Consider the following 54,674-nt stretch of genomic DNA (forward strand, 5'->3'; position numbering starts at 1 on the left):
TTTCATGGGAAGAGGTTGAGAAGAACTTTTCCTGGAATGAGACGAACAAAGTAAATATCGTATATGAAGCAATTGACCGTCACGTGGAAAACGGAAATGGTGACAAAGTTGCTTTGATATACTCTGATACAAGCCGCGAACAAATCTTAACGTTTGCTGATTTAAAAGCAAAGTCCAACCAGTTTGCGAATGTGCTACGCAATAAAGGCATTGGTAAAGGTGATAGAGTCTTCATCTTCATGAATCGTAGCCCTGAGCTATACATAGCTCTACTTGGTTCGTTGAAAATCGGCGCCATTGTAGGACCACTATTCGAAGCATTTATGGAAAACGCTGTAACAGACCGCATGATGGATAGTGCTGCTGTTGCTATTATAACAACGAGCGCACTTGTTGACCGTATTGCATATAAAGACCTACCAGATTTAAAGCATGTAATCGTTACGAACTTAAATAAAGATAAGAACGAGAACGACGAAAAGACATCATTCTATGACTTTGCTGAAGAACTAACACAGGCATCTACAGAAGCAGAAGTTGAATGGTTGAATCGTGAAGATGGCATGCTGTTACATTACACATCTGGTTCTACAGGTAAGCCGAAGGGTGTTCTGCACGTTCACAATGCAATGATTCAACACTATCAAACGGCGAAATGGGTACTAGACTTCAAGCCTGGTGATGTGTACTGGTGCACGGCTGACCCAGGTTGGGTAACAGGTACATCCTATGGTACATTTGCTCCATGGCTACATGGAATTACGAACGTAATTCGTGGTGGTCGTTTCAGCCCAGAGGACTGGTATACAACGTTAGAGAAGTATAAAGTAACAATCTGGTACAGTGCGCCAACAGCGTTCCGTATGTTAATGTCAAAAGGATCAGACATTATTGAGAATTATGACTTAAGCTCGATTCGTCACATTTTAAGTGTAGGAGAACCTCTGAACGCAGAAGTTATTCGTTGGGGATTAAAGACATTTAAGAAAAGGATTCATGACACTTGGTGGATGACAGAAACAGGCGGACAAATGATCGTAAACTTCCCTAGCATGGATATTCGCCCTGGATCTATGGGTAAGCCGTTCCCAGGTATCGTTGCTACAATTGTAGACGATAGCGGAAAAGAGCTTGGTCCGAATCAAATGGGTAACCTTGCTATAAAAGCTGGATGGCCTTCCATGATGCGCAAGATTTGGAACAACGATGCGAAATACAGTGAGTATTTCCACTTCCAACCTTGGTACATCTCTGGAGACTCCGCATACAAAGATGAAGACGGTTACTTCTGGTTCCAAGGCCGTGTTGACGACGTTATTAACACAGCAGGGGAACGCGTAGGTCCATTTGAAGTAGAGAGTAAATTAGTAGAACATCCTGCCGTTGCAGAAGCTGGCGTTATCGGTAAGCCAGACCCTATGCGTGGAGAAATCATTAAAGCATTTATCTCATTACGTGCAGGCTATGAGCCAAGTGATGAGTTGAAAGAAGAGATTCGCCAATTTGTTAAGAACGGTTTAGCTGCTCACGCTGCTCCAAGGGAAATCGAGTTCAAAGACGGACTACCGAAGACTCGAAGCGGTAAAATCATGCGCCGTGTACTAAAGGCTTGGGAGTTAAACCTTCCAACTGGCGACTTGTCGACAATGGAGAAGTAATTCTAAATATAGAAAATATAACTGAACTCAGCCTGTTCTATGATTGTTATAGGCGAATGAGTTCAGTTTTTTTTCATTAGTTTCTTGATTGGTGGTACATGTTGACATAAAATGAATGATAGTAAGGTAATCTAGAAGAAATTTTGTTACATGATTTTATAGGAGTGGTGTAAGAATGAAGATCAATTTAATAATATTTGTCAGTTCAAAAGAAGAGAAGCATATCTATGAAGTGTTCATGAAAACATTTGAATCTGCTATTCGTCCGAACATAGGGGATATAATTGACGATCCTGGTTTCGACCCGAAATTCCACAATGGATATGAAGTCGTGAAAGTCACAATCAGTTATGCAAATGATGAATGCTGGGTTTCTTTAGCACCAATGGTTATAGAGCTACAGGATATAGAAGTAGCCTCTTACATGGAGAAGCTTGTGTCCAATGGATGGGTTATTGTTTCTAGAGACGAACTTGCAAAGTAGTATTGAGGATAGTCTATGTTCGCGAAGATACGGTTTGACGAAACATACTATAAAAGCACATAAAAAGCAGGTAAGATAAATTGCATCTTACCTGCCTACATGTCAGTCACTAATTGTACGTTTAATACAATCGGCTAAGCGCTTATAATCTATTATTGATTCTATAAATGCTTCGAGAAGTTCGTCTTCACCAACAGCAGTCCATTGGAGGTTATAATTACAGTTTAAAGCTAAACACCGTAAAAACTCTCTTATTGAGCGTCCGTTTCCTTCACGAAATGGGTGCAGCATATTTAGTTCAGCCATATAGAAGGCTGAATTAACAGAAAATCCTTCTAGTGTGGTATCTTTCAAATAGTTATCTGATTTTAACTTATCAAACAAATCCTTAGCACATGGCTCGATATATTGAAAAGAAGCGAAACTTGTCATTCCCTTTGAAATGTTTTCTTCTCGAAGTTTACCAGCAAAAGGATATAAATCTTGAAAGATATAATGATGAATTTTCTGTAAATGATGAAGGTCAAAAGTTCCTTTAATTGGCGTAGACTCAAGTTCTAATAACCTTTGAGCTGTATAAAGACTCTCTGCTTCATTTAAAATTTTTTCATCTTTAATGTCCAATTTATTAATTAATATATCAATGCCAGGGTAGCAATATTTAGATTTTGAAGAATCGTATTTAAAGGACATAATTTACTTTCTATATTTGCTTAAGATGTAATCAGTAATATTATTAATAGCCTGCTCGCTTGTCATTTGACCTCTTAGATATTTTGTACCATATACAACCGAACGTCTATTCATTTTAATACCTTCTACGCCAAGGGTAGCTCTGACGTTTAACATAGATTTTTTTATTCTTTCATTAGACATAAGTTTCATAGTGATTGCCCCCTTGTTTTATAATTCTCTATATATTATATTATTATATGTTGAAATGGTCAAAGTAGTTTAATGTATTCATTTATGTGGTATATGAGATTAGGCATGCAAATCAGGTACAGTAATTGGGGTTTCCCATCAAAAGATCTGCTGGAATGTAAGTACATGGAATACCTTTTTTAAAATCGCCAAGCTCCTCTGCTGTTGCGTTACTTTGAGGGACAAATGTTAATATCATAATGAAAAAGAGAATAATAATACTTTTCATATACGTTCCTCCTACTTACTTTGTTGCCTATATTATTGCTAAAACAAAGAAAATGATGTGTTTACATATCCGCCCAACTTCCCAAAATAGGATTTTTGGGTATTTTTTTGCCTCTTACAAGCACTTAGTTTTCTAAAACTTTAGAATAAAGGAATTATTGGAAGAATTATAGAATTAAGGAAGAAAGAGTTTCTAAACAGTATCAATGAGCAGTTAAACATTTTAAGTAAATCCTTAGATTGTATACGAATGAAAGAAAAGGGAGTTTTTTCATGAAAAGAATGATCATAACGACTATTTGTATAGTTCTAATTACAATGGTAATAGGATGTCAAAAGACAATTCAAGAACCTGCGCAAATAGCATTTAAAGCAGAGAATGGAACGGTATTAGCTACAGAGTATGATTTGGTAGCTAAAGAGGCAAAAACTCAAGAGATGGATGGGATCAATGAGTTCTTAATGAAATTCAAGGACCCTAAGAAACTAGCAAAAATGACAGAAGAAAATCTAGGGAAGCCTATTCATATCTACTATAAAGACGAGTTAATATCCTCACCAATTGTGAATAATACCTTGATTGACGGATGGGTAGTTGTTACTGGAATTGATGAAGAAACAGTAATGGAAATGATTCAAACAATTCAGCAGCAGTAAGGATGAATACAGAAACGAAATCTCTAATAATGGTACGAATTGACATTGAGAAGGATATCATATAAAGTGAAATGTATAGCAACCACGGGAAGGGTGACGCAACGAACATGAAGTACTAATCCTAAGATCGAAAGCTTGAACTGAAGGAATTTTAAGTAGAGAATAATTCTGCTTATTTTGTATTGCCTTCAACACAGTTTTCAGAATAGGATTGGATTTCTATAGTTGTGACCCAAGTGTTTTTATCTGTGCGTCTTACTATACCCATGCCCCTATTCTGATATAGATGGGGCATTTTTTGTCCCTAAAAAATCGAATGGGGATGACGGTATGATATTACTTGAAGCGCACAATCTTAATCATTATATAAAAGATCGACTATTATTAAATATTAATCATCTACAAATTCACAAAAATGACCGAATCGGTCTAGTAGGCCATAATGGCAGCGGTAAGACAACGTTGCTACATGTTTTAGCAAATATTATAAAACCTGATTACGGGAACGTTACGCACTATGCTTACGTGGAACTATTACCACAGCTTAAAGAGACAAAGACAACCAAAAGTGGTGGAGAAGTGACGCAAGCGTATATCAATGAAGCAATTATTAAGGCGCCTGAGCTTTTGTTAGCAGATGAGCCAACAACTCACCTTGACGCAGAGCACATTGAGTGGTTAGAAAAGAAACTCATCCAGTGGAAAGGTGCTTTCGTCGTCATATCTCATGATCGAACTTTTCTCGATGCACTATGTACTAAGATATGGGAAATTAATGAAGGTGAACTCACTGAGTACCATGGGAATTATACAGACTACATGGAACATAAAGCTATCGAACAACGTCAAAGAGAATTAGCTTATGAGAACTACATGGCGAAGAAAAAGCAGTTAGAATCAGCGATATTATTAAAGGAACAAAAAGCGGCCAAAGCGGTCAAAACTCCCAAAAACGTCAGTAATATCGAAGCTAGCAAAACAAAGCCATACTACGCACAAAAGCAAAAGAAGCTGCAAAAAAATGCAAAAGCCATAGAAACCCGATTAGAAAAGTTAGAAAAAGTAGAGCCAGTTAAAATTGTATCCGCAATAAAAATGGACCTACCAAACTGGGAGAACTTTCACTCCCGTACTATCCTTTCGGTTCAAAACAGCAAAGGTATAGTTGGCAACAGAATATTATGGGAAGAAACAAACTTCTCTGCCAAAGGCGGAGAGAAACTCGCGATTACCGGTGCAAACGGAAGTGGGAAGACCACTTTATTACACAAGCTAATCCATCAAGAAGATGGGATTCGGTTCTCCCCATCAGTGAAAATAGGCTATTTCAGTCAAACACTTAACATAATAGATAAAGAACTGTCGATTCTAGAAAATGCAAAGTCTAACTCAAAGCATGATGAGACTCTGGTTCGGACAGTACTTGCACGGTTAGGTTTTATTGGAGAGGACGTTCATAAAAAAGTTGTGGTACTAAGCGGTGGAGAACGTGTGAAAGTAGCTTTAGCAAAAATCTTCCTAAGCGATGTAAATACTCTAATACTAGATGAACCAACGAACTTCTTAGATGTTGAAGCTGTGCAAGCCTTGGAATCTCTATTGAAGGAATACGAGGGCACAGTAATTTTTGTTTCACATGACCGACGTTTTATTAAGAATTTAGCTACACGAATATTGTCCATAAAAAACGGTAAAATTGAGATTTTTGATGGAACTCTTGAACAATTTCAGCAGTTGAAAAAGCAAAATAGCAGACCCGACCAAGCGGATGAAAAACTGCTGCTTGAAATGAAAATCTCAGAAGTTTTGAGTCGATTAAGCATGAATCCAACCGAGGAATTAGAGAAGGAATTTCAGTTACTTCTACTGAAGAAGCGAGGTATGAATTGACCATTTCCAGGCGGAAGTGGTTTTTTCTATTTCAATTATAAAAGGGTTTTGTGGTTTAATGTGGAAATTACATACAATACATACAATACATACAACGGATACGAGGGATTTATCTCCTGAAATACAAACTATTGATTGGAGTTGGGACTATTTTGAAAATAAAAAGGTACTTAACTATTATTATAGTTTTATTAATCACTCTATTGGTAAGCTTAATATCTAATGGCACGCAAGAAATTCAGAAAGCTAATTATGAATTATTCACAGTAGATAGGATTAAAGAAGGCTATCACCTGTTTACTAATAAGGATGAAAATTTTATTGTAAACACATATATTAGCAAATTATCATTTGAAGAAAACGAAGAAATTGATATTTTCTCTACTTTAGAATACATAGGTAAGAAGAAAAGTGTTCAAATATGGTCAGTGGGACACTCATATTTCAACCACAATATTTTTGATGGTAGTATAAATTATCATAAAAATATTGTGTTGACTATACTAACTACCACGAGACTAATAAAAGGCGAAACCTATATTTTGCCATTTATTAAAGAGGGTAGTTATACTGATGATCCTAAAGATGAATTTTGGAAAAAGTATTATACGGAGAAAGAATTGAAATTACCGAGTGGAAACTACACTTTCACTGCTAGCACTGGTTTTTCTTTGGATGAAGATTTAAAAGAACATGTGAATTTAGAAAATAAGTTTAAGGTATCGGTACAATAAAATCGAATCTAGTCTGGTATTACGAAAGGGTAGTGATTGGTATGGTTAGGCAATTACAATTAGTATTATTATTTTCCATATTAATTAATGTCTTTTTAATCTACAAAGCATATGTAGTTTCTAACGAAAATTTGAATGCTTATAGTTTATCTTATCAATATTTCAAATCCAATCATCAGCTGTTAATACACGCCCTTAAAGATAGTTTGGAGAGCGAGCAATAAGCAAGAAAATCGCAAACTATTAAGTGAAATCTTTAGTCTGAAAAATCACACGTATCTACAAGTAGAATAAATGCAGGTGTTTTAAATGAAAAAACATATCAATATACTTTACTTTTCTTGGATTGTAATTTCTTTGGCAATCTTTAGTTATTTAACAATAAAATTCTACCCAAGGTATCTAGAGAATGAATTTCCGCTATTTACAGACTTAACAGTGCTCATTTTTTTACCCTCTTACTTTTGTTTAACTTGGTTGGCTATACATCTTATGAGTATTATTACTAAAAACAGAATACTAAACGTAATTATTACTTTTTCTATAGTAGGCATTGCTTTTGTTATTTCTATAATAGGGTTGGAGTTTAACTTACTTATGAACACAGTAATTTCTTTATTAGCCCTTTCAATAGGATCTGTACATTATTCAATAACTTTCATTTTGTTTTACTTAAGCGATTTTAATAAGAGTTTAAATAACAAATAGAGTCATAGATTTATGTTAGGATCGAGGTGAAAGCATTGTATTATCTTTACGCTTTAATATTAGCTGGTATATCTATTTTCACAGGGGAAGTTGTAACATTCATTATGCTAGGCTTTATTCTAATGGCTTTAAATAATATTCTGTATGCTCTTAAAGATATTTCTAAGAAGCTAGATTAATAACGTAGGGATCATAGGGTTTAAGATTGCTGACTACCGGCTACAAAGTTGACCATACATTTATGTAATAAGTATACTGTTGCAACAATCAAAAAAACTGGAGAGAAATCTATGAGATTCCAATGCGAGCTAGATACCCTAAGTGAATATCTAATAGAAACTGAAGAAATAGACTATAACAATACAATGATTCAAGACAAAGTCAAAGAGTTAATTGACGGACTAACTATTGAAACAGAGATTATCATGAGAGTCTTTGAGTTTGTACGTGATGAGATATCACATTCTTGGGACATTCAAAGCTCAAGAGTTACAAGAAAAGCATCAGAGGTTCTCTATTATAAAGAAGGAATTTGCTATGCAAAATCAAATTTATTGGCTGCATTATTAAGAGCAGTAAACATCCCAACAGGTTTCTGTTATCAAAAATCACATTAGGTGATACTCCAGATACAGGGTACTGTATACATGCTCTAAATGCGGTTTTTATCTCTCATTTGAGGAAATGGATTCGTATAGACTCCCGTGGTAACAAAGAAGGGATAGATGCTCAGTTCTTTATAGATGAAGAAAGAATTGCATTTCCAATTCGTGAGCAATATTTTGAAATAGATTATCCTATTATATATGCCAGACCGAATAGAAAAACGATAGAGACTTTAATCAACAACAAAAATTGCTTGGCAATGTACCAAAATGGTTTGCCATCAGATTTATAAAGATTACTAGTATCTTGAAGAAGTAGGTGGTAAGAATCAACGCATCTAAATCCATAACTTTTTATATGTCAGTTTGTTTAATCTTAATAGGTTTGAGCCTAGTAATTATGTTTGGTATAAGTTTTGCGACTGCCTTTATCGGTCTGTTTATAGGATTAAGCTAGGAGAAATTTTTGGAACAACTTCGAAAGGAGGAAACAAGTGATAGAAGACTATATCTTTTACCTTATATTACTAATAAGCTCTTTTTTAATGGTTTTAGAAGGGCTAAAAAAGCTTCGTGAAAAAAGAATAATCTACCAACAGAGACTCTCGCATCTTATCATGACAATAATAACTGCTATTTCTACTTATTTCACTTTTACAAATATGTGGGATTTCGCGGAGGCAAGAGTAATAACATCTATTTTACTTTTAGTTTTTACAACATTTATGGTATACACAATCCGTAAGTTAATGATTTCCAAGAAATACACGATATTCAATCTTTCACAATCTAAAGCAGCAGAAATGGTCGGTACAGTCTTAGTGGAGTTAGGACTGGATTTCAGTCGAATCGATGAAAATGAAAACAGCATCTATACCTTTCAAGATAGTAAAGCGACCATAAAAATAAAGGAGACTCTTTTATCGTCAGAAAATATTGAGTTGATGTTTCAACATAGTTACGATTTTTCGTTTACTGACGAGTTTATAGATATACTACGAGGAATAATTGAAGTAGAATTCCCAATGAAAAGAAGTAGACGAGGAGTCATAGAAATAATAACTGGTGTTGGTTTGTCTGTTTTAGCGGTAGTACTTTTTACAATGAATGTTCCCTTGTATGATACGTATGTAAACAAACAGGTCGCAAATGATTTTGATTTTATATACTCATATGGCTTTCATGGTAAGAGTGTTATGAATACTTATACGAATACGTATACAAAAGATTTACAAATGGCTAGCGTAAGAACTACAATCGTTTTCACAAAAGAAGAAAAAGATAGGATTTTGGCTGAACTCTTTTCTATTGATATATTGAATTATCCAGTTAGTTTTCCAGAATATATTAACATTACGCCAATTTCAAATTATACTTTAGAGGTGGGAATATTTCAAAAGAAGAAAACAGTAAATTGGACTTCAAACAACATCCCAATAAAAAGTATTAATCTAGATGGATCTTACATTTATTTTGAAGATAAAGATGCTTACCAAATGATTCAACTAATGAATTTAGTAAAACTTATTGAAGAGATTATTCAGTCAAAGAAAGAGTATCAAGATCTTCCACAAGGTATAGTAGGATATGCATATTACAACTTAACGGAGGAATTTATATGCATTTCGAATTAGGAACAATGTTAATACAATTTGCGAGTATCGTTATATTACTAGGAATAGTAGTATTAATTGTGATTCTAATGACTTTTCCTTTTAGGAAAATATTCAGAAATATAGCAAGATTAGAAACTAGGATGGATGAACTCGAAGAAATTATTAGGAACAAATTGAAATAAAGAGAATATTGATTGGAGCTACAGAATGAAGAAACTACTGATAGTATCGCTCAGTCTTTTCGTACTTTGGTTTATTATTCACACGATTGCTATAGTCATTGACGGCCTAAATGATGATATCAACGACAATGTTGTTGCAGATGTCGGTGTGGTACTTGGTAACAAGGTTGAGCTAAATGGCGTCCCTTCTAAGAGACTAGAAGCTAGATTAGATCGAGCAGCGGAACTTTATGAGCATGCTAGCATAAGAAGCATTATCGTAAGTGGCGGAGTAGGCAAAGAGGGGTTCGATGAAGCAGAAGTCATGAGCACCTATTTAATTTCAATGGGTATTCCTGAAGAAAATATAATAAAAGATAGCAATGGATACAACACACATCTTACAGCGGTAAATTCGAAGTTAATCATGGATGAGTTAGAGCTTGAATCAGTGGTAGTCATTACACAATACCATCATATAACGAGAACAAAACTAGCATTTAAGAAAATTGGATTCAAAGAAGTATATTCGGCACACGCTAGAATCTTTGAACTAAGGGACATATATGCTATTGCAAGGGAATTTCTAGCGTACTATAAATACTTACTAAAATAGGATGGAGGAGTTGAGAGACATGATTCCTAATTTCATATCATTGAGTCGAATCATCTTATCTCTGAGCCTATTTCTTATTACACCGTTCAGCCAAGCGTTTTATCTCATTTATATATATTGCGGAATTAGCGATATGCTAGATGGATTTCTTGCAAGGAAGATGGGAACGGAAAGTAGATTTGGTGAAATATTAGATTCTATTGCAGATATGGTCATGGTAGCTGTTCTTCTTGTAATCCTTTTTCCAATAATAAAACCTTCTGAACTAATTATTTTCTGGATTATAGTGATTGCGATTATAAGATTTAGTGCAATGACTGTGGCATTAATGAAATACAATGTATTTATAAGCCTACACACCTACGGAAACAAAATAACTGGGGCGATACTATTTGTTTTTCCTTTAGTAATCCCTTATGTACCTATGAATTTTTTGGCTTATGGGATTGTGATAGTTGCAAGTATTTCGGCTGTTGAGGAACTTTTTATACAGATAATGTCAAGAAAATTACAGGTAAATAGGAAGCACTTTTTCGACAGAAGTCTGTAATTTTATCACCCAGCTTTAAAAATTTTTAAGGATCAGATGATGGGAGATGTTTACTAAAAGAAGGAATAGTTTTCATGAAAAAACATTATAAAAAAGTTGCAGCCTGACAAACAATTGTCAGGTCTTTATGCTATTATGGAAAGAAATAACACTCCGGAGCTGATATTATGATTATTCAAATTGATCAGAGGAATATTGCAGATGAGCATATCTGTTGCGCAATTTCAGAGAAAACAGGTGAGAATTGTTCGAAGTCAAAAAAGGATTGGTTAATCGAGCGTTTCAAAGACGGTCTTGTTTTCAAAAAACTGAATGTTCGGGGAAAGGTTTTCATTGAATATATTCCCGCAGAAAAGGCCTGGTGCCCCATTGATGCAGATGGATATATGTATGTTAATTGCTTCTGGGTTTCTGGACAATATAAAGGTCAAGGTTATGGCACGTATTACTAAACGAATGTATTTCTGACTCAAGGATAAAAGGGAAAAAGGGGATTGTGATACTATCATCAAAAACAAAAAAACCTTTCCTATCAGATCCTAAGTATTTAAAATATAAAGGATTTAAAGTTTGCGATACGGCTAGCCCATATTTTGAACTTCTTTACTTACCATTTGAAGAAGAAACTTATGTGCCTAAATTCAGAGATTGCACGAAATTAGGGATTACAGAACATAAAGGAATGGTTTTGTACTATTCGAATCAATGCCCCCACACGGAAAAGTATGCAAATATAATCGCTGGGATAGCACAGAATAGAGGAGTTCCATTCTCTTTAATAAAAATCTCGACGATAGTGCAAGCACAAACCGCACCTTCTCCATTTACTACATATAGCTTATTTGATAATGGACTGTTTGTCACAAATGAAATTTTATCAGAGAAAAAGTTTAACAAATTATTAGATGATAAGGAGTCAAACAGATGACGGAAAAGGTTTTTGATTATAAAAAAGAATACAAAGAGTTCTACATGCCAAAAGACAAGCCTATGTTAATTGACGTGCCTTCCATGAACTTTATTATGGTTGATGGGAATGGGGATCCGAATGATAACCCAGAATTCGAGAATGCCGTAGAACTTCTATATGGATTATCTTATACAATTAAAATGAGTCATAAAAAAGGTAAACAACCAGAGGGATTCTTCGAGTATGTAGTTCCACCTCTTGAAGGACTATGGTGGGTAGAAGATGGCCAATTCAGCTTTGATATAAGAGATAATTGGAAATGGACGGTTATGCTTCGCCAACCTGAATTCGTCACAGAAGAAGTGTTTCAGTGGGCATGTACAGAAGTTTCCAAGAAAAAGCCAGAATTAGATATCCAACTAGCCCGATTTGAGAATTTTGAAGAAGGACTATGTGTTCAAATATTGCATAAAGGTCCTTATGAGACTGAGCCGGAATCCGTTGCCTTGATGGATGAGTTTATTCGTTTAGAAGATTTGGAAGATTGCTTACGTACAAGGGGTAAGCATCACGAAATTTACCTTTCTGACCCACGCAAAAGCAAACCAGAATCGATGAAAACCGTCATTCGCCACCCTGTTGCGCGGAAATAGTTGAAATGCCGCATTAAGAATATAGGAGATAGTGTATATGTCAATTGAAGTGATTAGTATACTTTTCATTATTAACATCATTGGGTTTATTATAATGGGCTACGATAAAAATCAATCAAGAAGAAAGGGCCAAAGAATCGCGGAAAGGACTCTGTTCTTGATAGCTGCTACTGGTGGTGCTTCTGGTATTCTACTTGGAATGAATGCCTTTCGCCACAAGACAAAGCACAAAAGCTTTACCATTGGTATTCCATTATTGCTAATACTTAATCTACTAAGCGTTACATATATTACAAAGTATATTCAAAATTAGTTTAAAGGAGCATAGCAATGGAGAAAGACAAACACGTACCACAAAATATTGATGAATATATCGCGCTCTTTCCAGAAGATGTTCAAAGCAGTTTAACAGCAATTAGAGAATTAATAAAAAGCGAAGCGCCGGAAGCAATTGAGGCAATGAGTTATCAGATGCCAACTTTTAAATTGAACGGCAATCTAGTACATTTTGCTGCTTTTAAGAACCATATCGGATTTTATCCTACACCATCAGGAATTGATCAGTTTGTTGATGAGTTAGGTGAGTATGAATGGGCAAAAGGTTCTGTTAAGTTTCCGTTAAGTAGACCTATTCCGTTCGAGTTAATTCGTAAGATTGTCCAATATAGGATGAAAGAAAATTTAGAGAAAAAGCAGGCAAAAAAATGAGAAAATATTTAATTTTTCTGTTAAGTTTTTTATTTGTTCTCACCGGTGTATTCTACACTGGGTTTAAGGTTAGTAGCTCTAGAACTTTTCAGCTTTCTGGTGAGCTAATACATAAAGTGGATACAACAGAAAAAGTCGTAGCATTAACCTTTGATGATGGTCCAACGAAAAATACGGGAGAAGTTTTGGATATATTAAAAGCGTTAGATGTAAAAGCCACATTTTTTGTCACTGGTAGAGAGATTGAAGAGAATATGGATGAGGCAAAGAGAATCGTGTTAGAAGAGCACGAACTCGGAAACCATTCTTATTCCCACCAACGAATGGTATTGAAAACCCCTTCCTTTATTGAAGAAGAGATTGATAGAACAAACGCATTAATCCGAGAAGCGGGATACCAAGGGACAATACACTTTAGACCACCTTATGGCAAGAAACTGCTTGTATTACCTATGGTGTTAAATAATAAAGGAATTAAAACAATTATGTGGGACATTGAGCCGGAGACCTATCCAGAAATTGCAGCAGACTCAAAAGAAATTATAAAACATGTAGTGGAACGTATCCAACCGGGATCGATTATTCTTTTGCATGTTATGTATGAAAGCAGAAGGGAATCGATGGAATCCATAGCAGGCATTGTTACCGAATTACAAGCACAAGGCTACGCATTCAAAACAGTTTCAGAACTAATAGAATAACAATAAAATTATTTTAAGTAAGGGTAAGCTTCAGTTTGAAAGAAGGAATATCGATGAGAAGACAAGTTGCAAGAAGCATGATGATTTTTCTATCGTTTCTTCTATTTCCTGTTACAATGTTTTATCTATCCCCTGCAATCATTATTGAAGGTGCATTTCATGGAGTGATTACAGGGAGTTTTATTGTTTTTGGCGTGTTATTACTAACTGGAGTTATCTTCGGAAGAGCATTCTGTGGATGGTTATGTCCAGGTGCGGGATTACAAGAGTGCTGTCAGACTGTAATTAATAAGACAGCAAAAGGAGGAAAACTTGATAAGATTAAATATTTCATCTGGATACCTTGGTTATCTGCAATTATTATTTTACTAATATTAGCTGGTGGTATCCATAAAGTAAATTTCTTCTATCAAATTCCCCACGGAATATCTATTGCAGAGCCAGTGGCCTATATCATCTATTATTTCTTCATTGGATTAATTGTTTTATTGGCATTTTTAGCTGGGCGAAGGGCATTCTGTCATTATGTATGTTGGATGGCTCCATTTATAATCATAGGAACTAAAATTGGCAAGATAGTAAGAATACCACAACTGCATTTAATAGCTGACAAGAATAAGTGTAATAATTGCAAATTGTGTAATAAGAAGTGTCAGATGAGCTTACACGTAGAGCAGATGGTACAGCAAAATAACATGTCTCATACTGAATGCATTCTATGCGGAGAATGTGTAGATGGGTGCAATCGTGGGGCAATCCAATTAACTTTGGGCACTTCAAAAACTAATCTTTTATTTGATGAAGCGCAAAAGCATGATCAGATTAAATACTAAGCAGGGGAGCTAATTGTAATCAAATGAAACGTATATCTTTAAGTAGCGTCTAAATATAATAATTTTTTTGAGGTGATATGAATGAAAATAAAACGATATTTCTTAGCCATGCTATTAGTATTTGCAATCAGTATAGTAGGTTGCACACCTACCAAGGATCACACAACACCGAACACACCACCTTCTGATAATCCTGAATTGGCAACAACGTGGAATGAGGAGAGGGTGTATGCTTTTCTAGAAGAAGTTAACCTGCATGTGCGTCAAATTCCATATCAAACAAATTCGAAAGAGGCAGTAATCCAGCAGTATGAACAATATTTTTCTCCAGAATTAAGCGAAACAATTTTCAATTCTCTGTACGATAAAACAGATACTGGCTGGCTTGTTCCGGATAGTGACGCGGGTTTAATTTTTGTTGTTTTAGGGAAAAGCAACGAGAGTAGTGCAACTGAATTTGAATTCAAAGAGGATTCTATACGAATCCGTGAAACTTATGATATGGGTATGTATAATGCAATTGAATATACGATCAGTTTTGATACTGGAAAGCCAATTATTACCGATTGGATTCGTGAATAGACAGCGTATTAAGGAGAAGAGTTAGAATGAAGGAAGAAATCATAGAAAGTCTACGTAGCGACTGTTCAAATTGTTTCGGACTATGTTGTGTTGGCCTTTATTTCTCAGCTTCCGAGGGATTCCCTGCAGACAAAAAGGCGGGGCAACCTTGCGTAAATCTTGAAACGGATTTCCGCTGTAAGATACATGACCTTCTATATGGCAAAGGGTACAAAGGTTGCTTATCCTTTGATTGTTTTGGTGCCGGGCAGAAGGTCTCCAAATTGACGTTCAAAGGCCAGTCATGGCGGGAACATCCTACACTAGCTAATGATATGTTTGATGCGCTGCTTATCATCACACATCTTCACGAGCTATTATGGTATTTGGCGGAGGCTCTCCATATAGAATCTATCAGCAATCTTCAAGGGCCCATCACTCAAAAGATAGAAGAGATCGTAGTGTTAACAAATCTAGAATTAGAAACGCTTAAGAAAATTGATATTATGAGCACTCGTGCTGAAGTAAATAGCATTCTACTTGAAGTCAGCGAGCATGTGCGAACTGAATCATTTAGCAATCCTTATAATCAAAGTAAACAGGAACACAAACAACATAATAAAGCTGTGCCAAGTAACAGAATGAGCAGTAACAAGATAAAACCTGGAGCAGATTTCATAGGAGCAGACCTCAGAAAGTATCATCTTAGAGGTGCTAATCTAAGAGGATTTATGCTAATCGCAGCAAATCTAGCTGGTGTAGATTTAGCAGGCGCGGACTTAATAGGTGTTGATATGCGAGATGCCAATTTACGAGGAGCAGATTTGTCTAGGAGTATTTTTCTCAATCAAAACCAAATCAATTCGGCAAAAGGGGATAAACATACGAAGATTTCGCCTTTACTACTCCGCCCTGACTATTGGGAGCAATGAAATAAGAATACATATAAATCTTAATCTGCGTAAATCCATGCAGATTTTTTTATTTTTTTAAATATTTTTTAGATTGCATTGCACAAATTACTACTAAAGTGTAAAATTACACTAAAGATATATAATTACATATAATACTCCAGCAAAAAAAACTGAAGTCAGAATCTACTTTTCAAATATAAACACAAAAAGGAGTGTGAGAACATGAACAAAGAACAAGTAATTCATCTCCTCTCAAACAAAATAAAACTCATTCGGACGGAAAAGGGATACACCCAAGACAAGATGGCTGAGATCCTCGGGATGTCGAAGAAAACTCTAGTTCAAGTCGAGAAAGGGAGAGCGGATGCTGGCTGGTCTCATGTTGTAACCCTAGTGACCCTATTTCGTAACAGTCATATACTAGAATCTGTTTTAGGAGATTCGCCGATAGAAGTAATAGAAACGATTGCCCATGAGGAAATGGTAACCCCAAAGGAAAAGACATTAGGTGGTCGAGTTTGGTGGAAAGAGATTGAATCTAATGGAGAGTTTCGTCTCCAGCAGAACATCATAAGCCAGCACTACCGGATATTAGATAGAAACGATTTTCGTTGGTATAGCTCTTTTGATAAAGATGATGCGTATATTTGTCTAAACGAGTTGGCAGAGAAATACAAGTTGGCATAGGTTTGCTGGCTTTGAAATATCTAGATCATATTCAACCTCTAGAAGTTATTGCAGAAAAAACGGAAGACAGCGTTCTGCGTGAAGTTGTTTTAGAAGCTATTATCGACATTAAGAATGACCCACATGAAAGAAATCTTAAATGGGATGTGGATTAAACAATGCTTGGAGGGAATCAAACAATGGACAATCGTACTCGTAAAAAAATCTTTGAAGAAGAGTTAGGAGCTTTAAAGCAAAAAGAATACATTACTCACGATGAGTATTCAATCATTGCTAATGCTTACGAGATTTATTCCGCAGATCGACAGCTAGCAGTTCAAAAATTACAAGGAATCCAAACCCCAAGTGAGAAAATCATCAAGCCTGTATATCAACCGAAACCGAAAAAGGTTTTAAGTGCCCAGGACATTCGTGATCGGAATATTACTTGGATATTAATCGTTGGTGTCATTATGGTATTGCTCTCAGGGGTTATTATAGCTACAAGTGCCTGGGATAATTTGAATAACATGACGAAGACAATTGGTATCAGCCTTGTTGCAGTCCTTTTCTTTGCCATCAGTTGGTTAACAGAGAATAAACTGAAAATCGAAAAGACAGCCTTTGCATTCTGGATTTTAGGAAGTTTATTCCTACCTGTTACCGTTCTTTCAATAGGTTATTTTCAATTATTCGGGACATATCTATCGATTACAGGTGAGGGGAAGTATCTACTAGGTGTCTTCGCTGTAATTCTGTGTTTTCCCGTCTATGTGTACAGTGCTCATCGCTATCAGAATAAGTTATTCACATGGATTAGTCTGACGACGTTAAGCTTGGGAATAGGATTTGCGATTGCTTCATTCTATCCTCCCGTGGATGTATTTTACCTTGGAATGATTGTATACAATTGTCTCTTGTTAGCCGGTTATATGTATTTGAAGAAAAATCAGAGATTCAAGTTATTTTTTGAGGAATTACCTTTGTTTACGCAGGTCAACCTTATTGTCAGTACGTTGTTAATGCTGAGTTTTTATAAGAGCCCAGTATTTTATGGCTTCAATATCTTACTTACGGCAGTTCTATATATGTTAATGGTCTATTCCCAAGGGAAAAAGGAATATGTGTATGTTTTTGGCGGACTCTTGGTATATGGTATCTATCAAGTTGTAGAGAATAGCATATTACAATCGTTCAACTTCTTAATCTTTGCTCTCGCTGGATTTATCTTTATCGGTTTGGAGAAGTATTTAAAGAATGACGACTCTCTGAAAAAAATCTATCAAATCCTCAGTGGCGTAGTTTCTCTGATTGCTTTTCTGTATATCAGCGCAGAAGCTATGATGATAGGAATGGGAAGCTCTTCGGTTATTCTGTTAATCTCATATCTTTTGATTGCACTGAACTATATCTATCTTGCGTATAAAACAGAGCGTATAATTTTTAGCTATCTTGCGCCCGTGTTTTTAATGGTAGCCGGTTTTCAGTCCTATCAATTGATGAAGAATTTTTATAGTTTTTTCGGGGTACCTATTCACATGTTTACACTAGCTGTTGCGATGTTCTTAGGCCTATATGTGTTTAACAAACACAAGTATTTAATCCCTATCCGTTTTAGTAGTTTACTGGTGTCTATCACAGTGATGTTTATGACGATGTTGCTTGCATTTGTAGATAGTCAATTTAGTCTGTTAACCGTAATGCTCTTAATATTTGGTATTGTGTGCTGGGTAGTTCATAAGAAATCTGATCATCCAGATCTTCAATTTATAGGGAAATGGAGTATGCCTGTTGCATGGTTTCTTGGCATCCTATCCTATTATTCCGTTGTATATCCTGATTTCCATGAATCCCATTATAGTATCTGGTTAATCTTAGCTACTGTGATTCTTTTAGGAGTTCATGAGATTTTCAGACGTAAAAGTCAAACAGAATTAGCGGAGAGTTTCTTCTATGTAGGGCATGGGGCGCTCGTCTATACCGTTGGTAATTTAATTCTGGCGCTTTCAATGGGAATCAATCAACCAATACTATTTATAGCATGTCTATTCGTCTATATATATAGTATGTACCGCACTACGATGGAATCGATGGTTAAGTATTCTCTGTACGGTGCATTTACAATGTTCACGATTACATTACTAGCCTTTATAGAGTATTGGAATCTTTCTTCCATCCACTATACGCAGGTGTTACTGTTTGCATCGGCAGGGATATTTCTTTTATGGTATCAAGTCTCTGACAGTTGGCGTAAGAGAATTATGTTCTATTTAATCCCATTCTCTTTGATTACTGTGTTATTTACGATGATCGAGACAACGTATTTCGATGTAGAGAATGTGATTACTTCTGTTCTAGCGATTATACTTTCTCTATGGATTATTAAAGCATGCAATCGCCCACTGATTAACATTTTGCCTTTAGCAGCATTCATTTACATTATGGACATCACTGTAAACGACGCTATGTTCCAATCCTATGAGAAGGCTTTCATTCTTCTAGGTACGATTTTTATCGTGAAAATCGTCGGTGAAAAGCTACAGAAGCATTTGTACAATACAAGTACGAAGAAAGACTATGAAATCATTGATTCGATCGACTGGTACACATTGACAGCATTTGTTTTAACAATTCAGATGATGTTTATCTATCAAGCAAATCTATTCCTAGCAGTCATTCCGTACTTGCTCATTCCTTACCTGTTATTCTCGCAAATCAAGCGAGTGGATGGAGCGGTTACGAAAATCGTTCAGACAATTACTGTGGTTAGCATTCTATTGCCATATTACTACTTGCTTTACCGTCTAGATGTACCAAGAATTATAGAAACAGAGCTTATAGTTCTTCCTTGGATATTGCTTGTAATCGTACTGTCAACGCGTTTGTGGTCATCACAGCAAGCATTGATGAAAAAGCTCGAGTATGGTGTTCTAGTAGCTGCAGCAATCTTTCTGCTAAACGATACACTCATACAAAACAATCCATTAGAAGGCATCATTTTAGGAATTCTATGTTTAATTTCGATTATCGGGGGATTCTATAAGAGAAAGAAGAGTTTCTTTTTCATAGGCATTGGGACTTTAGGGGTTAACGTCTTAATTAACACGCGGGAGTATTGGGGTAACTTGCCTTGGTGGGCGTACCTACTGGCTGCTGGACTGATTCTGATTGTTGTTGCTAGCTTGAATGAAATTGAGAAGAATAACGGTGGTAAGAAACCGAAGATTAACAAAGAGGTTATTATAGAGAAGTTTAAATCGTGGCAATAAATGAAAGGTGATGTTGATGAGTTTCATTCAGTCATTCCCGCCTTTACTATATGAGGATAGTCGAATATTGATCCTGGGCTCTATGCCCGGGGTTATTTCTCTTGAGGAAAATCAGTATTATGCGCATCCAAGAAACCACTTCTGGCGGATTCTATATTCCCTACTTGATGAATCATTGGAACACGACTACGATGCGAGAAAGCGATTCTTACGGGAAAAAGGGATTGGATTGTGGGATGTGTTACATTCCTGTGTTCGAGAAGGAAGCCTAGATACTAGTATTCGCAATGAATCAGTGAATGACTTGCGTTCGATCTTAGGCACTCATCCGAATATACGGGCAGTCTTCTTCAATGGTGCAAAAGCGGCCGAAACCTTCCGTAAAAAAGTCGGCTTTACTTTTGATAACATCGCGTTTATACAACTACCATCGACTAGTCCAGCGTACACCATACCTTATGAAGAAAAGCTTGAGAAATGGAAAGTCATAAAGGAGTACCTATGCTAAAAAGAAACCGTATAATGTATGCTACGTTCGTATGTATTGTCATTCTTTTAGGCCTTGCTTCTAGGGCGTTTCCTTTGGATTGGTGGGGTGACCAATATATAGGCGATGTACTATGGGCTCTGATGGTATTCTATTTATTCGCAACAGTTTTCCATAGAAAAGATACCTATTGGATTGCAGTAGTCGCTATAGGTTTTGCATTTGCCATTGAGATCAGTCAGTTGTATCAAGGGGACTGGATAAACTCCATTCGGTACACTAGAGTTGGTGGACTTATTTTAGGGTATGGATTTTTATGGTCGGATTTAGTTGCTTATATTGTAGGGGTTTCCATCGGTGCTATTTCTGATCGATATTTATATAAAAGTGAGGGGTAATATTTGATGGAACAAATTGAAGGTATGGATATACGCCCAGTTACTGATGAAGATTTGGATGAAGTATTGCACTTATTCTACCAAACGGTTCACACTATAAATGCTCAAGATTATCGGCAGGACCAGCTTGATACTTGGGCACCGCAACATCCAGATAAGGAAAAATGGTTAACTTCGTTACGAAGCAACATTGCTTATGTTATCAAACAAGACAACAAGTTAGTTGGTTTTGCGGACTTAAATCAGAGAAGATATATTGATAGATTATTCGTTCACAAAGATTACCAAAGGATGGGCATTGCAAGTTTACTGGTAACAACTCTTGAAGCTGAAGCTAAGAAATTAAAGTACAATGAAGTAATGACAGAAGCTAGTATTACTGCTAGAGGTTTTTTTGAAAAAAAGGGGTATGATACCGTTCGAATGCAAGATAAAGAGTTAAGAGGTATGTTTTTTAGGAACTATATTATGAAAAAAGAATTATAAACTACAACTTTTAAATATGATAGAATGGAATCGAAGGCAAATAATACCATGGTAATTTATGGATTTTAAGGTGGTTTCCGTTTGAATAAGAAAAAACGAAGAATATTTGTGGTAATAATTTTAATGTGGTTAGTTTTTGCAGGTACAGATTTCACACTTGCGGCTTTGGATAAGTCGCCGATCTTTGCTCTCCCAATTGTTAAGTACAAAGATGGTGGTTCAGTTGAGTTTTATGGACTAGGGTACAAAGTAATTCGATATGTGAATTTATCTGTTGAAAGTGGCCCAGTGGTTGAAAAAGTGGAATTTGGCACTTGGTTCATGAAGTTTCAGCGATAAATCTAGAATGTATTTTCCCGAACCAAGGTTCGTCTAAGATCCAGCTTGTGCTATCTTTTACGAACCCCATGTTCGGAAAGGAAGTAGTTAGGCGAAATCATTAGCTCGGCAATGGAGGAGTACTATGGAAGATATTTTTGGGATGTTGTCATCGACATTAGATTTAAGGGATACTTATCGGCTCGGTCAAAAGGTTTCCTCAGAGAATTTACTTGAGAATAAGAAGAAAGTGAATCAGATTATTTCGCTAGCAAAGAAAAATGCTAAAAGTGATAAGTGTCTTTATTGTGGAGAGAAGGTCACGAGTTTCTGTAATTCACATACTATACCTGCTTTTATTCTAGAAAATATATCAGTTGAAGGGAACTTGTATAACTTTAATAAGATGATTGGCTCACCTTTAATTAAAGATGAGGATGGTATCAATAGGTCAGGAACTTTTTATGTTATCTGCAGAGATTGTGATAGTAAGGTGTTCGCAGAATACGAAAATCCAGATAAGTACTCTACTGATCCGAGCCATAAGATGCTAGCTCAGATAGCAATGAAAAATTTCTTGAAGAATATTTATAAAAGAAAGCTTGAATTTGAAATATATAAGATAGTTAATGAACAGATGGGACTACCTTATGGTATGTTAGAGCATCAAAGTAATATTATTGAATTGGACTTGAATGAATTTACGAATGAGTATATACGAGCTAAGAAGTCAGCTGAGAAGAATAAGAGTGATGCGTATTATATGTTCTTTTGTGAACGCCTAGATTATGTTGTTCCTGTTGCCTTCCAAGGTCCGATTGCTATGTCAACTGACTTAGAGGGTGGAGTTATTAATAAGTTGTTCGATATGGATCCGAAATATAAGCTTCAGGAGCTGCATTTATGTATTTTCCCATTTAAGGAAGAAAGTCTTGTATTTATGTTTATTGATAGTCGATCGAAGAGATATAGAAAATTTTATAAGCAGTTTAGAAAGCTTTCCTTGGAAGAACAGTTAAAGGTAGTTGTATATTTAATTTTTGCGTATACAGAAGATTTCTTTATACATAAGGACTTAGATGATGAGATATTGCGTAATGAAGTATTACTTGAGATTAGCGGTAAATCGTCAATAGTTACGTCAATGATACCCTTTGTTGATGGAGATGAAGTTGTTCAACAATCTTATGATTTCAGTCAACTAAGTCAAGTTCCCAATATTTTTAGTAAAAGATATGAAGTAGGTCGCTAATGACTGTGCCTAACAATGCACTCTAGTTCGCTTTGCCTATTTTAGGTCATGCCTTCAAAGAAGCAAAGCACATTTCCAGCCCAAGATAAGAGCTATCTAGGGCTGAGAAACGTCTTTAGTGCGGGGACGTTAGAGGAAATGGCACTATTAGATTCATTAAATAGATTATTAGTATAATATAGCTTGCAAAGTGAGAAGCAGGGGTGTAATAGATTATGGCATATAACCTGGATGATATCACCAAAGAGTTCATGTTTAAAGGATTATTCTCGGAATATTTACCGTCTAATTATAACTTAGATAGTAAAAACATTAATATATTTGAGGACGTTGAAATTTCTCAAAGCTCTGATTTTATAGACCCTTACAAATATTCAATGAGCCGATTTATTGATAACGAAAAACGTAGAGTTATATATTTGCCAGAGTTAACTGCCTATTTATCAGTTGTAAAGTATATGAAAGAAAATAACATTATTAAAGAACTTGTGGATTTTTCGATTAGCGGTAATAGCTCTTTTTCAAAATTAGTACAAGCCAATGGCAAATTATCCAAACATGAGATTTCTTATTTTGGTGATTATATCGAAGATGTAGAAATGGATGATGAATTATTCGTTTCAACATATATTCCAAATGTAGTAGAAAAAATAAACAGAGCTAAAGGCGCAAAAGGTATCTTATATTTAGATATATCAAATCATTATGCAAGCATATACACACATATATTACCATCTATTTTATTGGGATATGACGAGGCAATTACTCAATTTAAAATATTCTTAAGTAATAATCAGGATGAAAGAGTAACAAGTGATTACAAAAAATATAAAGATTTAGATGAGAAAGTAAGAGCACTTAATGCAGGAAGAACCAATGGTTTACTAACAGGCACCTTAATTTCCCAGTTTATTGCAGAAGCTTTATTAACTCGTATAGATAAAGAGATTGAAAAAAGGAACATTAATTTTGTAAGGTATGCTGATGATTATGAGGTTTTTATTTACGATGAAAATGAAATAGAGAAAATTTCAACTGAAATTAGTGACACTATAGCAAAGTACCACTTTACCTTTAATAACGAAAAATCAAGATATATCCAGTTTCCTTATTATGCGGTAAAGAATTTGGAGAAAATATACAACAGATACTTGCAGTCAAATGTTGACTCACCAGAAATTATAGAGCTTTTCAATACATATTTTAGTTTGGAGAAAGAAGGAACGAAGGGTGCAGTTAGGTACTTAATAAAATCAATTGATCAAAGGATAAAAATAAAAGACAAACAACTTTATACCTCTTTTCTATTGAATGTTTTGGTTAACGACAATAGATCGTTAATAAAAGTATGTGAGCTAATTGTTAGGGAGAAAGAAAACTTGTGTTTTAAGGATGATCATATTGAGATTATAAAAAATTTGTTAAATCAATATATTGTCACAAAAAAAGAGTTGGAAGTAATTTGGTTATTATATCTATTGAAAAATTTGGGAGTTAATGCCTTAGACGAAGATACAATGATGAAAGTTATACATAGTAATAATGAATTAGCGTTAGTTATGATTATCGATGAATATAAACTCAACATAAATGATGAAATTAAAAAAGTATTAATCCAATCGGCAAAATCTTGGATACTACTATATCAGTTATTTCTAAGAGAGTATATAACAAAAGAAGAGTTCAAAGTAAAGTCGGGGATTAAAAAGAATATTGCGTTTTACTCTAGGTTAAAACACAAGCAGTTCACTCATTATAAAAGTATCAATATGGCTAATAAATAATATATTCAAATAATATTATGCCACACCCTCTAACAATGTGTATGCACTAGGGTACGGATGCAATTTTGATGCAAGAAGCTAAGCTAAGATGCCAAGCACGTAGCGACTGCCGCAACCGCATTTCTTCGCTGGGTGCAAAAGCACCGCAAAGAAGTATTTACTGTGGGTACAGCTCAGAAACGCCGCATACACGGAACGATAGGCGACAGACTCTGCGATTACCGCGCCTCCTGCGCGGATTAACAGAGCAATGATAGAATCGTATAAATTTAAGTATATGTTAAGATAACTTACTGCGCGAGGAGTTGTTAGCATTGATGAGCGAAAAAGAGAGTTGGGTTATAGCAATATTACTAGCGGTTGCCACCTTAACGATTACAGATTTATCCCCAGTCTATTCAGAAGCGTTAACACTTTACTATATTAGAGTTGGTTTGCTACTTTTAGCTGCAATATTGGGCTATTTTATAATTAATAATGTTTACAGTTTGAAAAGTGAAAAATCGCAAATAGAGAGATGGAAAGGCTTTTGCAAACAAGGTTTAGCTATGAGTATTGGAAGAATAAGTATAGCAATATTTATTTTTTTAAACTTATTGATTACTGGGGGTCAATATATTTTTTATGGTCAAAAGGTTTGGCTAACTATACTATCATTACAGTTAATAGATGTATTTGCGATAATTACTATACTAGGGGTATTTAGTTTGTTAGCAAGTGTTGTAGTGTACTACGAAATGGAAAGAAAATATAAGAATATGGAAGAGCGCAATTAGAAGAAGGTTTTTTATGGAAGTTGTGTAAATTCGCAGCGTCCTCCTGCTTTTGGTATCGAAAGCAGAGACCGTCGCCTAACAAAGCACTCGCATAAGATAATAGTATGGTAATGCTCTATACGAAGTGATGGCGCCCTACTTATGAAGATGCTAAAAAGAAATGGATTCAACGGGTAAAGGATTTAAGGGAACAAGGCGTTTATCTCGTTGAATACAATCAATTACGAGTTGGTTTAGATGATACTTATCCAGTGGGAAAAGTAGATTTAGTCTTTATGGAAAACGGTGAAAAGAAAGTAAAAAAGGATGTTCAATTGTGGTTTGCTACAAGAAATGATAAGTGGAAGTTAGGAAATTTGGATTATCGTTACGATGATATTAAAGAAGAATGGGAAGATGCTTTAAGTGGGAATCTAAACTAACGGGTAGCGTTAGCTTAATACTTTTGGGGTCATTCTGCCCACATCCACTAGCTAAGATATGGTTATCTAAATCTAGCGGACGTTGCAGAAGCCAGACGTTATATGACAGTTCCGAAGACCACACTAGATAGAAATATGGGAGCAATTATCGATTTACAAATTTTGCAAAAGATTATATGCTATTAGTAATAAAAGATTTAAGGTGGTGTGGTCATGTTAAAAGATGAAATAAAAAAGGCGATTGATGACATGCCAGAAGACTGTTCAATTGAGGATATCCAATATACTTTATATGTTCAAACGAAAGTAAGAAAAGGACTAAAAGACTTAGACGAAGGAAGATATGTGACACAGGACGAGATGGAACAGCGGTTTTCAAAATAGCTAAAGCAGTAGTATGGACTAATACGGCAATGGATGATTTAGAGCAAATAGTAAGATATATTTATCGGGACTCACCTTCATATGCTGTATCGTTTTATGATACCGTAATTGATAAAGCAAAAACGTTAAAAGAGATGTCTAAACGAGGAAGAGTAGTCCCAGAACTGGGTGATGAGCATATACAAGAAATATCTGTTCATAAATATAGAATGATCTATCAGATATCTGAAACACGAGTAGAAATAATAACATTTACTCATGGCGCAAGAGAATTAAATAACTACTTTGAGATTAGCCCACGATGATAATTGTGGGATTTTTTTGTTTGCGGATATACCCGTCATATAACAACGCATCACTACAAAGGTGCGGAAGCTATCGATGCATGAAGTGCTGCACCGTGGGTATAACATGTAGCACCTGCCGCACCACATCCCTGAGCCTACCGAGTCGGCTTGCCGAGGATAAGATAAGAGTTATCTAACCCTCGGTCTTCGCCTGTAATGCTCAGTGACGTCTGTGATGCGAGACGTTAGGCGAGACAGACTCTTCGATTACCGCACGTCCTGTGCTGATCTAAAAGATAGTATACATATATAATAATTTATAAGTAGCGGTAAAAGCGTATTAAACTAACGGGCAGTAATATTTAACTAGGTGATTGGGGTTTTATGGTAAAATGAAGGTGTTTAAGGGGAGTGGTTCAATAAATGAATGATACTTTTGTGACAAAGGTTAAGAAATTTTTAGCTTTATTATTGATTGCAGGTGTTCTTACTGGTATCTCATATCTTATTGTTTACAAAGTTTCATTGTTACCAAACGGTTATAATATTGTTCTAGTGAAAAACGATAGTATATCGTTGAAATCATTCAATATGGTAGGGATGGAAAAGAATATTATAGACGTAAATTTTTCAGAAAAAGATATTTGGAAGATTGGAGCCATAGAAGATGAAATAAAAAGACAAAAGGAATTTTTTTGGCTCTTCTTTTCTGCGGTTACTATATCTATATTTTTGTTAGTTTATAAGCTTCGTAAAAGAATGAAATTTTGGAAAGCAATTTTTGAAAGTAATATTATTATTTCTGTTTTGTTTCCAATAGTTCATATTAGTAGCTCGGTGAATAGGATAAGTAATTTAATTTCTTGATTACTGAACAAACGGGTAGCATTAGTTCAATAGGCACCATATTTCTTCGCTCGGTGCGAAGCACCACAAAGAAGGATTAATTGAAGGTACAGCTCAGAAACATCGATGATACCCGTCCGATAGGCAGGACATCACTCGCTGCGCTCAAAAGTCCTGCCTATCGTGGCGCGGGCTTTACACCCGCTGATAGGCTGCTCGCGCAAAACGCTCGCAACGACGCCTATCAACGGCTTTTGCGGACATTCCTTTGTTGTGCACGCACAACTTCGGTCACACTCGCAAATCCCGCGCCACGTTATATGCAATAGGGGCAATAAGATAGATTCAATAAAATAGGGGGATAACATTAGTGATAGAAATTCTTGAAGAGCCAATCGGAATAACATATAGATCATTAGTATCTTTGGCATTTGAAGTCTGTAATAACTTCACTTTGGTGAAAAGAGATCAATTGCCATTAAATCACAGTGGAAAAAAACTATTAACTGAACTGAAACCATATATTATTGATATAAACAAACAGGATAACTGGCCAGGAACACGTTTGTTAGGTCATTACGCAGATGTACATTATATTAGATGTTGTAAAGAAACAAAAGAGATACTTTTGGATAGAGTCGAAAGTTTGTACAGTTGGATGCAACCAAATTTACTGGAAGATTTATGCTTTTATAAAGACGAAACTGAATGGTTAATAACAGTAGCACATGAAGGTATGGGATATATCGATACAACTTTAAGAGACGAAATATTGAGATTAAGGGAAATAGAAGGATTATTGTTTTATTAAAACCATGAACAGATTTAGGAGATGAAGTATTGTGAAAAAATTTAAGAATTCATTTATTATGATTAGTTTATTATTAATATTATTAGTTTTAGCATCTTGCCAAAATAGTATGATACAAGAGCCAGCCATTAAAATATTCTATGATTCTGAAGAACTAAAGCCTATTTATTATGGAGATAGAAATAATAAAGATAAAGAAGATATTGAAGACGTGATAAAAAATGTTATGGTTGGTAAAAGATTTCTTGATTTGCCAAAAATTTATTTTGGAGAAAAAATTGAAATTGAAGCTCTGAATTTTAAAACAACTGAATTTGAAATTTATTATTATATTGTAGATGAAAGAGGCAATATTGTTTCTGACTATGACATAAATCCACTTATTTTAACTTCAATAGAAGATGGAAATCCAGAATTTATATTTGAGAAAAGAGAAGACTTGGAAAAATATTATAATTATATGGTCGAAGACAAATCCATATATTGCTTATTGATTAGAAGTAAGATAAATAAATCTTCTTTTGCATTCGCAACACTTGTATTAGGTCAGAGTAGATAATAATTATTTTTAGTTAACTAGTTTTATAATTAAGTCGCATTCTTTATAAGATGTTCAGTAAATGAAAAGTCAATCTAGACGCTATCGTCTTTGCAGCTCTACACTAGGGGTCGTCTGGCATCAATTAAGAACGCAGTAGTAAGAGAGCGGTAGGAATAGATGCAAGAAGTGATGCGGTGATGTTATTAATGATTGCTACTTTATTATTTGGATACACAAAGATTTCAACTGGAGGGGTAAGCATGGATTACGATATCAAGACAATAAAAATTGATGATGCTTTTATTTCAAATAGATGCAATTCATTTATGTGTAGTTGAGGCATTTGAATATCCTGGAGATAAAAGGTTTCATAGATTTTTTCCAATGAAAGAAGATGATTTTTATTTTGAATCGGATAGAAGTGAGAATTATACGATAATTGAAATAAGCATATTTGAAGGCAGAAGAAAGGAAACCAAGAAGAATTTATTGAGATTATTATTTGAGAGAATAGAAAAAGAACTACATATAGCCCCTAAAGATATTGAAATAACTATTATTGAAATTCCTGCAAGTAATTGGGGAATAAGAGGAGTTACAGGAGATGAATTAGCTTTAAATTATAAAGTAGATGTTTAAAGGTTATGACTCGAAATCAAGGTCAAAAGCAAGACAGATACGATCACATAACACGAGGATTGCGGATCCGGCTGTGCCCTTTACCTAACTTGTCGATTGTCATGCCTTTTGCTAATAGTGTTATATGAAGAGATCTTTATAATACGTAAAACTTTTTATTTTAAGGAGGAAAATATGAAAGAAATTCAATTCTCAATAGAAATAAATGCCTCTAAAGAAAGAGTCTGGACAACTCTTTGGGAGGATGTAACATTCCGTGACTGGGCAAATATTATTGATGAAGGCACCTACATGAAGGGAGCAATGAAAGAAGGTAATGAAATCCAGTTTATATCATCTGTAAATGGTTACGGTGTGACAAGTCTGATAGAGAAACTTAATCCGAATGAATTTGTATTATTCAGGCACGAAGCAGACACAAAAGAAAGTGGACAGCAGGAACGCGAAAAAGAGTGGACTGGTGGGACAGAAAGATATTCCCTTACCGAAAAAAATGGAGTTACTACATTAATTGTTAAAACTGATGTTCCACAAGAACAAGAAGAAACATTTAATATCAGGTTTCCCATAGCTCTGGAGCGTATAAAAACTCTAGCGGAAAAAATACAATAAGAATCTAATACTAATGATGAAGAAGGAAAGTCTATCATAATGAGTGAGAACGAAAAATATTTTTCATTCTCACTCAGCTACGCTTCGGTGAGGAGGATAAAACATGGAATATGAAGATTTTTTGGACAAGTTATCTAATCCAGCAAGAAATGCACTTGAATACGAGGGCATTAATAATTTTGAAAAATTAGCATCATTGAGAAAAAAAGAATTGCTTTCAATACATGGAATCGGCCCAAAATCTCTGCCGATAGTTATTGAATGTTTAAATAATGTAGGGATGAAATTGAGAGAATAACAAGGAAGAATTGTCGAATGGAGGAACATATGGTACAACGCCAGTCGATAATTACGCGCCATGGAGGGTTTTGGATGAACAATAGACCGAAAAGTGTATTAGAGTTCATTTTAATAATATCATTGGTATTTAACACGGCATATTTTCATTCCTACCAATCGCAGTTAGCCTTTGAAAAACGTAATAACTATTACCTACTTAACATCATATCTAGTAACACCATTTCGATTGCACGTTCTTTGGAATATTTAAAAGATGATTTAAATATAGAGGGACAAATTCCTGCAAATAGACTTGATAACTGGAACAGTGTTTTAATGCTTAGTCGTGATCTTGTTTCTATCACAAATCAAGTGCAGAGAAAACACATGAAAAATTTCAATCAAGAATTTTTAATTCTAGAACAATCCCTTGATGTAAGTGCGTTCCAAATTTATCAATTAAATAAAAAATACATCAATCAACAATCGTTTGATGAGAAAGACATAATCCAATTAGAAACATTAGCTAAAATCAATAGAATAATATATGAATTTATGATCCTTAAAGATAACAATATTGCTTTTAAACCGGAATTTATCAATGAAATCAATGAACAATTAATCGAATAAATAGTGAGAATTTTATGTGCAGAAAAGCTATGACTTATGGGGACAATTTACTCCAGAAACTGAATCTACTAATACTGAAAATGAAATTTGGGGACTAATTCATAGTAAAGAGAAATATGTGTTTTCCAGAACTCAAAAAGGGACTGATAATAAAGCAATATTCATAAATGATAATATTCTTGAAGAAATAGATGAATTAAAGAATAAGCCAGGTAAAGACATCTGGCTATATGGTGGAGCAAGTCTTATTACAACTTTTATTAATTCAGGACTTGTTGATGAATTTAGATTATCTGTTCACCCTGTTGTTTTAGGGGAAGGAAACCCTTTGTTTATTGGTATAAAACAGCGTTTGAATTTAAAAATGGTTGATACAAGAAGGTTCTCCTCGGGCGTTGTGCAACTAATCTATCACTTGAACGGAAAATAATATATTGAAAGAAACAGTCAAAAATCTGACAACCATTTCAAAGGAAAAGCAAAAAGAAGGTAAGGTTGTTTTATTCAATGAAACTTTTATGGAGTTACTAGAAAGGAAATAGAATAATGAAATTACTTAATAAAATGGTATGCCCTAGCTTAACTAATAGCGAAGGTGTCGGATTTAAACGTATTGCAGCAAGAGCCATCGTCACAAAGGGTTCGGAAATTCTGTTGATGTACACGAAGTGTTATAATGATTATAGCTTTCCGGGTGGTGGAGTTGATTCACATGAAGATCTTCACCAAGGTCTTAAGAGAGAACTACATGAAGAAACGGGCGCTATGGATATACGAATCATTTCAGAATTCGGTTACATTGATGAGACTCGCCCATATTATAAACCGGAATACGACTACATGCATATGCTATCTTATTTTTATTTTTGTAGTATAAGTGACGGTTTCGGAGAAGCTAAGTTAGAAAATTATGAAATATCCAATGGTATGAGTGCTGTTTGGATTGATATCAATGAAGCGATAGCTCATAACAGGCAGGTAATTGCTAATAAGGAAAATTCGATGGGGTTGTCTATTCAGCGCGAGACATTTGTTCTCGAGGAAGTTGCTAAATTAATCGATCAGAACGCTATTAATCAGTGCGTGCAATATATAAGCTAAGGTGCTGGTTTTTAAGAAAATAACATATGGATTAAAATTACTAAAACTCAAACAATAGAACGCTCTTGTTTGAGTTTTGTTTTTTATTATCACTGTATGTATGATAACTTTATTCCCTTAACCAATTATCGATCTTCCAGAGGCAGATTTTCCAATAAAGGGTATTAAAGGTACAAGGAAAGAAATATTTTCGGAAATCAGATGGAGATTTTATTGGCTTAGAACCTGAAGGTTCTAGGTGGTTTACCAGAGAAATCAGCAATGGTAGACTCAGCATCTTCCAAGTAGAATACTTCAAATACTGGATTATCAGGTGTCTGATAAATAGAGCGAACTAAATCATTGCTTTCAATGATTTTCTTTTTTATGTTCAAGTCATTCGAAAAAACCGCCTTACCAAATAACCTGATCCATGAGAAATCTTTAGACATAGAAGAAAACTCTACATATGGCTGGTTCTGAATTTGAGCATATACATCTTTTTGATTGGATGTGCAGAAATAAACTTTACTATCTTTCTCGAACATAAATTGAAATGGACGAACCCGTGGATAACCGTTCATATCAACAGTTGCTAAATATACTACAGGGTTATCGGATAAAAATTTTACTGTTTCGTTCATAATTATTGCCTCCTTAGGATTTAGATATAAATCGCGAAAAAAGTTTGACATCAAACTATATGTGTTTAATTTATGGGGCTATAATAATAGCCCCATGTTAATCGTAATTTTGAATTATCTTAGTGAGTATTATTGCTATCGTTTCTTTTTCTGTGGGGGAAAGATCCTTTAGACCAGTCTCGATTAGACTTTTAGAAATTGCTTCAAAAGATTCCTTAAGCTCTCTACCTTTATCTGTAAGTTTTACGAAGCTTACCCGATGATCATCGTAAGAGGTGAAACGCAGAACATAACCGAGTTTTTCAAGCTTGGTTACCAGAGCAGTCAGTGTTGACTTGTCTCTTCGAATAGCGCTTGCTAAATCCTTCATGGTCATTTGCTCAGCATTAATAAGAGCAAAAAGGATGCTTCCATGGGCAGGAACAAGCTCTTGTAAGCCATGTTTTTTTAGTTCTTGTTTAAGGAAGGTATTAGCTACTGCCCTTGCATTTGAAATAAGTGAGATTATATTATTTGTTTTCATGTTTGAATTATAGTTTGATATCAAACTAATGTCAAGAGAAAATTTTATAGAATATTAATTGTACTCCTATTGTACTAAATCGTCTGCCACTTTTTCCTTTTTTAGCAGGATATACACATATAAAAATAGAAATAATAACCAATAAAGTCGCGAAAAATATTAAAATAGCAAAAATGACATTTAGGGCAACTAGGTCCTTTTTTATTCTGTAATAAAGATATTGATTCATATCATTGGAGGAAATCGGGGTGAATTCCATTGAAAATCAGAGAAGAATATACCTGCCCATTAGAACTGACACATGATATTACAAAAGGGAAATGGAAACCGATTATATTATGGCAGTTAAGACTTGGCAACACATCACTTGCAAATCTTGAAAAGAATATACAAGGAATTAATCAAAAAATGCTAATAGAACAATTAAAAGAACTTTTGGAGTTTAGAATTATAGGTAAAAAGACATTTGATGGCTATCCACTGAAGGTTGAATATTATTTAACAGATCGTGGGAAAAAGGTGCTTGAAGCGATTACAATTATGCAAAATATAGGAATCGAACTTATGAAGGAAAACGGATTGGAAAATGTGCTAAGAATAAAAGGAATTATTGATTAAGATATAATACCCACAAAAAAGTGTGTAATTTACGGTTATGATTTGAAATATTAGAATTAATACATAAAGTTCGTAATAAGTAAATTCACAAGGAGGGCGTCACAATGAAAGAAGTAGAGAAAACAATAGGGAATTTAATTGACAAAATAGGAGTTTCTTTTATCGGGTCTGTAGATGATGAAGGATTTCCAAATATGAAAGCTATGTTACCGCCACGAAAAAGAGAGGGAATCCAGCATATTTATTTTACGACTAACACTTCGTCTATGAGAGTAAGACAATACAAAGAAAACTCAAAAGCAACGGTATACTTTTGTGATAAGCGTTTTTTCAGAGGTGTGATGTTAAAGGGGACTATGGAGGTGTTGGAAGATAACGATTCAAAGGAAATGATTTGGCGTGATGGTGACACAATGTATTATCCATTAGGTGTAACAGATCCAGACTATTGTGTTTTAAAATTCACAGCATACAAAGGACGGTATTATAGCAATTTTAAATCGAAAAATTTTGATGTGATATTTAAAGTATAGTGTTGAACACAGATAATGGCGGGTGAGGAAATCATGAATAATTCAACAGCAAAATATCCTGTTTCTGCAGAATTAGTAGAAAGTGGTAACGACTTTGAAGAATCCGCAAAAGTGGTCGAAAAACTTAGTAAAGAAAAAAACTTATATTATATTCATGCAGCAAATGAACCGCATTTAATTAATGGTGTTGGAACAGAATTCTTAGAAATAATTAACGATTTACCAAATGTTGATACAGTTTAAGAGGGGAGATCATATCGTGAATAAGGAATTATCATTAGAACAACGAGAAGAACTACTCGGAATATTGAAAGATCGTTTTGAGAAAAACATGAGCCGCCACGAAGGGCTTGAATGGTCTAAAGTACAGGCTAAGCTAGAAGTTAACATTGAAAAACTGTGGTCGCTTAGTGAAATGGAACGAACCGGCGGGGAACCAGATGTTGTAGGTCTTGATAAAGATACGGACGAATCCACATTTTATGACTGTTCAATGGAAAGTCCTAAAGGCCGCAGAAGTGTTTGTTATGACCGTGAAGCACTGGAGTCAAGGAAAGAACATAAACCAGAAAATAGTGCGATTGAAATGGCTGCTGACATGGGCATAGAGCTTTTAACGGAAGACCAATACCGCGAGCTACAGAAACTGGGAAATTTCGATACGAAAACATCGAGCTGGGTAAAGACACCTGATAACATTAGAAAACTAGGTGGGGCAATCTTTTGTGATCGTCGCTATGACACTGTCTTTATGTACCACAATGGGGCAGAATCCTACTATGCTGCCAGGGGTTTCCGTGGCGCGCTAAGGGTTTAATTAGATATATGGATCAATATACAAAAGAAGATTTAGATGAGACGCTACAAATTGTTTCGTCAGTCATCAATCGATGCGAAAAAACACAGCCAAAGTTTGCAGAAGGAACCACCCATCACACACTCCTCAAGAACAGAATTAAAGCATTATCCATTTCTAAATCATTGATAACAGACAATAAAGATATTGATATGTACACAAAAGAAGAATTGCTAGAAGCAATACGACCTATAGCTTCAATTATCAGCAAATGTGAAAAAGCTCAGCTGAAATTTATGGAGGGTACTTCTCATCATACCCGCTTTAGGAAAATGATAAAAGCAATGTATATTTCGAAATCATTGGTCACAATGAAGTTAGGTGCTAGAAACAAAAATCCAGAAGGAGGAATTATAGATGAAGTATGAATGGATGGATGAATATTTTCTTTCGAAGAAAGGGGCGCTCAAGGACTTTAAGGAAGAGTGGGGTGCAACCCGATATCTCATTGGTGGGAAAATGTTTGGATTACAAGGGACTGATAATACAAATCGAGAAGTCATTACGGTAAAATGTGAGCCATTATTCGGACAACTTTTAAGAGACCAACATGCAAATATAATACCAGGATACTATATGAATAAAGAACATTGGAACTCTGTATATCTAGACGGAGAAGTTCCAGATGATGTGCTGAAACAAATGATCGATATGTCATACGGACTGATTCTCAAGTCTTTAAGTAAGAAAATGCAAAAAGAGATACTAGAAGGTTCTGAGGTAAGCTCAAAATGACAGATACATATAAAATACGAAAAGCTGAGCAGACTGATATTCCTTGCTTAGTCAACCTACTCGGTATTCTATTTTCTATTGAACATGACTTTACTGTTGATCGATATAAGCAACAGCAAGGGCTTGAACGAATGCTAGCAGACCCAGAGCGTTGTTGTATTATGGTTTGTGAGCGCAATCATCATGTCATCGGAATGTGTACAGCCCAATTCGTTATATCTACTGCTGAGGGTGGGCTATCTTCCATTATTGAAGACCTCGTGGTAGAACAAGAGTATAGAGGAAGCGGTGTTGGGAAGAAACTGCTAAATGCTGTTGAAGATTGGTCCTTGAAAAATGGTGCAAAGAGGATTCAACTAGTAGCAGACAAGAACAATACCCCTGCTTTAGATTTTTATAAGAAAAATGGATGGAATGCAACGCAACTGATTTGTTTGCACAAAAATTATTGAGTTACAAACAGTACATACTGAATAACACTCGTGTATAAAGCTTGCTAGGTGGATAAGATAGTAGGGAAATATCTGGAGCCGGAGGCCACCTTACATGAAACTAACGCCTATCCAAGTAGCAATCGTTGCGATTCAAGTGACAGCGATTAGCATGAATTTATTTACGATCTTTATTACACAAGTCGATGATTACATGCGCCACTGGATTAATATTGTTTTAATCACTGCAATGATGATTTTAACTTTTGCCGCATCCAGTGAAGGTCGTAAGATACAAAGAAGATGACCCGACAAATATTAAATGTCGAGTCATCTTTTCATTTAATTTAATTTAATGTTATTAAGTATCCTTCCAATGTTGAAGGATTACGCCTCAACTTCAGCCTTTACTTCTTTCTTACGTTCATCTCTTGTCTCATTTAAGAAACGGTTGGTTTCAGCAACTACCACACCACTTAATCCAAGGAGTGCAATTAAGTTCGGTAACGCCATTAAACCATTCATTACATCAGAGAAATTCCAAACAAGCTCAAGTTCAGCCACAGCGCCTAAGAAAATTGCTGCAACGAAGATGTAACGGTAGAAAGGTACAGCCTTTGTACCAGCCAAGTACTCTAAGCACTTCTCACCATAGTAGCACCAGCCTAAGATGGTAGAGTAAGCGAATAAGATGATACCAATTGCAACGATATATTTCCCGATTCCTGGTAACGCCATGCTGAATGCGCTAGTTGTTAGTGCAGCACCAGTCTCACCATTGCCAAGGACTCCAGTCGTTAAGATTGCTAACGCTGTAATCGAACATACAACGATTGTATCAATGAAAGTTTGCGTCATACTTACAAGTGCTTGTCTTCCAGGGTAATCGGTTTTAGCGGCAGCAGCAGCGATCGGCGCACTACCTAGACCAGCTTCATTCGAGAATACCCCACGAGCTACTCCGTAACGAATGGCAGCACCGATACCACCACCAATCGCAGCATCCGCAGTGAAAGCATACTTGAAAATAGAAGCTAAAGCTTCAGGAATCGCAGTAAAGTTAATAAATAATACAATAAGTCCACCTGCCACATAGATAGCAGCCATAATTGGCACTAAATATGATGTTACTTTTCCAATGCTCTTAATTCCACCAAGTACTACTAATGCAGTAAATGCAACTAAAATAAGTCCTGTAACCCAAGGGGCGATATTAAATGTTCTTTCCACTGCAGCAGCTACTGAATTCGATTGAACCATATTCCCGATACCGAATGCTGCAATAGCACCGAAGATTGCGAATAAGATTCCTAACCACTTCATACCAAGTCCTTTTTCGATGTAGTACATCGGACCACCTGACATTTCACCTTTTGCGTCAGTTACACGATACTTCACCGCAAGAACTGCTTCTGCATATTTCGTTGCCATACCTACAAGACCAGTCATCCACATCCAGAAAACGGCACCAGGTCCACCCCAGAAAATCGCTGTTGCTACGCCGGCAATGTTACCAGTACCGATCGTTGCAGCAAGTGCAGTAGTGAGCGCTTGGAAATGAGAAATATCTCCAGGGCTGTTCTTGTCCTTTGTGAAAATTAACTTGTGTGCATAAATCAGCTTCCTAAACTGTAATCCTTTTAAACGGATAGTTAAAAAGATTCCAGTACCAACAAGTAGAAACAGCATTGGAGGACCCCAGACGATATCGTTTATCGCGCCGAGAAATTCCAATGCCTGTTCATTAAATGCTTGAAAAGCACTTTTGATGGATTCCACGTTTTTCATCTCCTATTCTTTTTATAAAACTTACCTAAAGAAATATCTCATTAATATATCTATAGATACCCCACCCAATATAGTACTATATTTTGAATATAGTCACAATGCAAAAAATCCGCCAAAGGGCGGATTTTTTTATATGTAACCGTGTAATGAATTACTTTTTAATTGCTGCGTTAAGATCAGCTACTAGTGTGTCTACGTCGATACCGTGAACAGCAGCGCCTTGAGCGATGTTCTCGTATCTAGCCGCAGAGCAACCTACGCAACCTAAGCCATGACTCATAAACACTTCAATAGACTCAGGGAACTTTTGAACCACTTCAGAAATAGTCATCTGTGCATTGATTTCAGCCATATTATTAATCCTCCTAATATCGTATTCGCTACATCAAAATTCATTTTACAACACAACCGATGCAAATACAACCTTTCAATAGGTTGTAAGCTGTAATTTTGCTACATTTATATGGTATACTAATGCTTATAAGATTATTAGTAATTTTACATAGATTTTTATTTCTCATTTGATGTAATGGAGGTTTTACATATGAAAGCGTTAGTGGTGTTGAATCCAAATGTATCGAAACGTTTAATTGGAAGAGCAGTGAGCCAACTTCCAGAAGTGAAGAAGGCTTTAGAGGATGGCCGTGTGATTATTGCAGGAGGTACAACCAACGGCTTTGTTGCAGAAGAAATTACAGGAAAAAGTATAGAGAAAGCCTACTATACGGCGGGCATTGTATCCGCTGGAAAAGTTACAACAACGGATGATAGTAAACGTTTGAAGCCGATTTCACTCGTCAAAGGGGAAGAGTCCACACTTCCTTGGAATGATGTGTTAACGGATTTTGTGGCAGGCGATATCTTCATAAAAGGCGGCAATGCTGTAGACTTAGAAGGAAACGTGGGCGTCCTTAGTTCTGATCGCAGAGGTGGCACGATTGGCCTAGCGTATGGTCCTGTGATTGCAAGAGGCGCACAGTTTATCTGTCCAGTAAGTCTTGAGAAATTGATTCCTGATGTACTCACAGCTTCTATTGAGTTAGGACAAGACACTTTAGACCTTGTGGCAGGACTTCCAGTAGGCCTTATCCCAGTTCCAAATGCAACAGTGATTTCAGAAATTGAGGCATTTGAAGTGTTATACGGAATCTCCGCAACCCACGTGGCGTCCGGTGGCGTCAATGGCTCTGAAGGTGCAGTTACGATTGTACTTGAGGGTGACGAGCAGCAGGTCAAGGAAGCCTTTCAATATATTGAGTCCATTAAAGATGAAGCGAAAATTGTATTAGACTAATTTTCCATGTTGACATATGAATAGTGGTATTGTACCATGTTCTAAAATATATATCGATATTGAATGAATCTTATCGAGAGTAGGTGGAGGGACTGGCCCTATGAAGCCCGGCAACCGGCAGAATGCTGCACGGTGCCAATTCCTGTAGATGAGAAAGAGTCCGTAAACCAAGCCTCTTTCTATAGAGGCTTTTTTGCATATAAGGAAGTATAATTTTCTTATCATAAAGAAAACTTAGTTCAGATGGAGTTTTTGCTCCACCTGAACTCTAGTTGCACTTATTTCGAAGCTTGGCGGCACTTTCTCCCACTTATAGAAGTGGGAGTATTAGTAAACGCCGCTGAGATAAATAAATTGCGTGCTTTGCTAGAGTATTTCCAGACTTCTATCTGAAGGGGTTGAAATCATGATATTTTCCCATGTTCCGATTACAGTAAACCGTAGTGAAGTCGTGCGCTACCTCGGTTTTAAAAAAAATAAGTCTGAATCTTCTGATGAAATCAATTCCCTGCTTGATTCGATGATTCAGCAGTCCAAATATCTTATTACTCCACAGGGCATCATTACCACACTGGCAATCACTGATAAAGATCCGGAGCAATGGAAAATGGAATGTGATGGCGGGAAGTATGTAATTGTAGGGGAGAAGATTTATAAGCATCTAGAAACCTGCGAAAAGCTGACGCTCATGACGGTAACTATAGGTGAAGCGATCGACCATGAAATCGACGAGCTATTTACCAAGAATGAACCTACTAAGGCGTTGGTATTAGATGCGATTGGATCTGACTCTGTGGAGCGAGTAGCCGATTACGTGAACGACTACGTGATCAAAGAAGCGAAAAGAAAAGGCTACGATACGCGCTTTCGATTCAGTCCTGGGTATGGCGGTTGGTCGGTCGAGCATCAGAGAGACATAATAACCTTTTTACAAACAGATCAAATCGGCGTGAGGATTACCGAGTATTGTCAGCTCATTCCTAGAAAGTCTGTCACGGCACTGATTGGATGGTTCCCTAAACAGGAGCAAACACTACTTAACGAGCAGCAAAATACGAAACAGAACATTCAGCAAAACACAGAACAGAACAAATGCAAACGGTGCGATTCTGCAGAGTGTGACTTTAGAGAAAAGTAATTGGATATATGAAAGATTGATGTATAACGTATATATAGTTTCATTAAGCTAGCATTTGAAATAATGTACGATTCGATAAGGAGATGATTTCTGTTGGAACATTGGTTAACGAGTTTTCTTAAGACAAATATCTTAATTTTTGATGGGGCAATGGGTACGCAGCTTCAAAGCAGAGGCTTTCCAGTGGGCGGTTGTCCCGAGAGCTGGAATTTAGAAAACCCGGATGTGATCACAGAAATCCATCGCAAATATTTCGAAGCGGGAAGTAACGTTGTTACGACCAATACATTCGGTGGGAATCGCATTAAGCTTGAGGAGTATGGCCTTGAGGACCAGCTTGAAGAGATTAACATGAAGGCTGTTCAATGTGCGAAGAATGCGACTTTCCAAGAGAATCAATGGGTAGCAGGCTCCATGGGCCCTACGGGTAAATTTGTTGACCCTCTTGGGGAAACAACCTTTGATGAAATGTACGAGATTTTCAAGGAGCAAGCCATCGCCTTAGAAAAGGGTGGCGCAGATTTATTAATTATAGAAACTTCTGGCGATATAGGGGAGATGCGTGCCGCTGCTCTAGCAGCTATAGAGAACACGAAGATTCCTGTCATTTCTTCTTTAACATTTAATGAAGACCAACGCACATTTACAGGAACTGATCCTCGAAGTGCTGCCATTATATTAGAACGTATGGGCATTGCCGCCATTGGGGCGAACTGCTCTGGCGGACCGAAAGAATTATTAGAGACTTGCAAAATCTTTGCAGCTAACACGAACCTTCCAATTATAATACAACCGAATGCTGGCCTTCCGAAGTTAGTCAATGGACAAACCGTCTTTGATGCAACGCCACAAGAAATGGCTGATTATGCGGTGCAAATCGTCGCGGCAGGTGCCAATATTGTTGGGGCATGTTGTGGGAGCTCACCTGAGCATATTGCAGCAATAGCAAAGGCTGTCGAAAGTGCAGTGCCACAAGCGAGAAATCATTCCTTTGGCTTACGCATAGCAAGTCGTACGAAATCTACAGAGATTGCTGCGAAATTAGCTCCAGTGGCAGTCGGAGAACGGATTAACCCAACGGGCCGAAAGCCTTTATCTGAAGAGATTCGCGCAGGGAAGATGGACTTAGTTCGGAAAGAAGCCATGGAACAAACGGAGGCAGGCGCTTCAGTACTGGACGTAAACATGGGTGTGCCGAAAATCGACCAAGTAGAGGCAATGAAAATTGCAGTCAATCGCATTCAAACGTTAGTCGATACACCATTGATGCTAGATAGTACAGATCCTGCCGTTCTTGAAGCGGGACTTAAGCAATATCACGGAAAAGCACTGATCAATTCTGTCAATGGCGAGGAAAAAAGTCTAGAAGAAGTACTACCGCTTGTGAAGCGTTTTGGAGCATCCGTCGTGGCCCTTGCACTAGACGATGATGGACTACCAGAATCAAAGGAAAAACGCATAGAAATCGCTACGAAGATTGTCGAGCGCGCTAAAGGGTTCGGGATTCCAGCGAAGGATATTATCGTTGACTGTTTAGTACTAACAGCAAGTGCCCAACCTGAAGCAATTGGACAAACCTTACAAGCAATCACAGAAGTAAAAGCAAAGCTTAGCGTAACCACCATCTTAGGCGTAAGTAACGTTTCTTTCGGATTACCGAAACGTCCTCTTATTAATAGAACATTCTTTGCTATGGCATTAGGGGCTGGCCTTGATGCGGGTATCATCAATCCATTAGATGCGAACATGATGATGACGTTGAAGACTAGTGCTGTTCTCGCAAATCGTGATCCACATGCAGCGAATTACATTGAATGGTCACAATACTTTGAAGACCAGACAGGCGAAGTGAAATTCGCCCAGAGAGATAATAAGAAAAACGCAGATATCGAGCAAATCGAAGATATCTTTGAGCAATTGAAACAAACCGTTATCACAGGCGACAAAGAAAACGTTGTGGCTAGACTTGAAAAAGGAATTAATCAAGGGAAAACAGCGATGGAATTACTGAATCAAGGTCTCATCCCAGGGATTGAAGAAGTTGGAGATAAGTTTGGTAAGGGGATTTTCTTCCTACCACAGCTTATGTTAGCAGGCGAAACAATGACTGCAAGCTTCGGATTCTTAGAGCCAGAACTGAAGAAATCAGGGTCGAAGAAAATAGCGAAGATTATTCTAGCAACTGTAAAGGGAGATATCCACGACATCGGGAAAAACATATTAAGTGTTTTACTCGCCAATCATGGCTTTGACGTCATTGATCTAGGTAAGAACATCGACACTGAAGATATTATCCAACGTGCCATCGATGAAAATGCAGAAATCATTGGTCTCAGCGCACTGATGACGACTACAATGACGAGAATGCCTGAGCTGATTGAAAAGGTGAAAGAGCGCAATATTCCTGTGAAGGTAATTGTCGGTGGTGCTGTGGTTACGAGAAGTTATGCCAATGAGATTGGTGCGGATGGATATGCGAAGGATGCAGTAGAAGCTGTACAATTATGTAAAAACTTAATTAGCAACCTACAAGTGAATTAACACCTGAATCAAGACAATATAAGAGTGACATTTATTATTAACCGCTACTTCCAATGAATGCGATAATTCAATTTATACATTTAATATAGAAGTGATAGAAGGAATTTACTCAAAAGTTACTATAGAGAGCCGAGGAGATAGAAGATGAATACATTCAGTTTACGAGATAAGTTGAGAGCAGGAACCTTTGTAGTAACCGTAGAGTTAGAACCACCAAAGGGTGCAGATCCAGATCCAACATTAACGAAAGCTAAGAAGTTATACGGTACCGTTGATGCAGTCAATATTGCAGATAGCCCAATGGCTACGATGCGTATGAGTCCAATCGCTTTGTCGCATATTTTGCAAAAGGACGTAAATATGGAGGCGATATTCCATTTAACGTGCCGCGATCGAAACCTCCTTGGACTGCAATCTGAGTTATTAGGAGCGGCTGCTCTAGGGGTCCGCAATATTTTAACGCTCACAGGTGATTCACCGAAACAAGGGGATCATCCCGATGCGTCAGGGATTTTTGATGTCAATTCTGTCGGGCTTGCCAAGATTGCAAAGACCTTAAATGAAGGCAAAGACTTGTCTGGAAAAGACCTGAATAAACCATCAGATTTCTTTATCGGAGCAGTAGCCAATCCAGGTGCCGATGATCTCGATGATGAAATTCGCAAAGTCAAAGAGAAAATTGCTGCTGGTGTTGAATTCTTCCAAACTCAGCCAGTATTCGACATCGAAACAGTCCTGACATTCGAGAAACGCTTAGCAGAAGAGAACATCACGGCGAAGATTTTATACGGAATTTTGCCGTTAAAGAGCTTTAAAGTTGCGACTTACCTCAACGACAAGGTGCCAGGCATTCGTATTTCCCGAGAAATAATGGATCGTGTCGAAGCAGGGGGGCAAGTAGCAGGTGTTGCCATAGCGAAAGAGCTATACCACGAACTTAGAAAATTGTCGATTGCCGGCGTTCACATCTTCCCAATTGGCGACTTGAACATGGTTCATACAATCCTTGATATAGAATAATGAAGAGACACTAAATAATGAAGAGACAATAAATAGTGACGAAATACTAAGGTCGATAAGGCTACAATTTTTACTATGTGAATTGCTGGGAGAAGGTGAAATCGTGAACCTACAAGAGAAACTATCGTTACTTCCTGCAAAGCCAGGCTGCTATCTAATGAAGAATGATGCTGGCGAAATCATATATGTCGGGAAAGCAAAGGTTTTGAAGAATCGTGTGCGTTCCTATTTCACTGGAAGCCATGATGAGAAGACACAAAGACTCGTTGCGAACATCACAGACTTTGAATACATTATCACCGACTCTCCGACGGAAGCATTAATTTTAGAGTGTAATTTAATTAAGCAATATAAGCCACAATACAACATCCTTCTTAAGGATGATAAGACATATCCCTATTTGAAAATAACCAACGAAACACATCCGCGACTCGATGTCGTGCGCAAAGTGCACAAGGATCACGGGAGATATTTCGGACCTTATCCAAGCGCCCAGGCAGCCCACGAGACGAAAAGGTTATTGAGTCGAATTTATCCGTTGCGTAAGTGCAAAACGATGAAGAACCGACCTTGCCTCTATTTTCACATGGGACAATGCTTTGCTCCATGCAACGAAACGGTGGATGTTCAGAAATACGAGTCAATCGTAGCTGATATAACGCGGTTTTTAAAAGGTGATTATCGCAGCCTTTGTAATGATTTAAAGGACAAGATGCATAGAGCATCCGAGGCTTTAGACTTTGAACGGGCGAAGGATTTTCGGGATCAAATAGCAGCGATTCAAGCGATTATGGAAAAGCAGAAGATCATCCTAACAGATAACCTTGACCGTGATATCTTTGGATATTATGCGCAGAATGGTTGGATGTGTGTGCAGGTCTTTTTCATGCGACAAGGGAAATTGATTGAGCGTGATGTCAGCTTGTTTAAGCATTATGGGGAAGAGCAAGAAGATTTTATGTCTTTTGTGAGCCAGTATTATCATGAGAATCATGCCTTGCCGAAGGAAATTTTACTACCTGAGATGGACGAGAGCCTGCTTTTAGATGATGCCCTCGCTCTGGAAGATTGGCTATCGATTAAAGTCAAAGTACCACAACGCGGACCGAAAAAGGAACTCGTAGAACTGGCGAGTAAAAACGCACGAGTAGCTGTGGAAGAACGATTCTTATTTCTTGAAAAGGACTTCAATCGCACCCACAAAGCCATTGAAGATATCGGAAACGCCTTTAATATTGAGATTCCAAAGCGCATTGAAGCATTCGATAACTCGAACATTCAAGGGACAGACCCAGTGTCGGCGATGGTTGTCTATATCGATGGTAAGCCAGCACGTAAGGAATATAGGAAGTATAAAGTGCGAACCGTAGAAGGTGCCGATGATTACTCGACAATGCGAGAGGTCATTCGCAGAAGGTACATGCGCGTATTAAAGGACAACCTACCGTTGCCAGACCTAATTGTCATCGATGGTGGGAAAGGCCATATCTCAAGCGTTATAGACGTACTAGAAAATGAATTGGGACTCGATATTCCAATCTGTGGTTTGAAGAAAAATCGTGAGCATAAAACAGAGCAGATCCTTTTTGGTAAAGAAGCGCAAGTGATACCACTGGAACGATCCAGTGAAGCGTTCTACCTTTTACAACGCATCCAAGAGGAAGTACATCGCTTCGCGATTACCTTCCACCGTCAGACCAAGAGTAAGAATACCTTTACATCAGCCTTAGACAATATTAAAGGTGTCGGAGAAAAGCGTCGGAAAGCTCTTCTGAAGCACTTCGGATCCCTGCAGAAGATTCGCGAAGCATCCGTGGAAGACTTTCGTCAAATCGGCATCGGCGATGTTCTCGCCAAGCAGATTATAGATGCATTAAACGACAAACCGTAGCCTTATTTACTTGTAACATTATTCACTTGTAACGACTTCATTCTGAGGTCGTTTTTTTATTACAATGGATCTCTCGTATTAGCTAGTCTCATATAAAATTACAATTTGGGGAATTGTAAAAGCATACATTACTGGAAAGAAGGTCGAACTCATGGCAGTCGAAGTTCATCACAGAATTGAGAAAGACTTTTTAGGGGAGAAGGAAATCCCATTAGATAAATACTATGGAATCCACACCGTACGCGCTTTAGAGAACTTCCCGATTACAGGATATAATATCCATCAATCGTTGATTGTATCATTAGCTGCTGTGAAGAAAGCCGCAGCACTGGCGAATATGGATGCCGGTCACTTAGATACTGTACTAGGACAGGCAATCGTAAAAGCTGCTGGCGAAATTATGCAAGGCAAACTACACGACCAATTTGCTGTTGACCCAATCCAAGGTGGGGCAGGGACTTCCTTAAACATGAATACGAATGAAGTCATCTGCAACCGCGCCCTAGAAATCATGGGAAAGATGAAAGGCGACTACGAATCCTTACATCCGATTAATCATGTCAATAAATCGCAATCCACTAACGACGTTGTACCGACAGCAATCCATATAGCCGTCATTTATATGCTCGATATGCTGTTAGATACAATAGAGGATTTATATCAGGCATTCCAAGATAAGGCGAAGGAGTTTGACTCCATTTTAAAAATGGGCAGAACACATCTCCAGGATGCTGTTCCAATTCGTCTTGGTCAGGAATTCGAAGCGTATGCGGCGGTGATTTTCCGTGATATCCAAAGGATTCAACGCACCCAGCAGCACCTCTTGAATGTGAACATCGGAGGAACTGCTATCGGTACGGCGATTAACACAGACCATGTGTACCTAGAGCAAGTACTTGCTCATTTGCGAGAAATTACAGATTTGCCACTAGAAAGAGCGGATCATCTTGTCGATGCAACGCAAAACACTGACAGCTATACCGAGGTTTCTGCCGCACTGAAAATCTGCATGGTGAACATGTGTAAGATTGCTAATGATATTCGTTTTATGGCATCGGGGCCGACAACGGGACTATCAGAGATTAAAGTTCCAGCGCGGCAGCCAGGTTCTTCGATTATGCCTGGAAAAGTAAATCCTGTAATGGCAGAGTTAATCAATCAGGTGGCGTATCAGGTCATGGGGAACGATACGGTGATTAGTAATGCTTCGAGTGCCGGTCAATTTGAGTTAAACGTGATGGTGCCAGTGCTGTCCTTTAATTTAATTCAATCGATTCATATTATGAATCATTCGTTTCGTGTGTTTACCGACTACTGCGTAGAGGGAATTCAAGCGAACATGAAACACCTTCAAGAATTCATTGATAAGTCTGTTGGTATTATTACAGCAGTTAGTCCATATATTGGTTATGAGAAGGCTTCCATGATTGCCAAGGAAGCAGTGAAAACTGGTAAGTCAGTGCAAGAGTTGTGTTTAGAGCACCATGTATTGAGCAAAGAGGAAATTGATTCCTATTTGGATCCGTACCGAATGACGAACCCAGACATAGACCTAAATGAACAAAAAATCAAACACTGATTTAAAGGGCTGTAGGTTATTGACTGGTGCTTAGGGTAGGTGTAATATAACACATAAGAAAACGAAAAATTCTGATATAGAAGGAGGATTTGGGGAGGAGTCTGGCGATAGATACAGATACGCCACTTTTTTTACTGCTTTTTTGGGGAAGTTTGTACAAGTTCTATATTAGTAGTTTTTAAGTTTTAAAGAGATTTTATCAGCATTTAAGAGTTTGTTGTTAGAATTTAAAGAGTTTTAGATTAAGAGTTTAATGAAATTAGTAGTTTTGTAGTTTGCTTGAAAAACGGGAGGAGGAACCTTTTGCATGGAACGCGGTAATCATTTTTTATTACGAAAAGTACATTCTTTATTAGGCGTAATTCCATTGGGAATATTCTTAATGGAACATTTTTATGTAAATTCACTAGCACTTAAAGGTCCTGAAACTTATGATGCGATGGTTAATGGATTCATGGGGCTAATGACTTTACCATACTTTATCTTTGTTGAACTATTTGTCATTATTTTCCCACTATTACTTCACGGAATCTATGGTATGTACATAGTCTACCACGCGCAATACAACGTGGACCGCTATGGCTATGGACGTAACTGGGCTTTCGTTTTACAAAGAGTTTCTGGTGTTATCATGTTTGTATTCTTAATCTGGCACGTATGGCATTTAAGACTATCTCATGTAGTATACGGTACGCCTATTAACTTTGAATCTATGGCAGCTATCGTTGCCAATCCGTTCTCACTAGGCTTTTTCATTCTAGGAATTATCGCAACTGCTTATCACTTTGCTAATGGTTTATGGGGTTTCCTAATCACTTGGGGAATTACTGTAGGACCAAGATCGCAACAGCTAGTAGCAAAAGCTACAATTGTTCTGTTCTTCGTACTTTCTTTTGTTGGAGTACGCGCGATCTTAGCTTTCGTATAGGAGGGGGACTTACAAGATGAGTAAACAAAGATTAATCGTTGTTGGTGGCGGACTTGCTGGCTTAATGGCAACAATGAAAGCCGCTGAAGCTGGAGTACCTGTTGACTTAATATCACTATGTCCTGTAAAACGCTCTCACTCTGCTTGTGCTCAAGGTGGTATCAACGGAGCTGTTAACACAAAAGGAGAGGGAGACTCTACTTGGGAGCACTTTGACGATACGATTTATGGTGGAGACTTCTTAGCGAACCAACCGCCAGTAAAGGAAATGTGTGAAGCAGCGCCTGGAATCATTCACTTAATGGACCGCATGGGCGTAATGTTCAGTCGTACGCCAGAAGGATTAATAGATTTCCGTCGTTTCGGTGGAACAAAGCGTCACAGAACAGCTTTCGCGGGTGCAACCACTGGACAACAGTTACTATATGCTTGTGATGAACAAGTACGTAAGCATGAAGATGCTGGCCTTGTAACGAAATACGAAGGTTGGGAAATGGTATCTGTAGTATTAGACGACGAGCAAATCTGTCGCGGGATCGTTGTACAGAGCCTAACTACTATGGAATTTAAGACATTTAAAGGGGACGCTGTAATTCTTGCTACTGGTGGACCTGGAATGATCTTTGGAAAATCTACTAACTCAGTAATCAATACTGGTGCTGCTGTTGGTGCTGCTTACCTACAAGGTGCTTACTTTGCCAATGGTGAGTTCATTCAAATTCACCCTACGGCGATTCCTGGAGACGACAAGCTTCGTCTAATGTCAGAATCTGCACGTGGTGAAGGCGGACGAGTATGGACATATAAAGATGGCAAACCATGGTACTTCCTAGAAGAGAAGTATCCTGCATACGGAAACCTAGTGCCTCGTGACATTGCAACTCGAGAAATTTTCGATGTGTGCGTGAATCAGAAGCTAGGAATCAATGGCGAGAACATGGTTTACCTTGACCTTTCTCATAAAGATCCGAAAGAATTAGATCGTAAACTTGGTGGTATTATCGAAATCTACGAAAAGTTCGTAGGAGAAGATCCACGTAAATTGCCAATGAAGATATTCCCAGGCGTTCACTACTCAATGGGTGGAATCTGGGTAGACTTTAACCATATGACGAACATCCAAGGTCTATTCGCTGCTGGAGAATGTGACTATCAATACCACGGTGCAAACCGTTTAGGTGCGAACTCGTTATTATCTGCAATCTATGCGGGTATGGTCACAGGGCCTAAGGCAATTGAATACATGAAGGGTGTTAAGAAGTCTGTAAAAGACATTAGCGAGTCAGTATTCGAAAGCTCCCAAAAAGCAGAAGAGAAGAAAATGACGGATATCTATGCGATGAACGGTAAGGAAAACCCTTATCAGTTGCATAAAGAACTGGGCGATGTATTAACAGAGAACGTGACAGTTGTTCGTTTCAACGACAAGTTAGCGGCTACGGATGTGAAGATCCTAGAGTTAATGGAACGTTATAAGGACATCAACCTAGAAGACTCAGTGAAGTGGAGCAACCAGTCGGCAGTATTTACTCGTCAATTGAAGACTATGCTTGAATTAGCACGAGTCATTACAATTGGAGCGTTAAACCGTAACGAGTCACGTGGTGCACACTACAAGCCTGAATTCCCAGATCGTGACGATGAGAACTGGTTAAAAACAACAAAAGCGAAATATACAGCAGATGGACCAATGTTTGAGTATGAAGAGGTTGATATTTCACTAATCAAACCTCGTCCACGAAAATATGAGGCTTAAGGGGGCGAATGAAAATGGCTCAAGAATTTATCCATATAATCGTTGAACGTCAAGATAATCCTGAGGGAAACACATATACAGAAGAATTCAAGGTTCCTTACCGCAAGAACATGAACGTAATCAGTGTTCTTATGGAAGTTCAGAAGAATCCAGTAAACGCAAAAGGTGAGAAATCTAAGCCTGTGGTTTGGGATTGCAACTGTTTAGAAGAAGTTTGTGGTGCTTGCACAATGATTATTAATGGCAAGCCACGCCAAGCTTGTACTGCTCTGATTGATCAAATCGAGCAGCCTGTGCGTTTAGCTCCATTATCATCATTCCCGTTAATTCGTGACTTAATGGTTGACCGTCAAGTGATGTTCGATAGCCTGAAGAAGGTTAAAGCATGGATTCCTATCGACGGTACGTATGAGTTAGGGCCTGGACCACGTTTGGCAGAAAGAGAGCGCGAATGGGCGTATGAGCTTTCAAAGTGTATGACTTGCGGTTGCTGTATGGAAGCTTGTCCGAACTTCAATGAGCGTTCGAAGTTCATGGGACCTGCTCCAATCAACCAAGTTCGTCTTTTCAACGTTCACCCAACAGGTGAAATGCACAAGGAAGATCGCTTAGAAGCAATCATGGGACCTGGTGGAATCACTGACTGTGGTAATTCTCAGAACTGCCTAAAGGCGTGTCCGAAGGAAATCCCTTTAACAACTTCTTTAGCGGATCTGAACAAACAGACAACAAAGCACGCGATTAAGAGTTTCTTCAATCGCTAAAATATTAAACAGACAACCTAGTCTTGTACTAAGACTAGGTTGTCTGTTTTTTGCTTTAATAGTGAATAACAATCTTGAATTATGTAACACTAAGTTTTAAGTAAGCAATATAATTCTTGGAGGGTTTATCAATGGGCATTTATAGAATTAAGCATCTATTTTTATGCTGTTTCGTAATCCTAATAATTGTAATTGCGGGTTGCGGTTTACAAGCGGACAAGGTTCCACCAGTGGATCAACCAAATGAGGACGAAATCCCAGAAAACACGCTAGTAGCAATAAAAGCTAATAAAGCCCCTACGATTGATGGTGTAAGTGAAAACGTTTGGGATCAAGCACCTGAATTTCAGGTTTCATTATCTGGCGGGGCTATGCTACAAGGGGGAACAGGTGGTAAATTTGATGATGGCAATACAGAAGTAGGAATAAAGGCGTTATACGATAATCAAAATATTTATATGCAATTTGTGTGGGAAGACTCAACAGAATCTTTAGCAAGAGGACCTTGGATCAAAGAGAATGGTAAGTTAGTTTTAAAGCCGTATAATGAATATTACGAAGATAAATTCGCAGTGTTATGGAATATCAACGACTCAGTCGCAGGGTTTAACGAGCAGGGGTGTGGGGTGACTTGTCATACCACAGAATTCAAAGCAGAGAATGGTTCGCCAATTATCAAACATTACACGAATGCAGAAAATGAGATTCTTGACATGTGGCATTGGAAATCTGTTCGTCAGAATACTGTATTTGGACCTGACAAACCTGGCTTGATGCATGATCAGCAAATGGTTAACACAAGATTTAATCCTGAAGATCCAGCAACAAAAGGCGCTGGTCGAAAAGCCGACCCTGGGGAAAAGGAATATAAAGTTAACGCAACAGAAGATAAATCTCAACCTTTATATGTATTTGATGGTGAAGTGAAAAATGGTAATCCTTATGTTATTGTAGAAGGTATCGATAACAGAAAAGAATACACTTCCGCATATTTGGCTCAAATGAAGGAAGGCGATTTTATTCCTGGAGCAATTTCTTTCCAAATTACTGGTGATCCTGCGGATATTGCAGCAAAAGCAAAATGGGAAAATGGAGTATGGACAATGGAGATTCAACGTAAATTAGTAACAAATTCAGACAAAGATATTGCTTTTAATGACTTAAATAAAGAGTACTTCTTTTCAGTTGCTGCCTTCGATAATAGTCAAATAGGACATGCATTTCAAGCTGGAGTACAGAAGCTAATTTTTAGACAATAATGTCTTATAGAAGCTAGGATATTGAATATAGGAACCTGAGCCTGTTTTATAAAGGCTCAGGTTTTTAATTAAGGAGGGAACAGTATGTACTATCATGGGATTAAGGCGGAATATCTACATGTGCATTATCCGATTATTAACCCGATACGAACAGAACAACGGAAAAGCCCAACCCAGTTAAGGGACGGACTAAACCTTAAGAGACGCTTTGGCTTTGAACCTGTACATCTATTAGAATGCTCGGAAGATTACCCGCGCGGACACTGCTTGCGTTCCTGTAGTACATTTGGTGATACAATCTTCGTATTTGATACGATAGAACTGCCAATCCTGATTTTAAGCTCCCATGAGCGTGGTGTATCGCATTTAGATTTGAGAAAAGCAAGATATTGCTATATTACTTCTGTAGATGCAGCTCGCCATGTACGCGCGTGGCTGCCGAATTTGCCAATAAAGATTGACTTACTCCTAGAACGTAATACAATAGAGAAAACTTAGTTCAGATGAACTTTTGTTGCACCAATTTTGGCGGTAGGATAAGGTAATATTTAATATGTACTAGGAGTGACATTCTTGAATTTGCGTACTTCCAGAGTAATGCAATTATACTGGGCACTGATTGCCCCCTTAGTGAAACTTGACCACCAATCGATTCGGCACGAGCTTTCGAGCGAGGAATATCGGCTATTCTTATCGATGTCGAAGATTGACCAGTACCATTCGTTTCGTGTATATCAGACAGTTCTTCGTTTACTAGATGGTTATGAGTCTAGTGATGAATGCAATCATCACAGAAATACGAATTTTGACACGAAGCATGTAAGTGCTTTGAAAAAAGCTGCACTGTTGCATGATATCGGACGCAAGGATGGAGATTTGCCCATTCTGCAAAAGGTATGGGTCGTCGTGCAGGATTATCAGTTGAAAAAAAAACCTGCTTCGGAACAGCGAGCAATCAAACAGATGATTTTCGAAACCGAGCAGCCTCCTTATCGATTTACCTACTATTTTCATCCACAGAAGTCGAAGAAACGCTTAGAACAGATAACCGACGATGCTACCTTGTTATTCCTCGTAGAACAGCATCATACATCGATAGAACAGTTACACAGTGAAGGCTTTTCCGAGATAGATGTGTGTTTATTACAATTTTTACAGCGCGCAGATGAATTAAATTGACCCTTTTCCCCATAATAACAATATGGATAGGAAAAGGGGTTTTTTCATGAAACGGGGATTATCCGTAGTAATTGGCTTTATTACCGGAATCGTCAATGGATTACTTGGTGTGGGGGGAACAATTTTAGTCCCTGCTATGATTTATTTTTTGGACACGGATCGGCGACATTCGCACGGCACAGCGCTGTTAATTATTTTCCCTACATCCCTAGTGAGTACCTTTGTCTATTATCAGAATAATAATGTAGACATCAACCTCGCTTGGAAACTGGCTATTGGTGGCATCGTAGGGTCGTATATCGGCGCTAAGGCATTACGGAAGCTCAAGATGACATGGGTGAAACGTATTTTTGCAATCGTGATGATTGCTGCTGGGATTCGGATGGTGATGGGCTAATGGATACAATGATTGTTGTGATTATCAGTATTGCAATGGGATTTCTATTAGGGCTTGGTGTTGGTGGTGGGAAATTACTCATACCAGCACTTGTATTGTTACTAGGTATCACTCAGCAAATCGCACAGGGTACCACTTTAGCGGTGTTTCTGCCAATCTCCCTGATTGCCATCATAACCCATATGCGTGAGAAGAATATGAGCTACACCCACGCTCTGTATCTGGTGATAGGTAGTGTCGTGGGCGCATACTTAGGAGCCAAGATTGCATCGAATATTGATACAGACCACCTAAGGAAGATCTATGGGGGATTCATGCTCATCATTGGAGCATACGAAATGGTTAGTAAAGATCCTAAGACTCGCTTGCATTACAAAAAGCCGAAAGAAGCTTAGAAATTTCATAATAATTCTAAGAATGTAAAGCACCCCGAATATCCCTGCTACATAGTATAAAATTAGGCTTAGGCTTGAAGCCTAAAATACAGGATTGTCGCACCCCTCATTTAATATTGACATATTATATGATGACTGTATCCTTAGCTTCCTGGTACCTTGAGCCGTGCAGGAGGGGTAGCATTGTGAAAAACAGAAAAGACAGACCATTATTGACCAACCGTGAGCGTGAAGTTTTTGAACTACTAGTTCAAAGCAAAACCACAAAAGAAATTGCAGACTTACTATTCATTAGCGAAAAGACCGTTCGTAACCATATATCGAATG

Annotated in this window: 68 protein-coding genes, 3 pseudogenes and 1 riboswitch (1 of these 72 only partly in view); of the genes and pseudogenes, 64 read left to right on the forward strand and 7 right to left on the reverse strand. The window is 37.2% G+C overall.

All coding sequences use genetic code 11. The features are described 5' to 3' along the window. Nucleotides 1-1,658 carry the 3' portion of an acetate--CoA ligase gene (acsA, locus tag BHU72_RS01540; protein WP_069700845.1) on the forward strand. It extends 73 nt beyond the left edge of the window, so 1,658 of the gene's 1,731 nt are visible here — the last part of the coding sequence; its start codon lies off the left edge, out of view; its stop codon occupies nucleotides 1,656-1,658. 175 nt (nucleotides 1,659-1,833) lie between these two features. Continuing rightward, complete coding sequence (locus tag BHU72_RS01545; protein WP_069700846.1) at nucleotides 1,834-2,142, forward strand: hypothetical protein; 309 nt, start codon at nucleotides 1,834-1,836, stop codon at nucleotides 2,140-2,142. Nucleotides 2,143-2,244: 102 nt separating this feature from the next. Here BHU72_RS01545 and BHU72_RS01550 read toward each other — a convergent pair whose 3' ends face one another. The 3 genes from BHU72_RS01550 to BHU72_RS15700 form a co-directional block, all read right to left on the reverse strand. After that, nucleotides 2,245-2,766, reverse strand: a complete 522-nt coding sequence (locus tag BHU72_RS01550) for a Fic/DOC family protein (RefSeq protein WP_176720367.1) — start codon at nucleotides 2,764-2,766, stop codon at nucleotides 2,245-2,247. 72 nt (nucleotides 2,767-2,838) lie between these two features. After that, entirely contained in the window at nucleotides 2,839-3,027 is a 189-nt protein-coding gene (locus BHU72_RS01555; protein WP_069700848.1) for a hypothetical protein, read from the reverse strand. Between the two features lie 112 nt (nucleotides 3,028-3,139). Continuing rightward, nucleotides 3,140-3,295, reverse strand: a complete 156-nt coding sequence (locus BHU72_RS15700; protein WP_176720368.1) for a hypothetical protein — start codon at nucleotides 3,293-3,295, stop codon at nucleotides 3,140-3,142. A gap of 272 nt (nucleotides 3,296-3,567) precedes the next feature. Here BHU72_RS15700 and BHU72_RS01560 point away from each other — a divergent pair, with 272 nt between their 5' ends. The 39 genes and pseudogenes from BHU72_RS01560 (at nucleotide 3,568) to BHU72_RS01730 (ending at nucleotide 32,099) form a co-directional block, all read left to right on the forward strand. Then, nucleotides 3,568-3,951 (forward strand): SecDF P1 head subdomain-containing protein, encoded by a 384-nt coding sequence (locus tag BHU72_RS01560; protein ID WP_069700849.1) that lies wholly within the window; start codon nucleotides 3,568-3,570, stop codon nucleotides 3,949-3,951. Between the two features lie 330 nt (nucleotides 3,952-4,281). Then, nucleotides 4,282-5,841, forward strand: a complete 1,560-nt coding sequence (locus BHU72_RS01565) for a Vga family ABC-F type ribosomal protection protein (protein ID WP_069700850.1) — start codon at nucleotides 4,282-4,284, stop codon at nucleotides 5,839-5,841. Between the two features lie 131 nt (nucleotides 5,842-5,972). After that, a complete protein-coding gene (locus BHU72_RS01570; protein ID WP_176720369.1) occupies nucleotides 5,973-6,575 on the forward strand; it encodes a hypothetical protein in 603 nt (200 codons plus the stop codon). 743 nt (nucleotides 6,576-7,318) lie between these two features. Continuing rightward, nucleotides 7,319-7,462 (forward strand): hypothetical protein, encoded by a 144-nt coding sequence (locus BHU72_RS15705; protein WP_176720349.1) that lies wholly within the window; start codon nucleotides 7,319-7,321, stop codon nucleotides 7,460-7,462. A 111-nt stretch (nucleotides 7,463-7,573) separates the two neighbouring features. After that, nucleotides 7,574-8,181, forward strand: a pseudogene (locus BHU72_RS16445) (transglutaminase-like domain-containing protein). A gap of 201 nt (nucleotides 8,182-8,382) precedes the next feature. Next, nucleotides 8,383-9,522 carry a hypothetical protein gene (locus BHU72_RS01585; RefSeq protein ID WP_069700853.1) on the forward strand — a complete coding sequence of 380 codons (1,140 nt, stop codon included), beginning with the start codon at nucleotides 8,383-8,385 and terminating at the stop codon, nucleotides 9,520-9,522. Between the two features lie 189 nt (nucleotides 9,523-9,711). Continuing rightward, on the forward strand, nucleotides 9,712-10,281 hold the full coding sequence (locus tag BHU72_RS01595; RefSeq protein WP_069700855.1) for a YdcF family protein: 570 nt from the start codon (nucleotides 9,712-9,714) through the stop codon (nucleotides 10,279-10,281). 19 nt (nucleotides 10,282-10,300) lie between these two features. Then, complete coding sequence (locus BHU72_RS01600; protein WP_245671825.1) at nucleotides 10,301-10,831, forward strand: CDP-alcohol phosphatidyltransferase family protein; 531 nt, start codon at nucleotides 10,301-10,303, stop codon at nucleotides 10,829-10,831. Nucleotides 10,832-10,995: 164 nt separating this feature from the next. Continuing rightward, a pseudogene (locus BHU72_RS16450) lies at nucleotides 10,996-11,759 on the forward strand (YoaP domain-containing protein). Continuing rightward, nucleotides 11,756-12,394 carry a GyrI-like domain-containing protein gene (locus BHU72_RS01610; RefSeq protein ID WP_069700857.1) on the forward strand — a complete coding sequence of 213 codons (639 nt, stop codon included), beginning with the start codon at nucleotides 11,756-11,758 and terminating at the stop codon, nucleotides 12,392-12,394. The pseudogene BHU72_RS16450 and the gene BHU72_RS01610 overlap by 4 nt, the downstream one beginning before the upstream one ends. Nucleotides 12,395-12,431: 37 nt before the next feature. Beyond that, the gene (locus BHU72_RS01615; protein ID WP_069700858.1) at nucleotides 12,432-12,707 is read left to right on the forward strand and encodes a DUF1294 domain-containing protein; all 276 of its coding nucleotides are present in this window, start codon (nucleotides 12,432-12,434) and stop codon (nucleotides 12,705-12,707) included. A gap of 17 nt (nucleotides 12,708-12,724) precedes the next feature. Further along, the gene (locus BHU72_RS01620; RefSeq protein ID WP_069700859.1) at nucleotides 12,725-13,102 is read left to right on the forward strand and encodes an iron chaperone; all 378 of its coding nucleotides are present in this window, start codon (nucleotides 12,725-12,727) and stop codon (nucleotides 13,100-13,102) included. Beyond that, nucleotides 13,099-13,803, forward strand: a complete 705-nt coding sequence (locus BHU72_RS01625; RefSeq protein WP_069700860.1) for a polysaccharide deacetylase family protein — start codon at nucleotides 13,099-13,101, stop codon at nucleotides 13,801-13,803. Before BHU72_RS01620 ends, BHU72_RS01625 begins: the two co-directional genes overlap by 4 nt. 53 nt (nucleotides 13,804-13,856) lie before the next feature. After that, complete coding sequence (locus BHU72_RS01630) at nucleotides 13,857-14,636, forward strand: 4Fe-4S binding protein (RefSeq protein WP_083248186.1); 780 nt, start codon at nucleotides 13,857-13,859, stop codon at nucleotides 14,634-14,636. Nucleotides 14,637-14,717: 81 nt separating this feature from the next. Continuing rightward, nucleotides 14,718-15,218, forward strand: a complete 501-nt coding sequence (locus BHU72_RS01635; RefSeq protein WP_069700861.1) for a hypothetical protein — start codon at nucleotides 14,718-14,720, stop codon at nucleotides 15,216-15,218. A gap of 26 nt (nucleotides 15,219-15,244) precedes the next feature. Beyond that, complete coding sequence (locus BHU72_RS01640; protein WP_069700862.1) at nucleotides 15,245-16,129, forward strand: pentapeptide repeat-containing protein; 885 nt, start codon at nucleotides 15,245-15,247, stop codon at nucleotides 16,127-16,129. A gap of 204 nt (nucleotides 16,130-16,333) precedes the next feature. Further along, nucleotides 16,334-16,798, forward strand: coding sequence for a helix-turn-helix transcriptional regulator (locus tag BHU72_RS01645; RefSeq protein WP_069700863.1), 465 nt, complete (start codon nucleotides 16,334-16,336; stop codon nucleotides 16,796-16,798). 11 nt (nucleotides 16,799-16,809) lie between these two features. Next, complete coding sequence (locus tag BHU72_RS15710) at nucleotides 16,810-16,953, forward strand: hypothetical protein (protein ID WP_176720370.1); 144 nt, start codon at nucleotides 16,810-16,812, stop codon at nucleotides 16,951-16,953. 24 nt (nucleotides 16,954-16,977) lie between these two features. Further along, entirely contained in the window at nucleotides 16,978-20,046 is a 3,069-nt protein-coding gene (locus BHU72_RS01650) for a hypothetical protein (protein ID WP_069700864.1), read from the forward strand. 16 nt (nucleotides 20,047-20,062) lie between these two features. Continuing rightward, nucleotides 20,063-20,554, forward strand: coding sequence for a DNA-deoxyinosine glycosylase (locus tag BHU72_RS01655; protein ID WP_218076072.1), 492 nt, complete (start codon nucleotides 20,063-20,065; stop codon nucleotides 20,552-20,554). Then, nucleotides 20,548-20,931, forward strand: coding sequence for a ribosomal maturation YjgA family protein (locus BHU72_RS01660; RefSeq protein WP_069700866.1), 384 nt, complete (start codon nucleotides 20,548-20,550; stop codon nucleotides 20,929-20,931). The genes BHU72_RS01655 and BHU72_RS01660 overlap by 7 nt, the downstream gene beginning before the upstream one ends. A 6-nt stretch (nucleotides 20,932-20,937) precedes the next feature. Then, complete coding sequence (locus tag BHU72_RS01665; RefSeq protein WP_069700867.1) at nucleotides 20,938-21,417, forward strand: GNAT family N-acetyltransferase; 480 nt, start codon at nucleotides 20,938-20,940, stop codon at nucleotides 21,415-21,417. Between the two features lie 81 nt (nucleotides 21,418-21,498). After that, complete coding sequence (locus BHU72_RS01670) at nucleotides 21,499-21,756, forward strand: hypothetical protein (protein ID WP_069700868.1); 258 nt, start codon at nucleotides 21,499-21,501, stop codon at nucleotides 21,754-21,756. Between the two features lie 124 nt (nucleotides 21,757-21,880). Next, nucleotides 21,881-22,987 carry a hypothetical protein gene (locus BHU72_RS01675; RefSeq protein WP_069700869.1) on the forward strand — a complete coding sequence of 369 codons (1,107 nt, stop codon included), beginning with the start codon at nucleotides 21,881-21,883 and terminating at the stop codon, nucleotides 22,985-22,987. A gap of 48 nt (nucleotides 22,988-23,035) precedes the next feature. Further along, entirely contained in the window at nucleotides 23,036-23,164 is a 129-nt protein-coding gene (locus BHU72_RS16335) for a hypothetical protein (protein WP_301553467.1), read from the forward strand. 38 nt (nucleotides 23,165-23,202) lie between these two features. Continuing rightward, a complete protein-coding gene (locus tag BHU72_RS01680; protein WP_069700870.1) occupies nucleotides 23,203-24,771 on the forward strand; it encodes an RNA-directed DNA polymerase in 1,569 nt (522 codons plus the stop codon). Nucleotides 24,772-25,088: 317 nt separating this feature from the next. After that, the gene (locus BHU72_RS01685) at nucleotides 25,089-25,547 is read left to right on the forward strand and encodes a hypothetical protein (RefSeq protein WP_069700871.1); all 459 of its coding nucleotides are present in this window, start codon (nucleotides 25,089-25,091) and stop codon (nucleotides 25,545-25,547) included. 251 nt (nucleotides 25,548-25,798) lie between these two features. Continuing rightward, nucleotides 25,799-25,969, forward strand: coding sequence for a hypothetical protein (locus BHU72_RS15715; RefSeq protein ID WP_176720372.1), 171 nt, complete (start codon nucleotides 25,799-25,801; stop codon nucleotides 25,967-25,969). A gap of 213 nt (nucleotides 25,970-26,182) precedes the next feature. Beyond that, complete coding sequence (locus BHU72_RS15720) at nucleotides 26,183-26,353, forward strand: hypothetical protein (protein ID WP_176720350.1); 171 nt, start codon at nucleotides 26,183-26,185, stop codon at nucleotides 26,351-26,353. Next, nucleotides 26,350-26,658 (forward strand): type II toxin-antitoxin system RelE/ParE family toxin, encoded by a 309-nt coding sequence (locus tag BHU72_RS01690; protein ID WP_301553471.1) that lies wholly within the window; start codon nucleotides 26,350-26,352, stop codon nucleotides 26,656-26,658. Before BHU72_RS15720 ends, BHU72_RS01690 begins: the two co-directional genes overlap by 4 nt. 405 nt (nucleotides 26,659-27,063) lie before the next feature. Then, complete coding sequence (locus BHU72_RS01695) at nucleotides 27,064-27,507, forward strand: hypothetical protein (RefSeq protein WP_069700873.1); 444 nt, start codon at nucleotides 27,064-27,066, stop codon at nucleotides 27,505-27,507. A gap of 349 nt (nucleotides 27,508-27,856) precedes the next feature. Then, nucleotides 27,857-28,297: a hypothetical protein gene (locus BHU72_RS01700; RefSeq protein WP_069700874.1), complete on the forward strand. Its 441-nt coding sequence runs from the start codon at nucleotides 27,857-27,859 to the stop codon at nucleotides 28,295-28,297. Between the two features lie 31 nt (nucleotides 28,298-28,328). Then, entirely contained in the window at nucleotides 28,329-28,856 is a 528-nt protein-coding gene (locus BHU72_RS01705; protein WP_069700875.1) for a hypothetical protein, read from the forward strand. A 273-nt stretch (nucleotides 28,857-29,129) separates the two neighbouring features. Continuing rightward, complete coding sequence (locus BHU72_RS01710) at nucleotides 29,130-29,477, forward strand: tautomerase family protein (RefSeq protein WP_069700933.1); 348 nt, start codon at nucleotides 29,130-29,132, stop codon at nucleotides 29,475-29,477. Between the two features lie 174 nt (nucleotides 29,478-29,651). Next, a complete protein-coding gene (locus tag BHU72_RS01715; RefSeq protein WP_069700876.1) occupies nucleotides 29,652-30,089 on the forward strand; it encodes a hypothetical protein in 438 nt (145 codons plus the stop codon). 103 nt (nucleotides 30,090-30,192) lie between these two features. After that, nucleotides 30,193-30,387, forward strand: coding sequence for a DNA-directed RNA polymerase subunit alpha C-terminal domain-containing protein (locus tag BHU72_RS01720; RefSeq protein ID WP_069700877.1), 195 nt, complete (start codon nucleotides 30,193-30,195; stop codon nucleotides 30,385-30,387). Nucleotides 30,388-30,461: 74 nt separating this feature from the next. Then, on the forward strand, nucleotides 30,462-30,998 hold the full coding sequence (locus BHU72_RS15310; protein WP_083248187.1) for a hypothetical protein: 537 nt from the start codon (nucleotides 30,462-30,464) through the stop codon (nucleotides 30,996-30,998). Nucleotides 30,999-31,011: 13 nt separating this feature from the next. Then, a pseudogene (locus BHU72_RS01725) lies at nucleotides 31,012-31,428 on the forward strand (dihydrofolate reductase family protein); the annotation flags it as partial. A gap of 116 nt (nucleotides 31,429-31,544) precedes the next feature. Continuing rightward, the gene (locus BHU72_RS01730) at nucleotides 31,545-32,099 is read left to right on the forward strand and encodes an NUDIX domain-containing protein (RefSeq protein WP_069700878.1); all 555 of its coding nucleotides are present in this window, start codon (nucleotides 31,545-31,547) and stop codon (nucleotides 32,097-32,099) included. A gap of 218 nt (nucleotides 32,100-32,317) precedes the next feature. On the opposite strand, the gene BHU72_RS01735 is transcribed toward BHU72_RS01730, so the two are convergent. Together BHU72_RS01735 and BHU72_RS01740 are read right to left on the reverse strand one after the other, a co-directional pair. Further along, nucleotides 32,318-32,722, reverse strand: a complete 405-nt coding sequence (locus BHU72_RS01735) for a pyridoxamine 5'-phosphate oxidase family protein (RefSeq protein WP_069700879.1) — start codon at nucleotides 32,720-32,722, stop codon at nucleotides 32,318-32,320. 97 nt (nucleotides 32,723-32,819) lie between these two features. Next, entirely contained in the window at nucleotides 32,820-33,245 is a 426-nt protein-coding gene (locus BHU72_RS01740) for a MarR family winged helix-turn-helix transcriptional regulator (protein ID WP_069700880.1), read from the reverse strand. A gap of 258 nt (nucleotides 33,246-33,503) precedes the next feature. Between BHU72_RS01740 and BHU72_RS01745 the strand changes: the two genes are divergently transcribed. The 8 genes from BHU72_RS01745 to BHU72_RS01780 all read left to right on the forward strand — a co-directional run bounded on the left by BHU72_RS01745 (nucleotide 33,504) and on the right by BHU72_RS01780 (nucleotide 36,725). Further along, a complete protein-coding gene (locus BHU72_RS01745; RefSeq protein WP_069700881.1) occupies nucleotides 33,504-33,863 on the forward strand; it encodes a winged helix-turn-helix transcriptional regulator in 360 nt (119 codons plus the stop codon). Nucleotides 33,864-33,967: 104 nt separating this feature from the next. After that, on the forward strand, nucleotides 33,968-34,396 hold the full coding sequence (locus BHU72_RS01750) for a pyridoxamine 5'-phosphate oxidase family protein (protein ID WP_069700882.1): 429 nt from the start codon (nucleotides 33,968-33,970) through the stop codon (nucleotides 34,394-34,396). Nucleotides 34,397-34,411: 15 nt separating this feature from the next. Then, the gene (locus tag BHU72_RS01755) at nucleotides 34,412-34,639 is read left to right on the forward strand and encodes a pyridoxal-phosphate dependent enzyme (RefSeq protein WP_141709216.1); all 228 of its coding nucleotides are present in this window, start codon (nucleotides 34,412-34,414) and stop codon (nucleotides 34,637-34,639) included. Then, complete coding sequence (locus BHU72_RS01760) at nucleotides 34,623-35,213, forward strand: DUF4256 domain-containing protein (protein ID WP_069700884.1); 591 nt, start codon at nucleotides 34,623-34,625, stop codon at nucleotides 35,211-35,213. The genes BHU72_RS01755 and BHU72_RS01760 overlap by 17 nt, the downstream gene beginning before the upstream one ends. Nucleotides 35,214-35,221: 8 nt before the next feature. Continuing rightward, a complete protein-coding gene (locus BHU72_RS16065; RefSeq protein ID WP_069700885.1) occupies nucleotides 35,222-35,620 on the forward strand; it encodes a hypothetical protein in 399 nt (132 codons plus the stop codon). Beyond that, nucleotides 35,610-35,987, forward strand: a complete 378-nt coding sequence (locus tag BHU72_RS01770) for an MmcQ/YjbR family DNA-binding protein (RefSeq protein WP_069700886.1) — start codon at nucleotides 35,610-35,612, stop codon at nucleotides 35,985-35,987. Before BHU72_RS16065 ends, BHU72_RS01770 begins: the two co-directional genes overlap by 11 nt. Further along, complete coding sequence (locus BHU72_RS01775) at nucleotides 35,984-36,439, forward strand: GNAT family N-acetyltransferase (protein ID WP_069700887.1); 456 nt, start codon at nucleotides 35,984-35,986, stop codon at nucleotides 36,437-36,439. Before BHU72_RS01770 ends, BHU72_RS01775 begins: the two co-directional genes overlap by 4 nt. A gap of 94 nt (nucleotides 36,440-36,533) precedes the next feature. Next, nucleotides 36,534-36,725 (forward strand): hypothetical protein, encoded by a 192-nt coding sequence (locus BHU72_RS01780; RefSeq protein WP_069700888.1) that lies wholly within the window; start codon nucleotides 36,534-36,536, stop codon nucleotides 36,723-36,725. Nucleotides 36,726-36,805: 80 nt separating this feature from the next. Here the strand turns inward: BHU72_RS01780 and BHU72_RS01785 are convergent, their stop codons facing one another. Together BHU72_RS01785 and BHU72_RS01790 are read right to left on the reverse strand one after the other, a co-directional pair. Beyond that, on the reverse strand, nucleotides 36,806-38,197 hold the full coding sequence (locus BHU72_RS01785; protein WP_301553469.1) for an alanine/glycine:cation symporter family protein: 1,392 nt from the start codon (nucleotides 38,195-38,197) through the stop codon (nucleotides 36,806-36,808). A gap of 160 nt (nucleotides 38,198-38,357) precedes the next feature. After that, complete coding sequence (locus BHU72_RS01790; RefSeq protein ID WP_069700889.1) at nucleotides 38,358-38,558, reverse strand: DUF1858 domain-containing protein; 201 nt, start codon at nucleotides 38,556-38,558, stop codon at nucleotides 38,358-38,360. Between the two features lie 192 nt (nucleotides 38,559-38,750). Between BHU72_RS01790 and BHU72_RS01795 the strand changes: the two genes are divergently transcribed. The 15 genes from BHU72_RS01795 to BHU72_RS01865 form a co-directional block, all read left to right on the forward strand. Continuing rightward, nucleotides 38,751-39,500, forward strand: a complete 750-nt coding sequence (locus BHU72_RS01795; RefSeq protein WP_069700890.1) for a hypothetical protein — start codon at nucleotides 38,751-38,753, stop codon at nucleotides 39,498-39,500. 67 nt (nucleotides 39,501-39,567) lie between these two features. Beyond that, nucleotides 39,568-39,655, forward strand: a riboswitch (SAM riboswitch). Nucleotides 39,656-39,906: 251 nt separating this feature from the next. Beyond that, on the forward strand, nucleotides 39,907-40,638 hold the full coding sequence (locus BHU72_RS01800; protein WP_069700891.1) for a vitamin B12 dependent-methionine synthase activation domain-containing protein: 732 nt from the start codon (nucleotides 39,907-39,909) through the stop codon (nucleotides 40,636-40,638). Between the two features lie 93 nt (nucleotides 40,639-40,731). Beyond that, on the forward strand, nucleotides 40,732-43,179 hold the full coding sequence (locus tag BHU72_RS01805) for a homocysteine S-methyltransferase family protein (RefSeq protein WP_218076073.1): 2,448 nt from the start codon (nucleotides 40,732-40,734) through the stop codon (nucleotides 43,177-43,179). Between the two features lie 144 nt (nucleotides 43,180-43,323). Next, on the forward strand, nucleotides 43,324-44,199 hold the full coding sequence (locus BHU72_RS01810) for a methylenetetrahydrofolate reductase (protein WP_069700892.1): 876 nt from the start codon (nucleotides 43,324-43,326) through the stop codon (nucleotides 44,197-44,199). Between the two features lie 100 nt (nucleotides 44,200-44,299). Next, entirely contained in the window at nucleotides 44,300-46,090 is a 1,791-nt protein-coding gene (gene uvrC / locus BHU72_RS01815; RefSeq protein ID WP_141709224.1) for an excinuclease ABC subunit UvrC, read from the forward strand. Nucleotides 46,091-46,241: 151 nt separating this feature from the next. Next, a complete protein-coding gene (gene aspA / locus BHU72_RS01820; protein WP_069700894.1) occupies nucleotides 46,242-47,669 on the forward strand; it encodes an aspartate ammonia-lyase in 1,428 nt (475 codons plus the stop codon). 307 nt (nucleotides 47,670-47,976) lie between these two features. Further along, nucleotides 47,977-48,597, forward strand: a complete 621-nt coding sequence (locus tag BHU72_RS01825) for a succinate dehydrogenase cytochrome b558 subunit (protein WP_069700895.1) — start codon at nucleotides 47,977-47,979, stop codon at nucleotides 48,595-48,597. A 16-nt stretch (nucleotides 48,598-48,613) separates the two neighbouring features. Beyond that, complete coding sequence (gene sdhA, locus BHU72_RS01830; protein ID WP_069700896.1) at nucleotides 48,614-50,353, forward strand: succinate dehydrogenase flavoprotein subunit; 1,740 nt, start codon at nucleotides 48,614-48,616, stop codon at nucleotides 50,351-50,353. A 14-nt stretch (nucleotides 50,354-50,367) separates the two neighbouring features. Further along, nucleotides 50,368-51,117: a succinate dehydrogenase iron-sulfur subunit gene (gene sdhB, locus BHU72_RS01835; protein ID WP_069700897.1), complete on the forward strand. Its 750-nt coding sequence runs from the start codon at nucleotides 50,368-50,370 to the stop codon at nucleotides 51,115-51,117. 131 nt (nucleotides 51,118-51,248) lie between these two features. Beyond that, on the forward strand, nucleotides 51,249-52,376 hold the full coding sequence (locus tag BHU72_RS01840) for an ethylbenzene dehydrogenase-related protein (RefSeq protein ID WP_069700898.1): 1,128 nt from the start codon (nucleotides 51,249-51,251) through the stop codon (nucleotides 52,374-52,376). A gap of 84 nt (nucleotides 52,377-52,460) precedes the next feature. Continuing rightward, a complete protein-coding gene (locus BHU72_RS01845) occupies nucleotides 52,461-52,874 on the forward strand; it encodes a hypothetical protein (protein ID WP_069700899.1) in 414 nt (137 codons plus the stop codon). Nucleotides 52,875-52,949: 75 nt separating this feature from the next. Continuing rightward, the gene (locus BHU72_RS01850; protein ID WP_069700900.1) at nucleotides 52,950-53,555 is read left to right on the forward strand and encodes an HD-GYP domain-containing protein; all 606 of its coding nucleotides are present in this window, start codon (nucleotides 52,950-52,952) and stop codon (nucleotides 53,553-53,555) included. A gap of 46 nt (nucleotides 53,556-53,601) precedes the next feature. Beyond that, the gene (locus BHU72_RS01855; RefSeq protein WP_069700901.1) at nucleotides 53,602-53,952 is read left to right on the forward strand and encodes a sulfite exporter TauE/SafE family protein; all 351 of its coding nucleotides are present in this window, start codon (nucleotides 53,602-53,604) and stop codon (nucleotides 53,950-53,952) included. Next, complete coding sequence (locus BHU72_RS01860; RefSeq protein ID WP_176720373.1) at nucleotides 53,952-54,347, forward strand: sulfite exporter TauE/SafE family protein; 396 nt, start codon at nucleotides 53,952-53,954, stop codon at nucleotides 54,345-54,347. Before BHU72_RS01855 ends, BHU72_RS01860 begins: the two co-directional genes overlap by 1 nt. 131 nt (nucleotides 54,348-54,478) lie before the next feature. Then, a partial coding sequence (locus tag BHU72_RS01865; RefSeq protein WP_083248196.1) for a LuxR C-terminal-related transcriptional regulator occupies nucleotides 54,479-54,674 on the forward strand: 196 nt, incomplete at its 3' end.

Origin of the sequence: Desulfuribacillus stibiiarsenatis, assembly GCF_001742305.1 — a bacterium.
Classification (GTDB): Bacteria; Bacillota; Bacilli; order Desulfuribacillales; family Desulfuribacillaceae; genus Desulfuribacillus_A; species Desulfuribacillus_A stibiiarsenatis.

What these genes read in the sequence shown, in the direction of transcription:
- BHU72_RS01545 (WP_069700846.1), top strand. Translation starts at nt 1,834, where the DNA reads ATGAAGATCAATTTAATAATATTTGTCAGTTCAAAAGAAGAGAAGCAT.
- BHU72_RS01555 (WP_069700848.1), bottom strand. Translation starts at nt 3,027, where the DNA reads ATGAAACTTATGTCTAATGAAAGAATAAAAAAATCTATGTTAAACGTC.
- BHU72_RS15700 (WP_176720368.1), bottom strand. Translation starts at nt 3,295, where the DNA reads ATGAAAAGTATTATTATTCTCTTTTTCATTATGATATTAACATTTGTC.
- BHU72_RS01560 (WP_069700849.1), top strand. Translation starts at nt 3,568, where the DNA reads ATGAAAAGAATGATCATAACGACTATTTGTATAGTTCTAATTACAATG.
- BHU72_RS01565 (WP_069700850.1), top strand. Translation starts at nt 4,282, where the DNA reads ATGATATTACTTGAAGCGCACAATCTTAATCATTATATAAAAGATCGA.
- BHU72_RS01595 (WP_069700855.1), top strand. Translation starts at nt 9,712, where the DNA reads ATGAAGAAACTACTGATAGTATCGCTCAGTCTTTTCGTACTTTGGTTT.
- BHU72_RS01600 (WP_245671825.1), top strand. Translation starts at nt 10,301, where the DNA reads ATGATTCCTAATTTCATATCATTGAGTCGAATCATCTTATCTCTGAGC.
- BHU72_RS01610 (WP_069700857.1), top strand. Translation starts at nt 11,756, where the DNA reads ATGACGGAAAAGGTTTTTGATTATAAAAAAGAATACAAAGAGTTCTAC.
- BHU72_RS01615 (WP_069700858.1), top strand. Translation starts at nt 12,432, where the DNA reads ATGTCAATTGAAGTGATTAGTATACTTTTCATTATTAACATCATTGGG.
- BHU72_RS01620 (WP_069700859.1), top strand. Translation starts at nt 12,725, where the DNA reads ATGGAGAAAGACAAACACGTACCACAAAATATTGATGAATATATCGCG.
- BHU72_RS01625 (WP_069700860.1), top strand. Translation starts at nt 13,099, where the DNA reads ATGAGAAAATATTTAATTTTTCTGTTAAGTTTTTTATTTGTTCTCACC.
- BHU72_RS01630 (WP_083248186.1), top strand. Translation starts at nt 13,857, where the DNA reads ATGAGAAGACAAGTTGCAAGAAGCATGATGATTTTTCTATCGTTTCTT.
- BHU72_RS01635 (WP_069700861.1), top strand. Translation starts at nt 14,718, where the DNA reads ATGAAAATAAAACGATATTTCTTAGCCATGCTATTAGTATTTGCAATC.
- BHU72_RS01640 (WP_069700862.1), top strand. Translation starts at nt 15,245, where the DNA reads ATGAAGGAAGAAATCATAGAAAGTCTACGTAGCGACTGTTCAAATTGT.
- BHU72_RS01645 (WP_069700863.1), top strand. Translation starts at nt 16,334, where the DNA reads ATGAACAAAGAACAAGTAATTCATCTCCTCTCAAACAAAATAAAACTC.
- BHU72_RS01650 (WP_069700864.1), top strand. Translation starts at nt 16,978, where the DNA reads ATGGACAATCGTACTCGTAAAAAAATCTTTGAAGAAGAGTTAGGAGCT.
- BHU72_RS01655 (WP_218076072.1), top strand. Translation starts at nt 20,063, where the DNA reads ATGAGTTTCATTCAGTCATTCCCGCCTTTACTATATGAGGATAGTCGA.
- BHU72_RS01660 (WP_069700866.1), top strand. Translation starts at nt 20,548, where the DNA reads ATGCTAAAAAGAAACCGTATAATGTATGCTACGTTCGTATGTATTGTC.
- BHU72_RS01665 (WP_069700867.1), top strand. Translation starts at nt 20,938, where the DNA reads ATGGAACAAATTGAAGGTATGGATATACGCCCAGTTACTGATGAAGAT.
- BHU72_RS01675 (WP_069700869.1), top strand. Translation starts at nt 21,881, where the DNA reads ATGGAAGATATTTTTGGGATGTTGTCATCGACATTAGATTTAAGGGAT.
- BHU72_RS16335 (WP_301553467.1), top strand. Translation starts at nt 23,036, where the DNA reads ATGCCTTCAAAGAAGCAAAGCACATTTCCAGCCCAAGATAAGAGCTAT.
- BHU72_RS01680 (WP_069700870.1), top strand. Translation starts at nt 23,203, where the DNA reads ATGGCATATAACCTGGATGATATCACCAAAGAGTTCATGTTTAAAGGA.
- BHU72_RS01685 (WP_069700871.1), top strand. Translation starts at nt 25,089, where the DNA reads ATGAGCGAAAAAGAGAGTTGGGTTATAGCAATATTACTAGCGGTTGCC.
- BHU72_RS15720 (WP_176720350.1), top strand. Translation starts at nt 26,183, where the DNA reads ATGTTAAAAGATGAAATAAAAAAGGCGATTGATGACATGCCAGAAGAC.
- BHU72_RS01695 (WP_069700873.1), top strand. Translation starts at nt 27,064, where the DNA reads ATGAATGATACTTTTGTGACAAAGGTTAAGAAATTTTTAGCTTTATTA.
- BHU72_RS01710 (WP_069700933.1), top strand. Translation starts at nt 29,130, where the DNA reads ATGATGCTTTTATTTCAAATAGATGCAATTCATTTATGTGTAGTTGAG.
- BHU72_RS01715 (WP_069700876.1), top strand. Translation starts at nt 29,652, where the DNA reads ATGAAAGAAATTCAATTCTCAATAGAAATAAATGCCTCTAAAGAAAGA.
- BHU72_RS01720 (WP_069700877.1), top strand. Translation starts at nt 30,193, where the DNA reads ATGGAATATGAAGATTTTTTGGACAAGTTATCTAATCCAGCAAGAAAT.
- BHU72_RS15310 (WP_083248187.1), top strand. Translation starts at nt 30,462, where the DNA reads ATGAACAATAGACCGAAAAGTGTATTAGAGTTCATTTTAATAATATCA.
- BHU72_RS01730 (WP_069700878.1), top strand. Translation starts at nt 31,545, where the DNA reads ATGAAATTACTTAATAAAATGGTATGCCCTAGCTTAACTAATAGCGAA.
- BHU72_RS01735 (WP_069700879.1), bottom strand. Translation starts at nt 32,722, where the DNA reads ATGAACGAAACAGTAAAATTTTTATCCGATAACCCTGTAGTATATTTA.
- BHU72_RS01740 (WP_069700880.1), bottom strand. Translation starts at nt 33,245, where the DNA reads ATGAAAACAAATAATATAATCTCACTTATTTCAAATGCAAGGGCAGTA.
- BHU72_RS01750 (WP_069700882.1), top strand. Translation starts at nt 33,968, where the DNA reads ATGAAAGAAGTAGAGAAAACAATAGGGAATTTAATTGACAAAATAGGA.
- BHU72_RS01755 (WP_141709216.1), top strand. Translation starts at nt 34,412, where the DNA reads ATGGCGGGTGAGGAAATCATGAATAATTCAACAGCAAAATATCCTGTT.
- BHU72_RS01760 (WP_069700884.1), top strand. Translation starts at nt 34,623, where the DNA reads ATGTTGATACAGTTTAAGAGGGGAGATCATATCGTGAATAAGGAATTA.
- BHU72_RS16065 (WP_069700885.1), top strand. Translation starts at nt 35,222, where the DNA reads ATGGATCAATATACAAAAGAAGATTTAGATGAGACGCTACAAATTGTT.
- BHU72_RS01770 (WP_069700886.1), top strand. Translation starts at nt 35,610, where the DNA reads ATGAAGTATGAATGGATGGATGAATATTTTCTTTCGAAGAAAGGGGCG.
- BHU72_RS01775 (WP_069700887.1), top strand. Translation starts at nt 35,984, where the DNA reads ATGACAGATACATATAAAATACGAAAAGCTGAGCAGACTGATATTCCT.
- BHU72_RS01780 (WP_069700888.1), top strand. Translation starts at nt 36,534, where the DNA reads ATGAAACTAACGCCTATCCAAGTAGCAATCGTTGCGATTCAAGTGACA.
- BHU72_RS01790 (WP_069700889.1), bottom strand. Translation starts at nt 38,558, where the DNA reads ATGGCTGAAATCAATGCACAGATGACTATTTCTGAAGTGGTTCAAAAG.
- BHU72_RS01795 (WP_069700890.1), top strand. Translation starts at nt 38,751, where the DNA reads ATGAAAGCGTTAGTGGTGTTGAATCCAAATGTATCGAAACGTTTAATT.
- BHU72_RS01800 (WP_069700891.1), top strand. Translation starts at nt 39,907, where the DNA reads ATGATATTTTCCCATGTTCCGATTACAGTAAACCGTAGTGAAGTCGTG.
- BHU72_RS01810 (WP_069700892.1), top strand. Translation starts at nt 43,324, where the DNA reads ATGAATACATTCAGTTTACGAGATAAGTTGAGAGCAGGAACCTTTGTA.
- aspA (WP_069700894.1), top strand. Translation starts at nt 46,242, where the DNA reads ATGGCAGTCGAAGTTCATCACAGAATTGAGAAAGACTTTTTAGGGGAG.
- BHU72_RS01825 (WP_069700895.1), top strand. Translation starts at nt 47,977, where the DNA reads ATGGAACGCGGTAATCATTTTTTATTACGAAAAGTACATTCTTTATTA.
- sdhA (WP_069700896.1), top strand. Translation starts at nt 48,614, where the DNA reads ATGAGTAAACAAAGATTAATCGTTGTTGGTGGCGGACTTGCTGGCTTA.
- sdhB (WP_069700897.1), top strand. Translation starts at nt 50,368, where the DNA reads ATGGCTCAAGAATTTATCCATATAATCGTTGAACGTCAAGATAATCCT.
- BHU72_RS01840 (WP_069700898.1), top strand. Translation starts at nt 51,249, where the DNA reads ATGGGCATTTATAGAATTAAGCATCTATTTTTATGCTGTTTCGTAATC.
- BHU72_RS01845 (WP_069700899.1), top strand. Translation starts at nt 52,461, where the DNA reads ATGTACTATCATGGGATTAAGGCGGAATATCTACATGTGCATTATCCG.
- BHU72_RS01855 (WP_069700901.1), top strand. Translation starts at nt 53,602, where the DNA reads ATGAAACGGGGATTATCCGTAGTAATTGGCTTTATTACCGGAATCGTC.
- BHU72_RS01860 (WP_176720373.1), top strand. Translation starts at nt 53,952, where the DNA reads ATGGATACAATGATTGTTGTGATTATCAGTATTGCAATGGGATTTCTA.